This window comes from Acidimicrobiia bacterium (assembly GCA_041393965.1).
In the GTDB taxonomy this organism is placed as follows: Bacteria; Actinomycetota; Acidimicrobiia; order Spongiisociales; family UBA5794; genus UBA5794.
Genome location: JAWKJB010000001.1, coordinates 854,577 through 902,509, shown reverse-complemented (window position 1 = coordinate 902,509; position 47,933 = coordinate 854,577). Strand labels below are relative to the sequence as shown.

At 64.5% G+C, this 47,933-nt stretch carries 49 protein-coding genes and 1 pseudogene (1 of these 50 only partly in view); 19 read left to right on the top strand and 31 right to left on the bottom strand.

Going from position 1 to position 47,933, the window contains the following annotated elements:
- The coding region (locus tag R2823_04755) for a hypothetical protein (protein ID MEZ5175498.1) at positions 1-538 on the bottom strand (538 nt) is incomplete at its 3' end.
- Positions 539-540: 2 nt separating this feature from the next.
- Here R2823_04755 and R2823_04750 point away from each other — a divergent pair.
- The 3 genes and pseudogenes from R2823_04750 (at position 541) to R2823_04740 (ending at position 2,813) form a co-directional block, all read left to right on the top strand.
- Complete coding sequence (locus R2823_04750; protein MEZ5175497.1) at positions 541-807, top strand: hypothetical protein; 267 nt, start codon at positions 541-543, stop codon at positions 805-807.
- A 94-nt stretch (positions 808-901) separates the two neighbouring features.
- Positions 902-2,203: pseudogene (locus R2823_04745) on the top strand (IS256 family transposase).
- 115 nt (positions 2,204-2,318) lie between these two features.
- Positions 2,319-2,813, top strand: coding sequence for a nucleotide-binding protein (locus R2823_04740; protein MEZ5175496.1), 495 nt, complete (start codon positions 2,319-2,321; stop codon positions 2,811-2,813).
- Positions 2,814-3,098: 285 nt separating this feature from the next.
- Here the strand turns inward: R2823_04740 and R2823_04735 are convergent, their stop codons facing one another.
- Genes R2823_04735 through R2823_04725 form a run of 3 tightly spaced genes read right to left on the bottom strand, consistent with a single transcriptional unit; the run spans position 3,099 to position 5,287 of the window.
- Positions 3,099-4,094: a hypothetical protein gene (locus tag R2823_04735; protein MEZ5175495.1), complete on the bottom strand. Its 996-nt coding sequence runs from the start codon at positions 4,092-4,094 to the stop codon at positions 3,099-3,101.
- On the bottom strand, positions 4,091-4,675 hold the full coding sequence (locus tag R2823_04730; protein ID MEZ5175494.1) for an RNA polymerase sigma factor: 585 nt from the start codon (positions 4,673-4,675) through the stop codon (positions 4,091-4,093). The genes R2823_04735 and R2823_04730 overlap by 4 nt, the downstream gene beginning before the upstream one ends.
- 45 nt (positions 4,676-4,720) lie before the next feature.
- Complete coding sequence (locus tag R2823_04725; protein MEZ5175493.1) at positions 4,721-5,287, bottom strand: hypothetical protein; 567 nt, start codon at positions 5,285-5,287, stop codon at positions 4,721-4,723.
- 543 nt (positions 5,288-5,830) lie between these two features.
- On the opposite strand from R2823_04725, the gene R2823_04720 reads away from it, so the two are divergent.
- The 4 genes from R2823_04720 (at position 5,831) to R2823_04705 (ending at position 10,039) form a co-directional block, all read left to right on the top strand.
- Positions 5,831-6,187: a hypothetical protein gene (locus R2823_04720; protein MEZ5175492.1), complete on the top strand. Its 357-nt coding sequence runs from the start codon at positions 5,831-5,833 to the stop codon at positions 6,185-6,187.
- A gap of 98 nt (positions 6,188-6,285) precedes the next feature.
- Complete coding sequence (locus R2823_04715) at positions 6,286-7,107, top strand: hypothetical protein (protein ID MEZ5175491.1); 822 nt, start codon at positions 6,286-6,288, stop codon at positions 7,105-7,107.
- Positions 7,108-7,145: 38 nt separating this feature from the next.
- On the top strand, positions 7,146-7,802 hold the full coding sequence (locus tag R2823_04710; GenBank protein ID MEZ5175490.1) for an ABC transporter ATP-binding protein: 657 nt from the start codon (positions 7,146-7,148) through the stop codon (positions 7,800-7,802).
- Positions 7,802-10,039, top strand: coding sequence for an FtsX-like permease family protein (locus R2823_04705; GenBank protein ID MEZ5175489.1), 2,238 nt, complete (start codon positions 7,802-7,804; stop codon positions 10,037-10,039). Before R2823_04710 ends, R2823_04705 begins: the two co-directional genes overlap by 1 nt.
- A 372-nt stretch (positions 10,040-10,411) precedes the next feature.
- Here R2823_04705 and R2823_04700 read toward each other — a convergent pair whose 3' ends face one another.
- Genes R2823_04700 through R2823_04680 form a run of 5 tightly spaced genes read right to left on the bottom strand, consistent with a single transcriptional unit; the run spans position 10,412 to position 13,980 of the window.
- Complete coding sequence (locus R2823_04700; protein MEZ5175488.1) at positions 10,412-11,407, bottom strand: queuosine salvage family protein; 996 nt, start codon at positions 11,405-11,407, stop codon at positions 10,412-10,414.
- Positions 11,404-12,327, bottom strand: a complete 924-nt coding sequence (rbsK, locus tag R2823_04695) for a ribokinase (protein MEZ5175487.1) — start codon at positions 12,325-12,327, stop codon at positions 11,404-11,406. Before rbsK ends, R2823_04700 begins: the two co-directional genes overlap by 4 nt.
- 42 nt (positions 12,328-12,369) lie before the next feature.
- Positions 12,370-12,993 (bottom strand): hypothetical protein, encoded by a 624-nt coding sequence (locus tag R2823_04690; GenBank protein MEZ5175486.1) that lies wholly within the window; start codon positions 12,991-12,993, stop codon positions 12,370-12,372.
- 55 nt (positions 12,994-13,048) lie between these two features.
- Positions 13,049-13,261 (bottom strand): hypothetical protein, encoded by a 213-nt coding sequence (locus R2823_04685; protein MEZ5175485.1) that lies wholly within the window; start codon positions 13,259-13,261, stop codon positions 13,049-13,051.
- Between the two features lie 56 nt (positions 13,262-13,317).
- Positions 13,318-13,980 (bottom strand): metal-dependent transcriptional regulator, encoded by a 663-nt coding sequence (locus R2823_04680; GenBank protein MEZ5175484.1) that lies wholly within the window; start codon positions 13,978-13,980, stop codon positions 13,318-13,320.
- Between the two features lie 60 nt (positions 13,981-14,040).
- Between R2823_04680 and R2823_04675 the strand changes: the two genes are divergently transcribed.
- Entirely contained in the window at positions 14,041-14,490 is a 450-nt protein-coding gene (locus tag R2823_04675; GenBank protein MEZ5175483.1) for a lipocalin-like domain-containing protein, read from the top strand.
- On the top strand, positions 14,487-15,992 hold the full coding sequence (locus R2823_04670; protein MEZ5175482.1) for an aldehyde dehydrogenase: 1,506 nt from the start codon (positions 14,487-14,489) through the stop codon (positions 15,990-15,992). Before R2823_04675 ends, R2823_04670 begins: the two co-directional genes overlap by 4 nt.
- Before the next feature lie 214 nt (positions 15,993-16,206).
- Here R2823_04670 and R2823_04665 read toward each other — a convergent pair whose 3' ends face one another.
- From R2823_04665 to R2823_04650, 4 genes are all read right to left on the bottom strand, one after another.
- Entirely contained in the window at positions 16,207-17,004 is a 798-nt protein-coding gene (locus R2823_04665; protein ID MEZ5175481.1) for a hypothetical protein, read from the bottom strand.
- Positions 17,005-17,019: 15 nt separating this feature from the next.
- Entirely contained in the window at positions 17,020-17,592 is a 573-nt protein-coding gene (locus R2823_04660) for a hypothetical protein (GenBank protein ID MEZ5175480.1), read from the bottom strand.
- Between the two features lies 1 nt (position 17,593).
- Positions 17,594-17,974 carry a PadR family transcriptional regulator gene (locus R2823_04655; protein MEZ5175479.1) on the bottom strand — a complete coding sequence of 127 codons (381 nt, stop codon included), beginning with the start codon at positions 17,972-17,974 and terminating at the stop codon, positions 17,594-17,596.
- Between the two features lie 105 nt (positions 17,975-18,079).
- Positions 18,080-18,565, bottom strand: coding sequence for a flavin reductase family protein (locus R2823_04650; GenBank protein ID MEZ5175478.1), 486 nt, complete (start codon positions 18,563-18,565; stop codon positions 18,080-18,082).
- A gap of 82 nt (positions 18,566-18,647) precedes the next feature.
- Between R2823_04650 and R2823_04645 the strand changes: the two genes are divergently transcribed.
- Complete coding sequence (locus R2823_04645; protein ID MEZ5175477.1) at positions 18,648-19,562, top strand: hydroxymethylglutaryl-CoA lyase; 915 nt, start codon at positions 18,648-18,650, stop codon at positions 19,560-19,562.
- Positions 19,559-19,855 (top strand): Dabb family protein, encoded by a 297-nt coding sequence (locus R2823_04640; protein MEZ5175476.1) that lies wholly within the window; start codon positions 19,559-19,561, stop codon positions 19,853-19,855. Before R2823_04645 ends, R2823_04640 begins: the two co-directional genes overlap by 4 nt.
- Here R2823_04640 and R2823_04635 read toward each other — a convergent pair.
- From R2823_04635 to R2823_04615, 5 genes are all read right to left on the bottom strand, one after another.
- Positions 19,829-20,647 (bottom strand): hypothetical protein, encoded by an 819-nt coding sequence (locus R2823_04635; GenBank protein MEZ5175475.1) that lies wholly within the window; start codon positions 20,645-20,647, stop codon positions 19,829-19,831. The two genes, R2823_04640 and R2823_04635, sit on opposite strands and share 27 nt — an antisense overlap.
- A gap of 20 nt (positions 20,648-20,667) precedes the next feature.
- Positions 20,668-22,038 (bottom strand): di-heme oxidoredictase family protein, encoded by a 1,371-nt coding sequence (locus R2823_04630; protein ID MEZ5175474.1) that lies wholly within the window; start codon positions 22,036-22,038, stop codon positions 20,668-20,670.
- An 83-nt stretch (positions 22,039-22,121) separates the two neighbouring features.
- A complete protein-coding gene (locus R2823_04625) occupies positions 22,122-22,646 on the bottom strand; it encodes a hypothetical protein (GenBank protein ID MEZ5175473.1) in 525 nt (174 codons plus the stop codon).
- Between the two features lie 101 nt (positions 22,647-22,747).
- Positions 22,748-24,133: a HAMP domain-containing sensor histidine kinase gene (locus R2823_04620; GenBank protein MEZ5175472.1), complete on the bottom strand. Its 1,386-nt coding sequence runs from the start codon at positions 24,131-24,133 to the stop codon at positions 22,748-22,750.
- Complete coding sequence (locus R2823_04615; protein ID MEZ5175471.1) at positions 24,130-24,819, bottom strand: response regulator transcription factor; 690 nt, start codon at positions 24,817-24,819, stop codon at positions 24,130-24,132. The genes R2823_04620 and R2823_04615 overlap by 4 nt, the downstream gene beginning before the upstream one ends.
- Positions 24,820-24,938: 119 nt before the next feature.
- Here R2823_04615 and R2823_04610 point away from each other — a divergent pair, with 119 nt between their 5' ends.
- Together R2823_04610 and R2823_04605 are read left to right on the top strand one after the other, a co-directional pair.
- Complete coding sequence (locus R2823_04610) at positions 24,939-25,820, top strand: SDR family oxidoreductase (GenBank protein ID MEZ5175470.1); 882 nt, start codon at positions 24,939-24,941, stop codon at positions 25,818-25,820.
- Positions 25,817-26,968 carry a YbhN family protein gene (locus R2823_04605; protein ID MEZ5175469.1) on the top strand — a complete coding sequence of 384 codons (1,152 nt, stop codon included), beginning with the start codon at positions 25,817-25,819 and terminating at the stop codon, positions 26,966-26,968. Before R2823_04610 ends, R2823_04605 begins: the two co-directional genes overlap by 4 nt.
- A gap of 21 nt (positions 26,969-26,989) precedes the next feature.
- Here the strand turns inward: R2823_04605 and R2823_04600 are convergent, their stop codons facing one another.
- The 3 genes from R2823_04600 to R2823_04590 all read right to left on the bottom strand — a co-directional run bounded on the left by R2823_04600 (position 26,990) and on the right by R2823_04590 (position 29,949).
- Positions 26,990-28,378 (bottom strand): NAD(P)/FAD-dependent oxidoreductase, encoded by a 1,389-nt coding sequence (locus R2823_04600; protein ID MEZ5175468.1) that lies wholly within the window; start codon positions 28,376-28,378, stop codon positions 26,990-26,992.
- 130 nt (positions 28,379-28,508) lie between these two features.
- On the bottom strand, positions 28,509-29,027 hold the full coding sequence (locus R2823_04595) for a YIP1 family protein (GenBank protein MEZ5175467.1): 519 nt from the start codon (positions 29,025-29,027) through the stop codon (positions 28,509-28,511).
- A 64-nt stretch (positions 29,028-29,091) separates the two neighbouring features.
- Entirely contained in the window at positions 29,092-29,949 is an 858-nt protein-coding gene (locus R2823_04590; protein ID MEZ5175466.1) for a haloalkane dehalogenase, read from the bottom strand.
- Between the two features lie 76 nt (positions 29,950-30,025).
- Here R2823_04590 and R2823_04585 point away from each other — a divergent pair, with 76 nt between their 5' ends.
- Entirely contained in the window at positions 30,026-30,751 is a 726-nt protein-coding gene (locus R2823_04585; protein ID MEZ5175465.1) for a 2-phosphosulfolactate phosphatase, read from the top strand.
- A 69-nt stretch (positions 30,752-30,820) separates the two neighbouring features.
- A complete protein-coding gene (locus tag R2823_04580; protein ID MEZ5175464.1) occupies positions 30,821-30,988 on the top strand; it encodes a hypothetical protein in 168 nt (55 codons plus the stop codon).
- A 6-nt stretch (positions 30,989-30,994) separates the two neighbouring features.
- On the opposite strand, the gene R2823_04575 is transcribed toward R2823_04580, so the two are convergent.
- The 8 genes from R2823_04575 to R2823_04540 all read right to left on the bottom strand — a co-directional run bounded on the left by R2823_04575 (position 30,995) and on the right by R2823_04540 (position 40,665).
- A complete protein-coding gene (locus R2823_04575) occupies positions 30,995-31,492 on the bottom strand; it encodes a DoxX family protein (GenBank protein ID MEZ5175463.1) in 498 nt (165 codons plus the stop codon).
- Positions 31,493-31,615: 123 nt separating this feature from the next.
- Positions 31,616-32,185, bottom strand: coding sequence for a TetR/AcrR family transcriptional regulator (locus R2823_04570; GenBank protein ID MEZ5175462.1), 570 nt, complete (start codon positions 32,183-32,185; stop codon positions 31,616-31,618).
- Complete coding sequence (locus R2823_04565) at positions 32,182-33,258, bottom strand: FAD-binding oxidoreductase (GenBank protein ID MEZ5175461.1); 1,077 nt, start codon at positions 33,256-33,258, stop codon at positions 32,182-32,184. Before R2823_04565 ends, R2823_04570 begins: the two co-directional genes overlap by 4 nt.
- On the bottom strand, positions 33,258-33,767 hold the full coding sequence (paaD, locus tag R2823_04560; protein MEZ5175460.1) for a 1,2-phenylacetyl-CoA epoxidase subunit PaaD: 510 nt from the start codon (positions 33,765-33,767) through the stop codon (positions 33,258-33,260). The genes R2823_04565 and paaD overlap by 1 nt, the downstream gene beginning before the upstream one ends.
- Positions 33,731-34,495 carry a 1,2-phenylacetyl-CoA epoxidase subunit PaaC gene (gene paaC, locus R2823_04555; GenBank protein MEZ5175459.1) on the bottom strand — a complete coding sequence of 255 codons (765 nt, stop codon included), beginning with the start codon at positions 34,493-34,495 and terminating at the stop codon, positions 33,731-33,733. Before paaC ends, paaD begins: the two co-directional genes overlap by 37 nt.
- A complete protein-coding gene (paaB, locus tag R2823_04550; GenBank protein ID MEZ5175458.1) occupies positions 34,492-34,833 on the bottom strand; it encodes a 1,2-phenylacetyl-CoA epoxidase subunit PaaB in 342 nt (113 codons plus the stop codon). The genes paaC and paaB overlap by 4 nt, the downstream gene beginning before the upstream one ends.
- A 10-nt stretch (positions 34,834-34,843) precedes the next feature.
- Complete coding sequence (gene paaA, locus R2823_04545; GenBank protein ID MEZ5175457.1) at positions 34,844-35,785, bottom strand: 1,2-phenylacetyl-CoA epoxidase subunit PaaA; 942 nt, start codon at positions 35,783-35,785, stop codon at positions 34,844-34,846.
- An 86-nt stretch (positions 35,786-35,871) separates the two neighbouring features.
- On the bottom strand, positions 35,872-40,665 hold the full coding sequence (locus R2823_04540; GenBank protein ID MEZ5175456.1) for an NAD-glutamate dehydrogenase: 4,794 nt from the start codon (positions 40,663-40,665) through the stop codon (positions 35,872-35,874).
- Positions 40,666-40,771: 106 nt separating this feature from the next.
- Here R2823_04540 and R2823_04535 point away from each other — a divergent pair, with 106 nt between their 5' ends.
- The 3 genes from R2823_04535 to R2823_04525 all read left to right on the top strand — a co-directional run bounded on the left by R2823_04535 (position 40,772) and on the right by R2823_04525 (position 43,889).
- Positions 40,772-41,551 (top strand): Bax inhibitor-1/YccA family protein, encoded by a 780-nt coding sequence (locus R2823_04535; protein MEZ5175455.1) that lies wholly within the window; start codon positions 40,772-40,774, stop codon positions 41,549-41,551.
- Between the two features lie 9 nt (positions 41,552-41,560).
- A complete protein-coding gene (locus tag R2823_04530; GenBank protein MEZ5175454.1) occupies positions 41,561-42,559 on the top strand; it encodes an alpha/beta hydrolase in 999 nt (332 codons plus the stop codon).
- Positions 42,560-42,659: 100 nt separating this feature from the next.
- Positions 42,660-43,889 carry an AI-2E family transporter gene (locus R2823_04525; GenBank protein MEZ5175453.1) on the top strand — a complete coding sequence of 410 codons (1,230 nt, stop codon included), beginning with the start codon at positions 42,660-42,662 and terminating at the stop codon, positions 43,887-43,889.
- 46 nt (positions 43,890-43,935) lie between these two features.
- Here R2823_04525 and R2823_04520 read toward each other — a convergent pair whose 3' ends face one another.
- Positions 43,936-45,987, bottom strand: coding sequence for an ATP-dependent helicase (locus tag R2823_04520; GenBank protein ID MEZ5175452.1), 2,052 nt, complete (start codon positions 45,985-45,987; stop codon positions 43,936-43,938).
- Positions 45,988-46,228: 241 nt separating this feature from the next.
- On the opposite strand from R2823_04520, the gene R2823_04515 reads away from it, so the two are divergent.
- A complete protein-coding gene (locus tag R2823_04515) occupies positions 46,229-47,476 on the top strand; it encodes an MFS transporter (GenBank protein MEZ5175451.1) in 1,248 nt (415 codons plus the stop codon).
- 73 nt (positions 47,477-47,549) lie between these two features.
- On the opposite strand, the gene R2823_04510 is transcribed toward R2823_04515, so the two are convergent.
- On the bottom strand, positions 47,550-47,933 hold the final stretch of the coding sequence (locus R2823_04510; protein MEZ5175450.1) for a 2-oxoacid:acceptor oxidoreductase family protein. 4,296 nt of this gene lie beyond the right edge of the window; the window shows 384 of its 4,680 coding nt (coding positions 4,297-4,680); its start codon lies beyond the right edge, outside the window — the gene reads right to left on this strand; it ends in the stop codon at positions 47,550-47,552.

Here is a 47,933-nt window from a genome sequence, read left to right as displayed (position 1 = left end):
GGGCAAGATCCGTGATTAGCTCCGCAACCTTCGATTTCGTCCGCTTCGGCCAGCGGTGAGAACGTGCCAACAGACGACTGCCAAGGATGTCGACCCAGCCTGTGAGTCGCTCGCGTTCACCCTCGTAGCCCTCATCGTGACCGTAGTCGCATATCTCGGAGTACCGTCGGAAGACGAAGGCGAAGATGTCCGCCGCTTGTACAAGTCCTACATGGTGTGAACGCGCGTAGAACGCTGTATCTGTGATCTGGTCCAGCGCCATCTGGTTCTTGCCGCGACCGTAGTAGTCGTCCGACCACCCCGGAGGATCAAACAGCAGCTCCGCGAGCGCATCGCCCTTGACCTTGTGCTCGTCGAAGACGAGGAAGGTCGCTCCCTTGTTCTTGCTTATCTGTTGATGGGCCTTCTGCGCTTGGAGCGCGATGTGAACGGCACCACTCATCCAGATGTCGAGCCCAGTGAGATCACGGAGGCCCGACTCGTCGAAACGACTCGTATCAAGCGCCGCCAGAGCCAGCGTGTGCTTTCGATCGGACACCCATGACACAGTCGAGCGATCGCGGCGTGCCGCGCTTCGCCGTCAACGCCGTTCCATCGACCATTGCCGTAGTAGACGCTCGAGCCCTTCAACTCGGCGATTGCCTTGCTTGGGAGCTCCGCGAGATCCCGAAACAGTTCCTCGAACTCAAGCCGGGTGCGATGAACCCTGGCGACGTCGGCAATCACGCCAACGAACACAACGAGCGGACTCGCGCCATCGGTGCCGGTCTCATCGAGGTAGCAGAGCTTCATCGGGAGTCATCGTAGGGTCGCATGTGCTACGGCAGGCTGATGCGCCGAAGTGGGCACGACCGTATGCGTCCCGTGGAGTGGTGGAAATTGGGGGTGGGTCCTTCGATGGATGGGGCCACCGTGTGATTCTCAGCGAGTCCAACCACGAGCTCGTAGAGGAGACCACACGATGGCCCATCATGATGATGCATCAATCTACGCCGATCTGTTGGCACGTCTTGGCGATGACGGCACGAAGGAGTTGTTCCGCCGCTTGTTGGAGCAGGCACTTCAGGATCTGATCGACGCCGAGTTGACCGCCCAGATCGGCGCATCACATCACGAACGATCTGACACCCGGTCGAACTATCGCAACGGTGGCCGCGGCCGGCTGTTGTCGACACCAGCGGGTGATGTCGAACTCAGGATCCCCAAGGTGCGGGTGGGGTCGTTCTTCCCGTCGCTGCTCGAACCGCGCCGCCGGGTTGACAAGGCGCTGTGGGCGGTGATCATGACCGCCTACATCACCGGCACCTCCACGAGGAAGGTCGATGATCTGGTCAAAGCGTTGGGTTGCGACACCGGGGTGTCGAAGTCGACGGTGAGCCGGATCTGTGCCGAGATCGACGAACAGGTCGAAGTGTTCCGTACCCGCCGGCTCGATCACCTCGGGTTTCCGTATGTGTTTGTTGACGCCACCTATGTCAAAGCCCGCGTCGACCACCACATCGTCTCTCGAGCGGTGGTCGTCGCCACCGGGGTGGCAGCTGACGGCAACCGGGAAGTGCTTGGTCTCGACGTCGGCGACTCCGAAGACGAGGTGTTCTGGACCCAGTTCCTCCGTTCGTTGAAAGACCGCGGCCTGGGCGGCGTGAAGTTGGTGATCTCTGACGCTCACGCTGGTCTCAAGCTCGCCATCAGCCGGGTGTTCCAAGGCGCGGCGTAGCAACGCTGCAAGGTGCATCTGATGCGAAACCTGTTGGCGGCCGTCCCCAAGAGCCACAAGGAGATGATCGCTGCCACAGTCCGCACCATCTTCGCCCAGCCCGATCCCGAATCGACCCGCCAGCAGCTGCGGCAGGTGGTCGGAATGCTCGAGATACGGTATCCCCAAGCCGCCCAACTCCTCGATGACGCCGAAGCCGACCTCTGCGCCTACGCCCAGTTCCCCCGGGCCCACTGGCGCAAGATCGCTTCCACCAACCCCCTCGAACGGGTCCACAAAGAGATCAAGCGGCGTTCCAACGTCGTGGGGATCTTCCCCGACGACGCCTCCGTGATCCGTCTCGTCGGTGCCGTGCTGGCCGAGACCCACGACGACTGGCAAACCACCGACCGTCGCTACCTCTCCGAAGGATCAATGCGCCTCATCGACCAGCCACAACCCAAGGAGGTGACCACCCCCCAAACACCCGAACTCCCCGCCGCCTAACCTGGCGAGGAGCCGCTGAGAGTCACCTCACATTTCCACCACTCGGCGGGACGCTGCCGCACGACCGCGGTACTCCTAGGATCGAACACATGTTTGGGCTATCCTGCAGCGCGCCATGGTCGAAGTCGCTGATACAACGGTATTCGTGGTCCACGGTCGAAACAGGACTGCTCGTGATGGGATGTTCGAGTTCCTGCGCTCGCTTGGTCTTCGACCTCTCGAATGGAGTCAGGCGTTACAACTGACGGGTACGGGATCCCCGTACATCGGCGAGGTGTTGGACCATGCCTTCTCGGCAGCGCAGGCGGTCGTGGTCCTCATGACTCCGGATGAGATCGCATACCTGCAACTCGACTACGCATCGAACCGCGACGACCCAGAACACGCTCCATCAGCTCAGGCACGGCCCAACGTACTCTTCGAAGCCGGCATGGCGTTCACAAGAACGGTGCTCGACGTCTACGGACACCTCTACGAGGGCGTCGACGAGGCCGCGATGGAGGGTCTCGATCGCCTCCGATCGGAAGCTCAGACGGACGCAGAACGGACGCTGGACGGCTCAAACGTGATGTCTATGCACACCGAGCCCAGGGATCGTCAATCTGTCTGATGCTCATCGATCCGACGTCGCCTCTCAATTGGCCTCTGACGAGGATCCGTGCAGGATCCTGAATGAGAATGGGGACGGGCACTTTCCACCGAAGCCATTGCTAGCCGCCAACAACTCGAACCCAAAGGTCCGCTTGCCACTCGATTAGACGAGCTTCACTCTTCGCATCTGGCGCCGATATCAGCGGGCCTCTGAATGCGGACAAAACGGGCTCCATGCCCACCGAAACCGCACCAAAAGGAGGTCTGACGAGGACTGGTGCAGGATGCTGAGCGTACGCCGTTGTCAGGGGCCGTTGAGTTCAGTGACGAGCCTTGGAGGTTCGTAGGTGGTTTCGGCGGTGATGGTGCCTGGGGGTATCCCGAGGCCAGTGTCGCCGTTGATGAGGGTGAGGGACTCGAGGAGTAGCTGCCCTGTGCCGTTGATGGTGATAGTGATGGTTGTCGGTTGAGGTCGATCGTATGTGGTGGTGAAGGTGCCGCCACCGTCCGGGCGGCGATCAACGAGGGTGAGGTCGAGATCGGCGATGACGCGCAGCGCAGCGGCTCGGAGCGGTGGCGGAGCGTCGGGCAAGCGGATCAGTGCCAGGGCTAGGTCGAGGATCTCCACGGATTCAGGACGGTCATATCCGGGTGGCAGTGATTGACGAAGGACGTCTTCGAGTTCGTCGGGGGTGGTGGGCCAGGTGCGTTCGTCGAGGATGGATGTGACGCCGTCGTAAGTCTCCGTGCTGACTACACCTACCTCGTCGATGAGGTCGAGACCGGCCGTGTAGTAGTCAGCTTCGTCGTCAGTCGTGAAAAAGAGCGGTGTGCCGGTTGCTGTGCGGAGCTGGACCGTGTCATCGGCGCCGGTCCAGGTCTCCCGGGTTTGGGGGAGAAGATACGCAAGCGGCCGCTCTCGCCCTTGTGGGAAAGTGTCGGGCGGAAACTCGCCGAGGACAACAGTGTCCGAACGTGTATAGGCGTATTCTTGGTCGGGGATTGTGGAGGGCTCGACCAGCTCGGCGGCAGCCGCGATTTCGCCGAGTGTGGCCTCAGCTGCTGTCGGGCGTGCGATCTGTACGGCAACCACAACGAAGGCGAGAGCAGCGATGACAGCCGAGGCGATCGTAACTGGGATCGGCCGGAACAGGCGAGCTTTCAGCCGTGGCCGACGCTGGAGCTCTTCGGTTCGGATTGCCTCGGATAGGGCGCGCCACGTCACCTGGCGGTCGGCCTCGGTCGGTTGAGGGTCCCCGGCCAGCTGTCGCACCACCTGGTCAAGCTGTTCGTCATTCATAATTGTGTGCCGCTATCTCGCGAAGTTCTTTGTTCGAGGTCCGGAATCAGTTCTCGGATGATGCGTCGGGCTCGGGCCATGCGTGAGCGGACGGTTCCGATCGGGATGCCGAGCGCGTCGGCGGTCTCTTGATAGGTGAGGCTCTCGACTCCATAAAGCAGAAACACGTTCCGGTCGCCGGTGCGCAAAGATCCGAGAGCACGGTTCAGCTCACCGCTGACTGCGGCGGCGGTGAGCTGGTCGTCGGCCTTCTGGTAGGGATCGTCGGGCTGGGGTTCGAGCCTCCCGGCAACTAGATAGATGCGTTGCTGGCGCCGGGACCGACGGAGGTCATCTCCGACAACGTTTGTTGCGATGCCATACAGCCAGGGCTGACACGAGCCACGGGACGTGTCGTATCGGCGCCGAAGCTTGAAGGCGCGGAGGAATACCTCAGAGGTGAGGTCCGCGGCCCGGTCGGCGCCTACCCGGCGGGCAATGTAGCGGAAGATCCTATCGTGGTGGCGCTGAAAAATGACCGAGAACGCCTCGGGTTCCTCGAGCGATCTGGCGATGACCTCAGCATCAGTAGCGGAATCCACATGCTGACGGTAGCTGTGCCTGGTGCGCAGCCGAGCTGTGATTGATCAGCTTGCGTGGTAGGACACCGACTCGGTCCGGTTGTTGAGGGAACCGAGATTGTCGGTGGTGCCGGCACCGTAGGTGTCTTGATACGAGCCACCCTTATTTGCGTAGTCGTAGTGGCGGAGACGACCACAGCCGTTGTGCGACGACGAGATGCGGTTGCGCCACGTGGTCCCGGTGTTCCAATAGCCGCCACTGCACGATGATCCGGCAATACTGATCGAGCTGCCGGATCCGTTGTAGCCGTCGTAGTGCGTGCCCAGCGTGAATGATGAGAGTGCCTCGGCAATGCCTTCGTCTTGGAACAGAATGGCTCCCGCCGCGCCGGCGGGTATGCGCACTACGCCATCGCTGGCATCGGAGACGGCCTCGGAGAACGTCTTGTAACAGCGGGCCTCGCTGAGGATGAGTTCGCCGTCGGGTTCTTCTCCGATCACATCGACGACGCAGTGTGTCTCGGTCGAATCCGGGGAAGCTTCGGCACTTGCTGAAGCGAGCCCGGACTCGACAATGAGAGCCAGCGCGACCGCTGCGGTGGCAGCAAGGGCGAGGGTGCGGGACGTAGACATGTCTCCTCCATCGGTGTTTGCTCTACCACCTCTGCTTTGTCCGTGACGATGATCCGGTTCTCGAAGGACTTCCTGAGTGTCGCCAGATGTCCGAGGTTTAGGCGTGCAGACTCGCCCTTTTTGATCCCGCGTCGAGAACCATTGCGACGACTCAGGCGAAGAACAGGCAGGGGGGCTGGCTTCGCCACTCGACCGAGTTCCGCGCCAGGCGTGGGGTGGGAGGTCGGCGACGGTCTCCTCCATCGGTGGCTGGCCGCCTCCCACCCCTCCTCCACAGTCGCTAGGCGTGCGATTCGCTCTCTGCTCTCCGGTGTACACCGGCCGCACGAGGAACGAACACCCTCCCGGTCAGACAGCGAGAGCGTCGCCACGACGATCAAGAACCGAGTGGCTGACGTGAACAAAGAACAGGATATGAACCGCTCGATCCCGAGCAGAGGAACCTCCGCAAGCAACTAGGAAGGGGAATGCACAGGGACGTCGCACCGGATCGGTCGCTACACAATTGGTCGGGATGAGCTTGCGTCAACGAAAGGAGAACCCATGTTGCGTCGAATTGTCGTCGTCCTAGCACTAACGGCTGTCGCGTCGTTCGGATTGGCTGCAGCCGCGAGCGCCCATGGAACCTGCAACGATACCAACGACCGCTTCTGCGCCTTCGACGGGTACTGGTACACGACAGAGCTGACGAACTTCGTGCCGGCAGCGGGCGGCGGCCCTTACTCGGTAACCGACAACAAGACGTCGTCGGTCGCCAACCACCACCCATCGCGAGCGGTGTGCGGTGTCGAGGCCGAAGGATGGCCCGATCGTACAGTCCTGCACGTCGGGGCGACCCAGCACATTTCGCAGCTCGGGTCTGGCTCAAACAACCAGATCGACCACTTCTATACGTGCTGAACTGTCGCTTGCCAGGCGGATGGTGGCTGCGCTTTGTGGCCTCCGCCGCCTGCTTGTTGACGTTGGCTGGATGCGCTGTCGCCGCTGGTGCGCCAACCGTGACGGACGAAGACCTCGACGTACTCCGACGACGGCCTCGTGAGCTCGCAGTCTTCATGCTCGAGGCCACCGTTGCGTGTCTGGAGCAAAGGGGACTCGACCCTTCGATTTACGTTGCCTTTCAGGCGAAGGCCGACATGGACCAAGAAGCTGGCTTCTATTTGGACGAACTTGTCTACTACTCGGGTCTTCTGCCGCCCTTGACACCGGAGGCCGCGGCCATCAGCGGCTATCGGACGGTCGTGCGACCCTACCCACCGGAGGGCAGCAGGACTCCGGAGTTGCCAGCGCAGTACTTCGATGCCCTCGTCGACGACGACTCGCCAATGGTGCAACTCGAGGTGCCCGGCTTTGGGATCATCGGCGCACCGTCCGGTGGCTGTGTTGCCAGTTCTGCGGAACAGGCTTTCGGTTCGGTCGCCGATTGGCTACTTGCCGATCAGTTTGTTGTCTCCGGCATCCGCCAGTTCGCAGCAGAAGCGCTGGAGACCGCTGAGGTGCGGACCGTAGCGGAGGCCTATGCGACGTGTATGCGCGACTCGGGATACGAAGTCGCGAACCCCGCACAAGCTGCACAGATCGCACGGGACAGATGGATCCAGCCCGGAACTGAAGCGGAGTCGCCCGGTCCAGACGAGATCGAGATGGCAGAGGCGGATGCGAAGTGCCAGGCTACTCATCCGGTCCTAGTCGTCGCCGAGGAGATGACTATCGACTTGGCGTCTGAGTGGGTTGCCGACAACCCTGAGGCCGTGACCGCCGCAGCGGCGGCGCAGCGGCGGGCTCTCGATCTCGTCGCAGCCACGGATCCGACGGACTAGTGGCTACCCCCACCACAGATCGGGCTCGGCTGGGGCCGGTGTTGCGCGCGGTGGGGCTGACAGTTAGTTACGGCACCACACGAGCCGTCGACAGTGTCGACGTCAGCATCGGCTCTGGTGAGATCGTTGCGGTCATGGGCCGCAGTGGCTCAGGGAAGTCGACATTGCTCCACACTCTCGCCGGGATACGTCGCCCCGATGCAGGACAAGTGTGGTACCGGGACCAGCGGGTCGACACGATGGCCGATCGGGGACGGACGACATTGCGACGCACTGAGTTCGGATTTGTCTTCCAGCACGGTCAACTCATCCCCGAGCTCACGGCCATGGAGAACGTCGCCCTACCGCTTCTTCTGAATCGCTCGACACGGCGCGCAGCCTATGCAACCGCGGCCGCGTGGATTGATCGTCTGGGGATCGCGGAACAAGCACACTCCCTCCCGGCGCAACTGTCAGGTGGAGAGACCCAGCGTGTCGCCATAGCGCGGGCCATGACTATTGAACCTGCGGTCGTGTTCGCCGACGAGCCGACTGGGTCGCTTGACTCGCTGAACGCCGCCCTGGTTATGTCCGAACTCGCTTCACTCGCCGCTGAGAACGGCACGGCCGTCCTTGTCGTCACACACGACGCACCGACCGCTGCGGTAGCGGGGCGATGCATAAGCCTTAGCGACGGACGGGTGATCGAGCAGTGATGACCCCCGTCGCCGTTCGGCTTTCGATTGGCCGCATCAGACGGTCGGCGGCCCTCACACTGTTCACAAGCATCGCCATCGCCGTGGCGACAATCACCCTTCTGATAGTGGCCTCGGCTGAGAACGCCGTGGCTGCTCGTGGTGTCCGGCAAGCCCAGCGACACGTCCCATCCGTGCAGGAACCAGGCACTGGCCTCGGGACGTTGGTTGCGTTCACCGAGACACAGCTCGGCGGCCGTCGTCTCACCGTTGTCGAACTCGCCGGGAGCGAACCAGGGGCAGCGGCTCCCGTCGGCATCGACACCGTGCCACTCGCCGGGACAGTCGTGGTTTCGCCTGCTCTCGCTGACGCTATCAGGACTTCACCCGACTTTGGTGTCGCCCTCGGCGAGATCACCGAGGGTCATATCGCCCGGGCCGGGCTCGTCGAACCCGATGAGCTGGTCGCGTACCGAAGCTGGGAACCACAAGACCTGGCCCGGATCGCTTCGGTGATCAAGGTGGACCACTTCCCGCTCACCGCCGACGCTGACGCGTGGTGGCAGTCGAAAGTTGCCGTACGACTCGGAATGCTGCTGCTCGCCGCCGGTCTCGTCGTCCCCGCCTTGCTGTTAGTTGGAGTGCTGGCAAGGCTCTCATTGAGCCAACGCAGGAGACTCGTAGCCGGACTCAGGCTGGTGGGCGCTACCGAGACGCAGACCGCGATCGTTGTGGCCCTTGAGGCCGGACTCGCCGGGTTGGTCGGTGCTTCCACCGGCCTACTGGCGTTCTTTGCGATTCGCCCGGCCTTAGCCCAGATCCCCATAGGCGGAGCAGCGTGGTTCCCGAGTGACATCACGCCGCCCGTCTGGGCCGTAGCCGGTGTCATCGTGGCGGTGCCCGTCCTGGCAGCCGCATCGGCATTGGTTGCGGCTCGGCAGGCCATCCTGAGTCCTCTGCCCGTATTCTCGAGGGCCGCGGCTTCACGCATGAGCCCAAGAGCAGCGCTAGCAGTCATCGGAGCGTCGACGGCCTGTCTCGCCATCGCAATGCTCGGCGAACCAGGATCGCCGATCTTCTTGGCCGCGGCGTTCATCGGCGTTGCCGCCACGATGGCCAGCCTGCCCATGATTGGGCCGACTGTGCTCGCTGCGATGAGCAGGGTCGTGGCACGCTCCACCGGGTCCCCGGCACTCCTGCTCGCTGCCAAGACAACCTCCTGGGACCCCAGCGCTTCCTTCCGGCCAAGTATCGGACTCATGGTCGCTGTCATGTTTGTGACAATGGTCAATGGATACGCAACCGGCAACATCGTCGAAGCCTCCCCAGATTGGCATGGCGGCAGCGCCGAGATCACCGTCGACATCGCAACAGGCGACCCGACGGCCGCTGCCGCGTTCCTACAGACCTTGACGGATCTCTCTCCGACCTCCGACGTCCTCCCTCTCCGCCAGGCAACTGACGACCGCACGGGCTTGTCCATCGCTGTCGTGGAATGCCAGAAGGTGAACCAACTGAGCATCGCGCACGCTCAGGACTGCTCGACAAACGAGGTCTTCCTAGCGCCAACAGCCCACGAGAACCAGATCACCGAGCTAGACGTCGCCGGCGTGCAACTCACCGTCACCCCCTCCACAACAGGGACGCTTCACGAGGAACCGGGAACCTGTTGCCTAGGCGCTGACGCCATCGTCTCACCCCGCGTTCTGCCCACTACTGTCGTCCAGGCTCTGCCTACGCGGCGAATACTTGTGGCGACCAGCGGTCACGAAGCCCGCGACGCTGTTCGGATCGCCGCGCTCCAGCATCTCCCCGGCGCACGGATCAGCACGCCAATCGACCTGACGACTGCGAGCAACCAGCCCGTCCGAGAGGCTAGACGCATCGTGAACGGGGCCGCCGCACTCGCCTTGGTTCTCGCTACGGCCAGCCTCTTGGCTGCAGTCGTTGGCAGGCATCTTGACCGCGCGCCCACCTACATGCGGCTGCGGGCGGCAGGGACAGCCGTTAGCACGATCGCAAAGGCTGTCTACATTGAAACATGCGTGTCCCTGCTGACTGCGGTAGCGCTCGGCAGCGCTGCCGGCCTGACCATCTCCAAGGCCCTCGTCACTGTGCTCGACGGGCGCTTCACACCCTCCGCAGGCGCACTGCTTCTGGTCCCAGCTAGCGCATGCGCTATCGCGGCGCTCGTCACGTCCGCGATGATGCTTCCCCTCGCTCGTGGCACCCGTCCGGATGGTCTCAGACCATTGTGACGCGAACTACTCAGGAGGCTCCGCTCACACGAGGACTATCGAAGCGGCATCCCGCTCTAGAAGGGGACACGGATGTCGGCCTCAACGCTATCGCATCAGATCGCTGCCTGTATCAGAAACGGTGGTTTTTGGTCCCAATCAGCTCCGATCGGAAGCTCAGACGGACACCAGACGGACAGTTGAGCCTTCCGACTTGGTGGAGCTTCGACCCTGATCGCCGGAAACCTTTGCCCCATAAGGGTTCCCGGTCGTGGGCGCTACTGGGATCGAACCAGTGACCTCTGCCGTGTGAAGGCAACGCAGACTTCTGGTGCGAGTCGATGGTTGGTCCTACACCAAGCGGCAAGGGCGAACACCTTGCTCGGTACATCCTCAGTACATCGTGGTCGGTGTGAGGTGGTGGGGGGCGAACGAGGCGTGGTACGCCTTCCAGAGGCGGTAGTCGATCTCGGGGATGACGAGCTGCATCGAGTCGGCGCGGTTGGCGTTGACCGCCTCGGTGAGATCGGCGGTCGCCCATAGGGTGGCGGCCCTGATCTCGATCTCGTGATGACTGTCGCGGGGGATGATGACCCGTGCGTCGATCGTCTCGGCAAGCTCCGGGGAGTATTCCAGGATCCCCATCACCCGCAAGGCGACCGGGACGATGTAGTCGGCGAACGCGGTCAGTGCGCCAATATCGTCGAGGACCGCAGCACCGGTCCGGTGCAGACTCCACAGGCCGAGCTGGGCGAGCTTGTGAAACGCCACGGCATGACCTCGGTAGTCGCTCACATCGTTGAATCGGGGGAACTCCACGACGAGCCGTTCGAGCAGTCCATCGCCGTCGGCGTACGCCGCCGGTGCGCACGACTGGACGAAGCGATGAAATGCTCCGCCGTATCGGCCCACGAGCGTTGCTCCGATCTCGTTGAGGATCACCACCCGTTCGTCGAGCATCGGGATCTCAATCGTGCCGTCGAGAATGCGGGCAAGTTCGGCTCGCCCGACCTGTGCCATCCATGCCCCGTCGAGGACATCGATTCCCTCATCCAACGCTCGGCTGAAGCCCGCATACATGGCTTCGGCATCGGCCCAGGCCTGTCCCCGATAGCGGCTGTCGAACCGCTCAGCGGTGGTGAAATCCGTGTAGGCGAAGTTCAGTGACGCGGTGAGCATGGTCCAGTCGACCAGCCGATCCCCCGCCAGCCCGACATCGAACTGGGGGCCGGACGGGGGAACCGAGAAGTCCTCATACGCAAGCCATTGCGCCACCGTGTCGATGGAGTCAAGATTGATCTCGACATGCTCCGCAGCCTCAACCACCGGGACCACGGACCGCAGGACCGGATGATCCCACGCAGGCAGCGTGTGAGGCCGATCCGTCACCACACCGGAACCGATACGCCGAGATCCGCGACCTCGGCGCGGTCCGGATACGACGATTGGGTGCCCTGCCGGGTCGTGGACAGGCTCCCGCATGCCCCACCGAGGGACACGCAACCACGGATCAACATGCCCGCCGCGAGCCCCGCAGCGAAACCGCCGACGAACGCGTCTCCGGCCCCCGTGGTGTCGACGACCCGGACCTGGCGGGCCGCTTCTCTCCACGGCGCGTTCGATCCGTCGGCGACTATCACACCGTCGGCGCCGAGGGTGACGACGAACCCACACCCCCACTCCTGCGCCCATCGCTCCACCGCGGCCTCCGTCGGTGCGTCACCGGTGAGGAGGGCGAACTCCGTCTCGTTCGGGATGAGCCAGTCGGTTGCCGCCAGCAGCCGATCATCGAGGTCGGCGGCAGGTGCCGGATTCAGCACCTTCGTCGCACCGTGTGACCGGGCCCACTCGAAGGCGGCCAGCGTCGCGTCCTGTGGCGTTTCGAGCTGGCCGACGACAACCGCGGCCCGATCGAGACCGGCGAGGTGGCTCGTCACATGGTCCGGTGTGAGGGCGTCGTTGGCGCCGGGGATGATGAGGATGCGGTTCGTGCCGTCACGGTTCACCCAGATCGGTGCCACACCCGTGCCATGGCCGGCAAGGACCCCGATGCCGGACACATCGATGCCGGATTCGTCGAGGTTGTCGATGGTCGCCCGCCCGAGGTCATCATCGCCGACGCACCCGACGAACCTTGTCGTCGCGCCAAGGCGCGCCGCCATCACCGCCTGATTCGCGCCCTTCCCCCCGAACCCCTGCGCGTAGGACGAGCCGACAAGCGTCTCACCGTCCTCAGGAAACCGGTCGCAGTACGCGACCATGTCGATGTTCATCGACCCGACAACGACGATGCTTCCTGCCCCATCCACGCCGCTGAGCGTAGCCGCCGCCAGCCTGCGGCAGGCAGCCCGTCACGGAGCCGAATCCGGCTCCACCGGTGCGGTCAGGACGAGCTCGATCATCTCGCCTGTCTCGCAATTGACCCGTCCGATGCCCCCAAGTGTCGCATCGTCCTCGTTGCGGACCTCCACACCGAAGTTGACGACTCGGTCGCCGGTGCCGCCGTGATAGTCCTGATCGACAAGCACGAGCCTCGCCCCTCTATCGAATCGGTCCGACAGGTACTCGAACAGGGTCGCCCTGTCACGGGCATCGTCATCCACCCGCAGCGGCGGCTCGATGAAGCGGATGAACCCTTCGACCGAAACGACCGCATCCGCAGCCTCAGCGTCGCCGCGGGCCGTCGCTGTGAAGAAGTCCGAGACCGCCGCCCTCGTGACCGTCTCGCAATACGGCACGACCGTCGTCACAGTCGTGGCGGGAGCGGTCGTTGCCGGTTCCGTCGTCGGCGGAGCCGTCGAAGTCGTCACCGACCGCGTCTCGACTAGCCCATCTTGGGGTGATTCCTGACCCGTAGTAAGCCAGAGGACCGCACCGCTGGCAACGATCACCGCGACGGCAACCGCGACCGACCAGCGTGGCAGGGACGGGGAGGCATCGTCGGGTTTCCGGCCGATCGTCTGCCGTTCGTGCATACCCGCGAGCATATCCGGCGAAGCCGATGGCACCACAGAGAGCCCGACGCCCAGACTATTGGCCGGTCACCAACGGTGCGAGGATCCGCTGCGCCTCGGCGAGGTCCTCACGGTTAACGGTGATACGCACCGAGCGGTCACCCAACATGCCCGGATCCGTGACCACCGTTGCGGGGATCTCCGCGTCGGCCAACAGCGCCCAACCCTCCTCGGCCCGCTCGACGGTGTCAAACACGGCCGCTGCGATCTCCGGACCGAGGATTCCCATCAGCAACCTCGCGCCACTGGGGAAGGCCCACGGTGCGACCCGGTCGGCGGGTACACCTACGGCGCCTTCTTCACACGGATCGACGCCGCCGCATCCGCCGCGAGGTGGATGCGCCCGCTCGTCGTCCCCAACACGATGCTGCCGTCGGGTGCCGCGGCAAGCACCGACACCACCGATCCCGGGTCCGCGCCATGGGACGACAGAAATGAGTCATACGGTGGCGCCGCGTCGAGGACCACCACCTCGGCTCCCGGCGGTGCGTGGGCGACCTGGATCCCGTCAGGGCTCGACGCCTTCCCCTTCCCAGGGATCGGCTTGCCGGTCGGGCCGAACCCCGGATTCCCGAGAAACGACGCAAGCTGATCCGCGACATCGTCTGGGGTCACATGTTCCATCTCGCAAGCAACGGTGTCTGCCCGCTCGGGGGTGAGGCCGAGATGCTCGGCGAGGAACAGCCCCCACAGGCGACGATTCCGCAACACACCACTCGCAAGCACCGAACCCTCCGCGGTGAGCGTCACCCCCTTGTACGGGGTGTACTCGACAAGGCCGAGCCCCTGGAGCTTCTTGATCATCTGGTTTGCCGACACCGACGACACCGTCAACACCCTCGCGATGTCCGACACGGCGATCGGGGGCGTCGACCCGTCCTCGACCGCGCGGGCGATCGTGATGAGGTACATCTCTTCGGCTTCGGTGGTCACATGGGTGTCGGGCATCACGGAACCAAGCGTACCGGCGCCGATCCGGATGCTCACCGACACTGATACCGTGGCACGATGGACAACACGCTTGTCGGGACATGGCGTCTCATTTCGTGGACGGTCACCATCGGGAACCGAACGGTTCGCCCCTTCGGCGGTGCCGCCGTCGGCCTGCTCACCTACACCGGCGACGGGCGCATGAATGCCTCGCTGATGCGCGAAGACCGCGACCTCCTCGACACGCACTCGTTCGCCCAAGCGCACGCCCTCGACCGGGCCGCGGCAGCCGTCGGATACATCGCCTACGCAGGGACCTATGTCGTCGATGGCGACCAGGTGCACCACGATGTGGAGCTGAGCCTGTTCCCTGACTGGGTCGGCACCACCCAGTCCCGACAGATCACCTGGGTCGACGATGCCGAGCACGGCACCGTGCTGGAGCTGTCATACATCCAGCCGGGGAACGGAAGAGAAGCCGCCAATACACTTCGGTGGCACCGAATCACCACGGAGGACACGACATGACGACCCTCGCCGAATGGACAGAAGCCGCCGCCTCGGTGGAACCCCGAAACCGGCTCCTGATCGACGGCGAATGGGTCGACTCGGTGTCAGGTGCGACCTTCGACACGATCAACCCCGCGACCGGCACCGCGATCACCGCCGTCGCAGAAGGCGACGAAGCCGACATCGACGCCGCGGTGCGGGCCGCGAGAGCGGCGTTCGATGACGGAAGGTGGGCGAACCTGTCCCCTCGTGACCGCGGCCAAGCCCTCATCCGGCTCGCAGAACTCATCGATACCAAGGGTGAGGAACTCCAGCTGCTCGAAACCCTCGATGTCGGCAAACCGATCCGCTACTCGCGTCGGGTCGATGTCGCCCAGGCCGTCCACACCTACGCCTGGTACGGGGAAGCCGTCGACAAGCTCTACGACGACATCGCACCGACGGGTCCCGACGCGCTCGGGCTCATCACCCGCGAACCGATCGGTGTCGTCGGAGCGGTCACACCGTGGAACTTCCCGATGATGATCAGCGCGTGGAAGCTCGCCCCAGCACTCGTCACCGGCAACTCCGTTGTGCTCAAACCGGCCGAACAGTCACCCCTCACGGCGCTGCGGATCGCAGAGCTCGCACTCGAGGCAGGGATCCCGCCGGGGGTCCTCAATGTGGTTCCCGGCTACGGCGAGACCGCAGGGCGCGCACTCGGCATGCATCCCGATGTGGACGGTGTCGCCTTCACCGGCTCGACCGAGGTCGGGAAGCTGTTCCTCAAATACGCCGGCGAGTCGAACATGAAGCGCGTATCGGCCGAAACCGGCGGCAAGACGCCGAACATCATCTTTGCGGACGCACCCGACCTCGACTTCGCGATCGGTGCCGTCGGATTCTCCATCTTCTGGAACACGGGCGAGATGTGCATCGCGGGGTCGAGGCTCCTCGCCCAGCGCGAGGTCTATGACCAGGTGGTCGAGTCCGTCGGGGAACTGTCGGCGGGCTGGATGCCGGGAGACCCGCTCGATCCGGCGACGAAGGCGGGACCGATCGTCGACGAGGCCCAGCTCGACCGTGTCTGCAGCTACATCGACCGGGGCGTCGAACAAGGGGCACGCCTCGTCGCAGGCGGGCACCGAACCCTCGACGAGACCGGGGGCTACTTCGTCGAACCGACGGTGTTCGCCGATGTGCGCAACGATATGGACATCGCACGCGACGAGATCTTCGGCCCGGTGCTCGGCATCATCCCGTTCGATACCGAGGACGAAGCTCTCGCCATCGCGAACGAGACCCGGTTCGGATTGTCAGCCGCCGTGTGGACCTCGAACCTCGGGAGGGCCCACCGGCTGTCGGCAGCGCTGCGAGCGGGGACCGTCTGGGTGAACAACTTCGACACCTCAGACATCACCGCCCCCTTCGGTGGCTACAAGGAGTCGGGCTTCGGCGGCAAGGACAAGTCGCTCCTCGCCCTCGACAAGTACACGAATGTCAAGACCACCTGGATCAACCTCGGCCGCGGCGGCAGATAACCCTCCTGCTTGGTGTTCAGCCTCGCTGGCTCGGCGGTGCAGACGAGACGCCCTGACGCCCGTCGATGTGTCAGCCGCCCAGCGTCTCGAGGATGTCCTTCATCAGCAGGGCCAGGTGCAGCCCATCGGTCGGCGAGTTCTTGGTTCGCTTCCTACTGAGTCGGGAGTGGGTGCATTCGCCGACGCCTGTCCAGGGCGGAACCAGCAGGTGGGTTTACAGGATGAGGGCGATCTGTTCCCAGGTGCGCCACAGGCCGGTGGCCGTCAGCAGACCGAGACAGGCGTAGCCCGTCGGACGGAAAAACCGCACGATCCAAGCGGGCATGCGATCGGTCGCAGGCGCGATGAATGCAACAACAGTTGCGGCCCACAAGACGATGAACAAGGCAGCGATGCCCCGTTGGGGTTCGCAACCACAGAAGCTCTCGAGCGAGAAGAAGGCGAGCGTGGCGAGCGCGCCGAGCGTCAGCGGCGTGAGCGCGACCATGTAGAAGATCATCACTCGTTCCCCCTCGACCGGCAGTCGTGCGTCGAGGACCGCAGCGATCGCAACGACTCCGATGGCAAACAGCACATGGAGGGCCACGAACATCGCCACATTGAGTGCCCTCGGTTCGAGGATCAAGAAGTCGATCGACTCGAACCCGCCAGCGGCGCCGCCTGCTGCGAGCACAACCAGCGCGAGTCCAACGACACGGAACCGCCCCATCCACGCCAGCCACGGGTCGGACCCCACGACGATACCGGTGCCGACGAGCGCCATCAGTCCGCCGACGAAGATCATGATGGCGATCGTGCCCTCCAGCGTGAACTCGCCGATCCGATTGCCGTTCTCGGTGAGCCGCCTGAGCATGTGATCCGGAGCGGCAAGGGCCGAGATCCGCATCACGATGCGACCGCCGACACCGCCGACAACCACGCCAGACACGAGCGAGGCCATGACCAGGATCCCGATGCGACGAATCGTCGCGTCTGCGACAGCCCAGTCGGCTACCTGGGCGTCCGTGGTCATGGTCGCTCCTTGGTTCTAGGTCGCTGGCTGTGGCTCGCTTGCGATTCGCCGGTAGTTGCTTGCATCGATGAACGCCGCCACCGATGCCGCGAGCAAGACAAGCGCCAACAAGATAAACGGCGGGAACCACCAGAACGCCAGAAGGGAAAGCCCCCCAGGGATCAGGCCGATGCCGATGAGGCGGCTTCCGAGCACGCGCCGTTTCGGCCGGATCACCAGCCCAGCGAGGATGGCCAGCGACGCTGCGAATTCGATCGATACAAAGACCAGTGTCAAGACATCGAAGGGCTGATCCCCTTCGAAACCCATTCCGAATCCGAATCCGCCAAGCATGACGAGGCTGATCACAGCTACGGCCAACCACCAATTCTTCTTGAAACTATCCACGGCTATCTCCGTTCGTTCCGAGAGCGCCGATGTGATCGTGTCACCAACAACTTCAAACCAGACCTTGACGGATCCAATCCCGCCACCTTCGTGTGCAAGCCGATCACGCAGGAGCTGTACCATGGGTTCGCCATATTCAGCGCGGTGATCCGACGGAAACACAAGCAAGAGCGACCGATACACCCGTTCGTGCATGGTCATGTCATGTTCCTTCCAACCCGGGCTTGAGCTGACGCTTGGTCTGCTTCGCCTGGGCGGTACGAACGAGCCGCTCCAGCCGTTCCGTTTCCGCAGCCAGCACGAGTACTCCAGCACCAGTGGCGCGGTAGTACCGGCGGCGTTCGTCGTCCATCTCGGGGTCTGGTCGTTCATCGGTCTCTTCGACAAGACCGGCGCTCAACATTCGTTTGATCGCTCCGTAGAGCGTTCCGGGACCCATCGTCACCTCACCATCGGTGATCTGCTCGACTTCGCGCATCACGGCATAGCCGTGCTTCTCCCCGTCGGCGAGCGCCAACAGGATGTGAAGCTGCGATGCGGGAAGCGGCAGGAATCCCTGTGGATCGATGGTTCCTTCGCTCACGATGCGATCTCCTTGTACGCGACTGCCGTGGCCACGGTGTGTCGTGCATAGATATATCGTATGTCGATATATCTGTCAAGGGGTCAGATCATCAGATGTGCTCGGCTACCGGACCTTGGCAAAGCCTCGGTTCACATACACCAAAGGCAGCGCGTCCCCGACCGTGCCGCGGCGGACAAGGCCGTAGAGCACCCAGTGGTCACCCATCTCGGTGCGCTCGATCGTCTCGCACTCGAAGACCTGAAAGGCGTCTGCAAGCACGGGGCCCGCATGTGGGGTCTCGGGCTCGGACCATTCCACCGAACCGAACTTGTCGACGCCCGGAGTTGCGAAAACCATCGCGATGTCGTCGGTGCCCTCTGGCATGAAGTTCACGGTGTAGCCGTCCGCTGCGATCATCGCGTCGAGTGAGCCTGCAACCTTGTCGATGCACACCAACACGATCGGCGGATCGACGGACACGGACACGAACGCCGACACGGTGATCCCGACAGGGCCATCCGGTGTCGTGACCGTCACGATCTCAACCGAACCCGCATAGTGCGCCATGGCGTCCTTGAAAGCCTTGCCGTCCATCACCGTGTCTTGCATCGATCCTCCAGCACGCGAGAACGCGAGCCTACCGGTATCACCGGGAACCCCGGAGGTCGTCACCGGTCCATAGACTGCGACCATGGTCAGCCAACCGACCCCGTCCTTCATCGACATTGTCGAGGTCGGTCCGCGCGACGGCCTCCAGAACGAAGCGGTCATTCTCACCACCGACCAGAAGGTCAGCCTCATCGAGCACCTCGTCGACGCAGGCCTTCGCCGCATCGAAGCCGTCTCCTTCGCCCACCCCGACGCCGTTCCGCAGATGGCCGACGCCGAAGCGGTCATGGCAAGGGTGCCGACCGTCGACAATGTCTCGTACATCGGCCTCGTCATGAACGAACGGGGCTGGCAGCGTGCCGCGTTGACCCCCGTCGACGAGATCAACCTGCCGGTCTTCGCCACCGACACCTTCAACCGCAAGAACCAGGGTGTGCCAACCGACGAATCGATCGAAGCGGTGTCGCACATCGCTGCTGAGGCGTCCGCTGCGGGTCTCGGCGTGACTGCGACGATTTCCGCGGCCTGGGGTTGTCCCTTCGAGGGCGAAGTCGACATCGACCGCCTCGTCGACATCGCAGGCAGGCTCGCCACGGCCGACATCCACGAGCTTGCGCTCGGGGACACGATCGGTGTGGCCGACCCGTGGGCCGTCACCGAGCGCATCACCGCCGTGCGCGCCGCCACAGGGAACCTGCCCATCCGCGTCCACTTCCACGACACCCGCAACACCGGCATGGCGAATGTCCATGCAGCGATCGGGGCCGGGGTCACGATCATCGACGCATCGGTCGGCGGGATCGGAGGCTGCCCGTTTGCGCCAGCAGCCACCGGCAATATCCCGACCGACGACCTCGTGTACATGCTCGATCGCGCCGGGTTCAGCCACGGCGTCTCCCTCGAGGCTCTCATCGGGATCTCGCACGAACTCGAGGACGCACTCGGCAAGCAGGTGCCTGCCATGCTCCCGCGAGCCGGAGGGTTCCCTCCCACATGATCCGACACATCGCCATGTTCACCTTCAACGACGGCGTGGCACCCGACGCCATCGACGCCATCGACTCACGACTCGCCGAGCTGCCCGGACTCATCGACGAGATCGTCGAATATTGCTTCGGGCGCGATCTGCGCCTCACCGACACGACAGCCGACTACGCCGTCGTTGCGGACTTCGCAACGGAAGCCGACTACGCCACCTACTCGGCGCATCCCGCCCATGTCGCAGTCGTCCGGGAAGTCATCGCACCCGTTGTCGCCGCGATCTCACGAGTCCAGTTCGAGATCGACTGATCCAACGAACAGCGCCACGACCGAGCCGACCGCAACCGCAGCGACTGCACCACCAACCGGCGCGATCGCCCAGAAGGCGTCGACACCCCCCACGAGCGCCGCAACACCCACAAGCGACGCTGCCGAGAGCCGCGACAACCGCACCCGTCGAACCTCGATGCTGCCACCGGCGCGGTCGGTCGGCGACACCGCCACCACACGAATCATCGACAACGCAGCCGCCACCAAGCACCCGGCAGCAATCAGTGCCGTCTCGCCGGTGATCGTGACCGGAGCGAGATCCGCGCGGTACCAACCGGTGACGAACGACACCGTCAACACGCCGACCGCCCACCAGCGCAGCGGACCGAACTCGGGCGCCGACCTCAACGCGGCGAACGCCACGATCCCGATCGGCCACGCCCACAACGCACCACCGGAACCGAAACCGACCAGCGCAACGAGGAGAAGATCGGTCGGCCCGAGAAAGCGCCCGACACTCCCGGTCACCATCCGCAAAGTCAGCAGCGCAGCAGCACACACAAGAACATCGGGCCGAGCGACGATGGCACCGGTCGCCGCGGCGAGCATCGCGAGCGACGCGACATGGGCACGGTCCGGGTCGAGTTCGCGCCCGATCGCCCAGCCGATCCCGACGGCGAAGGCCGACCCGACCGCCTCGAGGTACGACAGGCGGCCGCCGATGGCCGCGGCGGTGACGAACCCGCCGAGCGCGACGAGGAAGCCACCGGCGACGATCCGGTTCGATACAAACCGCATGTCCATGCCGCGCCCGAGACCACGAAACATCATCCACCTACCTCGAGGTGACGCTACAGCGACTTGAGGAAGTGAAGCAGGACTCGCCGGTCGTCGGCGTCGAGCGCAACGAAACGGTCCCGGGACGCAGCACCCTCGCCACCGTGCCACAGCACGGCTTCTTCGATCGATCGAGCCCTCCCATCGTGCAGGAAACCCGCCTCCGGATTGACCGCCCGCACCATCCCCAGACCCCACAGCGGCGCGGTCCGCCACTCCGTCGGGCCGGCCACACCATCGGTTCTGCCGTCACCGAGCTCGGGGCCCATGTCGTGGAGCAGGAGATCGGTGAACGGGTAGATCGTCTGGTTCGCAAGTGCCTCGACTTCGTGACTCGCGGTGACCCAACGCTCGATGTGGCATGCGTCGCATCCGATGGTGTTGAACAGGTCCCGACCTTCGACAACCGACTCGTCGTCGGTCCCGGTTCGTGCAGGGACCGCGAGCGTCTGGCCATAGAAGACGACGGCGGCGAGGCGCTCCGCTGAGATCTCGGGGCTCCCACCGGTGGCAGCCCGGACGCACGCAACCTGTGGATCGGGGCAGTTCTCTTCCGGGTAGCGGGGCGATGTGATCCCGAGGTCGAGGAGGTACGCGAGCGCCGTCTGGTCGGCAATCGTGGCGATATTCGCCTTGAGCCCGAAACGGCCGAGCATCTCGACCCCCGACAGCGAGGCCACGACCGAGGCCCTTCCCGAAATCCCGTCACCGTCGGCGTCGTCGGGATCGGTGTTTGCCCTGATGTCGGCAGGGTCGATGGCTTCGAGGAGACCGAGCCCGATCAGCCCGGGACCTGTCCGGAAACCCGACGCGTGACGGCCAGCAAGCGACCCGAATGCCTCGTCGGTGACGCGCACCTCGGGCGTGCGGAGCGTGTACGGCGTCCCGTCGGGATAGGCCTGTTGCGTCTCGTTCCATGTGACCTCGATGGTTCCCTCTGCTTCCACGCCGTCGACCGACGCGGTCTGGAGCTGGACGCCGTAGTCATCGAGCGCGACACCGGCACCGTCGGCGTCGACGAACCGCAGGATCGGAGCAGCGTCACCGGCACCGGGGGGTGCCGACCGCCCGTCGGCGGGATGGCACGACGCACACGACGAGGCGAGGAAGGTTGGTCCGAGGCCGTCCTGTGCGGATCGGCCCTCCCCAGGAACCGACCATGGCTCGGTGAAGAACCGGTCCCCGATGCGGAACCGGGCGACCTCGGCTTGCGTGAGGTTCGCCGCCGGTTGGCTGAACGCCCCCGCTCCCGTGATGCGAACGGTGCCATCCCCCCCGGGGGCCGACGGCCCGCTACCGCCCCACGGGGCCGACAACCCTTGTGAACAGCCCGACACGGCTGTCACGAGGGCGACCGCTGCGACGAGATGCGAGGCCCGGTGCATCCCGACAGCGTACGGGATTCAGGGGGCACGACCCATGGTCGGGTCGTGCCCCTTTCCCTTGCGATCTGCTCAGCGGCCACCGATCAGGCGGACAAGACCGACTGTTCGGCTGACGCTTTTCGATCCTCGTGCTCGGCTTTCCTCTGTGCGATGAACGCATCCCATTCCGCCTGGGTGATCTGACCGTCCTCGAGGAGTTCAGCGAACGGGCCGTCCTCGTTCCTGAACGGGTGCCGCTCGGGCAGGTCAGCGATCTCATCGGCGGAGATCACGCCATCTTCGAGCAGGTCCGCAATCTGTCTGTGGAGGTGCCTGCGCATGTGACGGCGTCGGTGGTCGACCCAACCGGGCCGTTTCTCGCGCAGCTCCTCGCGCTTGGCCTTGACGGTCTCGAGGATCGTGTCGGCCTGGGCTTGGGTGATCGTCCCGTCATCGACGAGGTCGCTCAGGGCTTGCTCGAGTGGCGGCACGAAGTCGGGACGGTCAGCCTGTTCGGTCGTTGTGCCGTCGTCCTGCGCAGACGCAGGGGAACTGATGACGGAAGCGGCAACGACGGCTCCCGTGACGAGAACGCCAGCCGCAACGACGCTTGCGATGATCCGTTTCATGGTCTCTCCTTTCGATCGACGCCCCCACAGTCTCCCGAGCCGGCCTCAGGGGGTTGTGTGGGGAGGCTGAGAACCGGGTGAGAAGCGTCGGTCCGACACCGTCACCGATCAACGACCGGGACGGTGAACCCGACTTCGGCGCCTTGCCCGTCGGACCGGTTCCGTGCAAAGACCGTGCCGCCGTGGTCGGTGACGATCTGTTCAACGATCGACAGTCCGAGACCCGATCCGTGGGTTGCCCGCGCAGCCGTCGAGCGGTAGAACCGTTCGAAGACATGGTCGAGGTCCTCGGCGTTGAATCCCTGCCCTTCGTCACGCACCGTCACCGTTCCGGCCGCGACATCGATGGTGATGGTCCCGTCGGGAGGCGACCACTTGTCCGCGTTTGCGACGATGTTGCCAACGGCACGCTCGAGTGCAGCCCGACGACCGCGCACCGCGGAGTCGTCGGTGTCGACGACGATCCGTCGCCCGCTCCGGCGCACGAAGCGCCCGGTCACCTCATCGACGACATCGGCGATCGCGACGACCGACAGCGGCTCGGTCTGGTAGCGGTCCGTTGCGAGGTCGACGATCTCCGTGACGAGCGCTGACAGTTCCTCTACTTCTGCGTGCGCGGCGTCGAGCATTCGCTCCCGGTCGGCCTCTCCGACCCGGTGGCGTTGCAACACCTCCAGATTGGTCCGCAGTGCCGTGAGCGGCGTCCGCAGCTCGTGACCCGCGTCGCGTACGAGACGCGCCTGCTGGTGCCGTGCCGTTTCGAGCTCGTCGAGGAGGTCGTTGAATGCCTGCGCGAGGTGGGCAACCTCGTCGGACCCCTTCACCTCCAACCGTGTCCCGAGGGTTCGGTCGCCTGCGACCCCTGCGATGGAGGCCTCGAGATCGGTCAACGGTCTCACAGCCGTGCGGGCAACCACGAGGCCGAGGCCCGCTGCGAGGACGACACCAAAAGCTCCGGTGAGCACCAGCATGAAGGCGAATCGTTCGAGGGTCTCGTCGGCTTCCGTGAGGGGCCGACCGACCTGGATGATCGTGTTGGTGGCGTCGCTGTGCACGGCCGCGATGCGCAGGTGGACACCGTCGACCCACACCGACCGGAAGGTGACCTCGCCGGACCCGACCGCCGCCGCTTGCGGATGCGGCAAAACGAGGTCACCCTCGCCGACATTCACCACACCGGTTCGGCCGATGAGCTGCACATATGCGTCGTCGAACTCGGCCGACGAGCGCGGTCGGAACAGCTCGAGCCAGGTTCGCGGAATCGCCGTATCGATTCGTCGCAGCGTGCCGTCGGGGTTCAGCCTCACGACGCCTTGGGTCGGCAAGGAGGGTGCCTGATCGTATCGCTCGACCCGCACGGCAAGGCTGTCATCGATCGGTCCAAGCACCCTTGAGCGGGCGCCGAGGTACACGACGACCGAGATGATGACGACGGTGACCGCAACGGCCGACGCCGACACGAGCGCGATCCGGCGGGTGATGCTCATGGGTCGGCGCGCAGCACATACCCGACGCCCCGCACCGTGTGGATCAGGCGGGACCGACCGCCTTGTTCGGTCTTGCGGCGGAGATACCCGATGTACACATCGAGGGAGTTCGACGAGGTGATGAAGTCGATACCCCAGATCTCTTCGTAGATCGTGTCGCGGTCGAGGACGATGCCCGGTGACCTCGCGAGCAGCTCAAGAAGGTCGAATTCCGTCTTGGTGAGCCTCACGGCATCCCCCGACCGACTGACCGAACGAGCACCGACATCGATGACGAGATCATCGAATCGGAGGACCTTCGAGACATCACCGGCCGACCGACGCAGCAAGGCGCGGATCCGTGCGAGGAGCTCGTCGAGCGAGAACGGTTTCGTCACATAGTCGTCCGCACCGGCATCCAACCCGTCGACGCGGTCGCCGACCGCGGTGCGAGCGGTCAACATCAGGATCGGGACATCGTCGCCGCTGGCACGGATCCTGCGGCAGGTCTCGATCCCGTCCACATGGGGCATCATGACATCGAGAACGACAAGGTCGTGACCGCCGTTGCGGACCATCGAAAGGGCGACACCGCCGTCGGGAGCGGTGTGCACCGTATATCCCTCGAAGCCGAGGGCACGCTCAAGGGCGTCCCTGACCGACGGGTCGTCCTCAACGACGAGGATCGATGCTTCCTTGGAATCCATTGGCAACAGACTACGGCGGCACGATGAGAGTGCCGTGAACAACACATGAGACGCCTCTGAGAGGAAGCCCACCACAACGGCTCCGATTCCGGCGCGGCCGGTCGGTACCATCGCAGACCATGACATGGGACATCCGCGACCGCACGGTGCTGGTGACGGGCGGCAACAGCGGATTGGGGAAGGCAACCGCCGAGGCCCTCGCCCGCCACGGTTCCCGTGTGGTGATCACGGCACGAGACGAAGCGAAGGGCGCCGATGCCGCTGCCGAGATCGGCCACTCGACCGGATCGGGCGTGTCGGTCATGCGGCTCGACCTCGCCGACCTGGCGTCCGTGAAGGCTTTCTCCGACGAGTTCACCACCAACCACGGCGACCTCGCGGTCCTGGTCAACAATGCCGGAGGGGTCTTCGGATCCCGATCCGAGACCGTCGACGGCTTCGAGACGACCTTCGGCACCAACCACCTCGGGCCGTTCCTGTTGACCTCCCTCCTGACCGACCTGCTGGTCGCGTCGGCCCCCGCACGGGTGATCAATGTCGCCTCCATCGCCCACACCAACGCAACCGACGGCATCCGCTTCGACGACCTGATGTTCGAAGAGGGTCGCTACCGGCAGATGAAGGCGTACGGCCACTCCAAACTCGCCAACATCCTCCACGCAAAGGAGCTGAACCGACGCCTCTCAGGGCGAGGGGTGACGGCGTACTCCGTGCACCCCGGACTGGTGCAGACCGACCTCGGCCGTGGGGAGAGCCTGCTCATCACGATGGCGATCATGTTCGGCCGGAGACGGCTCGTGTCACCGGAACAGGGCGCCTCGACCGCGGTGTGGCTTGCAACGGATCCGAAGGTGACCGACAACGCAGGCGGCTACTTCGCCGATAGGGCGCCCTCGAGGTCGACCCGCCACGCCACCGACCCTGACCAGGCTCGCTGGCTGTGGGAGGTCTCCGAGTCGCTCGTCGAGCGCGACCCGCCTGGGCAGGACTGCCGCCGATGACCGATCAACACCTCCTCACGGGCGGAGACGACGCCGCAGAGTATGGCCAATCGGTGCCCGTGCGTGCCCACCAACCCTTGTGGCGAAGAGTCCTTTCGGTCGCGATCACGGTGGCAGTCCTCGTCGTTGTCTTCGGTTTCGTGCTCCCGAAACTCGCCGACTATGACGCCGTTGTCGGCTACCTGTCGGATGTCTCAGGGATCGAATGGGTTGTGCTCGGTGCCCTTGCGTTGGCCTTCCTCGCCGCGTACCCCGTCGTCCTGATGCAGACGATGCGCTCCCTTCGGTTCCCCGAGGCCTTGGTCAACCACCTCACCGGGACCGCAGTCACGAACGCTGTCCCGTCGGGAGGTGCCATCGCGCTTCCGCTCAACTACGCCATGTACATGTCGTGGGGATTCACGCCTGGCATCATCTCGGCGGGCATGCTCGGAGCCGGGGTGTGGGATTGGCTGGCGCGGATCGCGCTCCCGGTCATCGCGGTATTCGTCGTTGCGCTTACCGGCAACGCGGTTCCGTGGATGTGGGCGGTATCGATCGCGGGGGCAGTCGTCGTCGCTGCCATGGTCTTCGGTGTTGCACGACTGCTCGCGTCGGACCGCGCGGCTGAAGGCATGGCCGGTTTCACCGATCGAGTTGGTGGCTGGGTTTTCGGCGTCGTTCGCCGTGACAATCCGGGGATTCACGACATGGTGATGCGTTTCCGCACCGATCTCAAGCGCATCGTCGATCACCGGATCCTGCGCCTGTCCGCAGCAACCGTCGCGAACCACGCCGCGATGGCGGCGCTGTTCACTGCCTCCATCTACGCCGTCGGCGTGTCAACCGATGACATCACCGTGGCGTGGGTCGTTCTCGCATTCACGCTCGGCCGCTTCCTGGTCATGATCCCCGTCAGTCCCGGTGGTCTCGGCCTTGTCGATCTCGGATGGATCGGCATCCTCACTCTCGGGTGGCAGGCCACCACCGGTGTTCCCGTCGACGCCGACCGCCTCGCTGCCGGAGTGCTGCTGTTCCGTGCGCTCAGCTTCCTCCCACCCATTCCCATCGGGATGGGCACATGGCTGTTCTGGCGATCAAACCGGAGCTGGCGCCAGCCATGGCAGGTCGTCCGCCGGGGCACAAGCCAGGATCAGCCTCCCGGCTGATCGGTATGCTCGGCGGCACATTCACCCCAGAGCGGCGCGGGCGGCGTGGTAGCCACACATGCCGTGGACACCAGCTCCCGGCGGCGTGGCAGACGAGCAGAGAAAGATGCCACCACCGAGATCGTACGGACCGGTTCTCCCGATCTGGAGCACCTTCCGCAACCCGTACGCACCACCTCCGATGTCGCCACCGACGAGGTTCGGGTTGTACGCCTGATACTCCGTCGTGGTGCGAGTCGCTCGGGCCAATACGAGGTCTCGAAAGCCGGGAGCAAACCGTTCGACCTGTTGCTCGATGGCCCCGGTCATGTCAGCTCCGGAACCGTTCGGCACATGGCAGTATGCCCAGGCGGTATGTTTGCCTGCGGGGGCCCGACGGTCGTCGAACAGCGACGGTTGCGCAAGCAGCACGAAAGGTCGATCGGGGTGCCTGCCTTGCGCCACGGTGTGCTCTGCCAGCCGTACCTCGTCGTAGCTCCCACCAAGGTGCACCGTCCCCGCACCGCCACTGATCGGATCCGACCAGGGTATTGGGCCATCGAGGGCCCAATCGACCTTGAATACACCCGGTCCTGGCCGCCAACGAGCCAGATGTCGGATCACCGACGGCGACAGACGATGCCGCGCCATCGCGAGTGCCGCAGGGGGCATCACATCGAGCAACACCAGGTCGGCTGACAGCTCATCCACATCGGTGACCCTTCGCCCGAGCTCGATTGCCCCGCCAAGAGCGACGAACCGCTCCGAGAGCGCCCGCGCAATTGCCCTGGATCCTCCCCTCGCGAGCGGCCAACCGTGCGTGTGCCCGATCGCCGCCAGCATCAGTGCAACCGCAGATGTTGCTGTGACATGGAAATCAGCGATGGCATGCGCGGCCACTCCGGCCAGCAGCGCCCTCCCACTGTCGGTACGGAATCTCCTTGAGAGAACCGACACCGGAAGGCCGCCGATCAACCCGAGCCGGGTAAAGGTACGCAGGTGTGGCGGTGGGATCGTCACCGGCCCAAAGGCCACGCTCACCGACTCATCGATGCGCTCGACGAATGGGGTCATGAGCCTGCGGTACGGTTTCCCGTCGGTACCGAGTCCAGCTGCGGTCTCGGCGACGGAACGACGGAGGCCTGCGGCTCTGCCTCCGTCGAGTGGGTGGGCAAACGGGATCGGGGGCTGGATCCAGTCCACATCGAGGTCGATCTCGTCGAAGTAGGGGGAAGCCACGGCCGCGGGATGAATTGCCGAACAAACATCGTGATGGAACCCCGGCAAAGTGATTTCGGCCGTTCTGGTTCCGCCGCCAACTTCGTCTGCCGCTTCGACGAGCAACACCGAGCGGCCCGAACGCGCAAGTTCGATCGCCGCGGCGAGCCCATTGGGACCCGACCCCACGACGGCTGCGTCATACTCGCTCATGACCGGGAGGTGGGAGTTGCTATCGCCGACAAGCTGGCGCTTGATCCCGCGCGGACGGATGTGCCGATGCCGGGTTGCGACGGCATCGAGGCACCGCGGCGTCTCTTCCTGACCCAATACACGCTATCTGCTAGCTCGGAAAGGGCCATGATGGATCCAGGTTGAAGTCGAGCACGATGTTGAGCAGAACCGTCGTCCCGAGCCACAGGCCCCACCCGATCGCCATCGTGGCGATGGCTTTCGCAGTCGAGATGTCGAGACCCTCCCGGAAGGCGACGACCGCGGCGACGAGCATCCACGCAGCTCCCGGGAACCCGAGCCAAGGAACGATGCCGATCGCAAGCGGGGTGAAGGCGAACCCGATGACGCGCAGCATCGCACCAAAGGTTGCCTCGCCTCCGAAGACTCGCGTCCCGATCAGCCACGATGCGAGGCTCCACAGAATCCAACCAGTGATCCCGGTGAGAACCCCCCCAGCAACGGTCGCAACGACACTGGCATCGTCGAGGGCAACGGCCGACCCGACCGCGGCGAAGCCCGAGGCGACGATGACGATGAGACCGGCCTGCCAGGTGACGCGGGTGTCGATCTCGGCGCGGTTGTAGAAGTCGACATCCAACAGGACGGCCCGAAGGGCGTTGCGTAGCACGATGCGAGGATAGGAAACAACACCTCCGCTCTTGGAACCACAACCCACCAGCGGGGTGAGTCGGTTACAGGTCGTCCCGCCATCGGCGGATCGCCGCCGCGATCTCGACCGGTGAGTCCTCTTGGATGAAGTGGAGCCCCCGCACGGTGACCTCGGATTGGTTCGGCCAGGTCCGGCAGAACTCCCGCGGTCGCCCTGTGAGGATCATCCCCGGATCGGCGTTGATGAACAGCTTCGGGAGGTCGCTCGCAGCGAGCCATGCACCGTACTCCTCGACGATGTCGACGACATCGGCAGGTTCGCCATCGATCGGAATCTCGCGGGGCCATGTCAGGGTTGGCCTTCGTGTCTCTCCCCCGTCGACATACGGTGCGCGGTACACCGCAAGGTCGGTCTCCGCGATCGGGTCGAGCACGGAGGCGGGGAGGATCCGTTCGACGAAGATGTTCTTGTCGATCACGATGGACTCACCTGCGTCGGATCGCATCGCCTGGAAGATCGAAGTCGCAGCATCCGGCCAGTCGTCCCACGACACCGGCATCACGAGAGCCTCCATGTAGGCGATACCGACAACTCGGTCCCGGTGGCGGTTGGCCCAGTCGAATCCGAGTGCGGACCCCCAATCATGGACCACAAGGGTCACCCGATCCCCGAGATCGAGGGCCTCGAGAAGGCCATCGAGGTACTCGCGGTGCTCAACCAAGCGATACGACCCCGGCCCCGCGTCGTCGAGCTTGTCGGAGTCCCCCATCCCGATCAGGTCAGGGGCAATGCACCGGTAGCCGTCGGACAGGTGTGGGATGATGTTGCGCCACAGATGCGACGATGTCGGGTTGCCGTGGAGGAACACGATCGGTTCCCCATGTCCGGCCTCGACATAGGCCATCGCCTTCCCGTTGACGGTCGCCCGCTGCTTGTCCATGGCTCTCCCTTCCGCCCGGTGCACCCTACCCCGTCGGCGGGGGCCCGTCGGACGGTGAGTGTGCGACACTCCCGGCATGATGATCCACCACCTCGCAGGAATCGAAGGTGCCTCGGCCGCAACGGGCACCGCGGTCGTCGTCGACACCTTCCGGGCTTTTGCGACCGCTGCGTTCATCCAGGCATCCGGGGTCGAACGCCACTACCTCACCGACACGCTCGACCGTGCGAGGAACCTCGCCGGGGGCATCCCGGGGGCGGTGTTGTGTGGGGAGGAACGGGGCCGGCGTCCCGACGACTTCGACCTCGGCAACTCACCTGCGGAGGTGCTCGAGGCCGACCTTGCGGACCGCGTCGTGATCCAACGCACAAGTGCCGGCACCCGCTGCGTCCTCGCCGCCATCGGGGCAACTCCCGAGCCGGTGTTCGCTGCAAGCCTTGTCGTTGCGACAGCCACCGCGAAGGCGGTCCATGCGGCGCCGGAGATCTCGATTGTGGCGAGTGGTCGCAACGGGACGACGCCGACCGACGACGACGACCTGACCGCCGCTTTGCTCGCGGACCTGTTGGGCGGCACCGGCGACCCCGCCGCCGTGGCTCAAGCCGTCAAAGCGGGCGCCTCGGCAGCCCGCCTCCGGGATGCTGCGTGGTCCCATGCCGACGATGTGGAGCTGTGCACCCAGGTCGATCGCTTCGCCTTCGCAATGCGCGCCACACCGTGGGCGGAAGGTGTTGCCCGGCTGCGCCGCGTCGACCCGTCCACATCAGACCCAGAAAGGCATGCGTCGCAAGCAAGCACATGAGTCCCAGGAAAGAATTCGCGCCCTTCCGGGACCGCTCAAGGTGAGCCCGATCTCCTCCGATAGAACCCTATGAGGCTGTTCAAACGCGATTCCGAGGACAGGAAAGCCGATCGCGCCTACGACGACAATGTCAACGGCCGCATGAAGTCGCTGCTGTCCAAGGACACCAAGTACGAGGATCCCGACACCGTCGAGGCCCGTCTGCGGAACATGAACTACGGCACCTCTCGCAAGTAGGGGTCGTCATCGCTCGCCAGGTCGATAGAACACCGCGAGCTGCGCAAGCGCCACGGTGACACCGACCGCTGCGGCGCCAAGCCCATACCAACCGTCCAACAACACATCCACACCCCACGCGTGGTCGAGCGATACCTCCCCCGGACCGATCATCGCCAAGGCCGCGGCCACCACCGCCAGCGTCAGCACATACTCGTAGCCCTCGTCGGGGCGTGCCGTGATCCAGAAGCCCGCTGCGCGGTGCACCGCGACAAACGCCACGGTCATGATGCCGATCAGGCCCGCAACCGCCAACGATGTGCCAAAACCGACGATCAGCATCACACCGACACCGATCTCGGTGACCGTCGACGCCAACCACTGCATCTGTGGTGACCTGAATCCGATGGATCCGAACCAGCGGCTGGTCTTGACCCGACCCCGCGCATGTTTCACCCCGTGGGCCAGCATGACCACACCGAGTACCGACCGCAGCATCAGCGCGGCAATGTCGAACGGCTCCATCACGCGACCTCCGATTGCAGCAACCGACGGCTCGACCGGTGCATTCCGGAGGCATTCCGGGCGGGTTTCATTCGCGGCGTGCATTCCACGCGGCTCCGGTGGCCACGGTCGACACGGAAGAGGCTACCTGAGCCCTTTCAGCACGAACCGGTACATGTCCGCGGCGAGGTCTGCTCTGCCGAGCCTTCCGTTGTCACGGAACCACCGCTGGACCGCATTGAGCAACGACAGCACATAGATCCCCGAAAGCGTCGGATCCGCATCGGCGCGGAATACCCCCGATTCGACCCCGGCGGCGATCGTGTCCCTGAACACCGCCTCGTAGGTATCTCGTACCCTCGTGATCCGTCGCCGCGCGGGTTGTTCGAGGAAGTCGGCCTCGCTGAGAAAGGTTGCCGCTTCGTCGGCGTGGTCCACGAGCACATCGATGTGGCCCGAGATGAGCAGTTGCAGCGTCTCGGCAGGACCGCCACCGGCCTCGACAGCGACCGCCGCAGAGGTGCGGAACAGCTCCGACGCGCGCTCGACCACGGCAACCAACAGCTCCTGCTTTCCCCCAACATGGGCATAGATCGACGAGCCGAGGATGCCGAGATCGTTGCCGAGGTCGCGCATCGAGGTTCCGTGGTATCCGTGGGTGGCGAAACGCCTGCCTGACGCCACCACGATGTCGTCGCGGGTGAGCCTGCTCACAGGTCGTAGGTCAGCTCGACGACATCGGTGACGGGATGTGCCTGGCAGGTCAGAATGTGTCCCGCTTCGACCTCGGTTCCTGAGAGGCTCCAGTTGCGGTCCATGCGCACCTCCCCGCGTATGACCTTCGCACGGCACGACGCACACGCGCCCGATCGGCACGAGTACGGACCGTCCGGCCTGATCGCAAGCACATGGTCGAGGATCGGGGCGCCGTCGGTTGCAACGATCGCCGTCGAGGTACGCCCACGGAGGGTGAACCTCACCGACGACCCCTCTGCGTCATCGTCGGCGACAGTCGATTCGGTGACCTCCCCCGCATAGAACAGCTCGTCGTGGATCAGGTTCCCTGCAACGCCATGGTGGCCGAGAACCCCCGCTACGGTGTCGATCATGCCGCGGGGGCCACACAGGTACCAGCCGGCAACGGCAGGTGCATCGATGATCGTCGCGAGAAGTCGCTCAAACTTCGCACCGTCGATGCGGCCCTCGAACAGCTCGACTTCGTGGCTTTCGCGGCTCAGGACATGCACGAGCGCGAAACGATCAGGATGCCTGCCTTTGAGCGCATCGAGCTCATCGAGGAACATCACCGAACCGCCGTCGCGGTTCCCGTACACGAGCGTGAACATCGACATGGGCTCCTGCGCGAGCACGGAGCGAATCATCGACAGGACCGGTGTGATGCCGCTCCCGGCAGCGATCGCGACATAGTGGTTGCGGTTCGCAGGGTTCGGGACGAGCACGAAGTCGCCCGTGGGCGGCGTCACCTCGACCGTGTCCCCCACCTTGAGGCGCTCGTGCACATAGGTCGAAAAGACGCCCCCTTGGAGGCGCTTGACACCGATGCTTGGCGTTGCCGCACCCGGCGTCGAACAGATCGAGTAGCTCCTGCGAACATCCTCACCGTCGATCACCGCTCGAAGAATGAGGTGCTGGCCCGGCACATGGTCGAATCGGGTCCTCAGATCGTCAGGGATGGCCAACGACACGGTCACCGCGTCGCTGGTCAGCGGCTCGATGGCTGCCACCACAGCGGGATGGAATTCAGCGCCGACCGCGGTGACCGTCATCAGATCGCCTTGAAGTAGTCGAAGGGCTCCCCACACGAGGTGCAGACCCACAACGACTTGCAGGCCGTGGAACCGAACTCGGAAACCTTCGTGGTCCCCCCCGACGAGCACTGTGGGCAGAGCACCTCGGGCACCACGGCGAGGACCGAGTCGGGTGGGGCGATCCCGAATCCCGCGAGTTTGCGTTTGGCATCGTCCGTGAGCCATTCGGTGGTCCACGCCGGGAAGTGGCGGACCTCGACCCGCACATCGTCGATCCCAGACCGGTGGAGTGCCCCAACGATGTCCTCCTCGATGACCGCCAGTGCAGGACATCCCGAATAGGTGGGTGTGATCCCCACGACAACGGCACCGTCGTCGCCGACCGAAACCTCCCTGAGAATGCCGATGTCGGCAATCGTGAGGACTGGAATGTCGGGATCGACGACCTCGTCGAGGATGCGCGCGACCTCTGAAACGGTGGGAACCACCGTCACCACGACGCCCCCGGATGCGACCGGTGAAGCCACTGCATCTCGGTCAGGAGGTGACCGAGATGCTCCGTGTGCCTTCCGTGCCGCCCTCCGGACACCTGATAGGGGTCGGTCGGGATGTCGAGGGTTCCCTCCACCAACGCATCTTCGACCGCAGCGTCGAAACGCCCTCGTTGTGCGCTGATGTCCCCGATCATTCCGGCATCGACAAGGGCGGCGTCACTGTCGACCGGTTCGAACATCTCGGCGGTGAACCGCCACATCTCGTCGATGCCGGCCTGCATCCGGTCGTGGCTGGTCGCCGTCCCGTCCCCGAGGCGCACCACCCAGCTCCGCGCGTGCGTGACATGGTAGGTCGCCTCCTTCAGCGCCCGCGCCGCAATCCCTGCGAGTCGGTTGTCGGATGATCCCCCCAGTTGCTCCCACAGGAGCTTCTGGTAGACGCCGAAGAGAAAGCTCCTCGCGACGATGTGCGCAAAGTCGGTGTTCGGCTGTTCGACGATGAGCAGGTTCGTGTAGTCACGCTCGTCGCGCAGCATCGCGAATCCGTCGACCGACGCGTCCCCACCTTCGAGGTCCGCTGCATACTCGTAGAGGTGCATCGCGACGCCGATGTGGTCAAGGGCGCTGTTGGCAACGGCGAGATCCTCCTCGAGCTCCGGGGCGGACGAGACATACTCGGCGAGGCGTTGCCCGATGACGGTGTTGTCGTCAGCGTGCCTCACGAGGAACCCGACGAGGGCCGTGTCGGTCGCCACGGTCACAGCTGCCCGACCTCGTCCGGGATCTCGTAGAAGGTCGGATGTCGGTAGGGCTTGTCGTCGGCAGGATCAAACATCGACGACGGGTCATCGGATGCGTGGATGGCGCTCGACGGCACCACCCACAGGCTCGCCGTCCCGCCGAGGCGCGTGTAGGCATCGCGGGCATTGAGAATCGCCGATTCGGCATCGGCGGCGTGGACGGACCCGCAGTGGGTGTACGCGAGGCCGCGCTTGGGGCGCATGAACACCTCCCACAGCTGCCATCCGGTCACCTGGTGTTCGCCGGTCGAGATGTCCTCGATCGTTTCGCCTTCGGCGAGCGGTACCTCGTAGCTCATTGCGGTCCTCTCACGCGACCCTCGTCGAAGCGGCGGCACGCTTGTCGGCGTAGGCGCTCGCAGCTTCGCGCACCCACGCACCGTCTTCCCATGCCTTGTTCTTGTGGGCGATCCGTTCACGGTTCATCGGGCCGTCACCGGTGACGACAGCCCAGAACTCGTCCCAGTCGATCTCGCCGAAACGCCAATGTCCCGATTCCTCGTCGAACCGCAGTTCCGGATCAGGAAAGGTCACCCCGAGGTAGTCGCCTTGCGGAACCGTTTGATCCACATAGATCTGGCGAAGATCGTCGTTGGAGATCCGCTTGATCTTCCATTCCATCGATTGCTCCGTGTGGGTCGACTCCGAGTCGTGAGGGCCGAACATCATGAGCGACGGCCACCACCACCGGTTGACGGCGTCCTGGAGCATGGCACGCTGGGAGTCGGTGCCTTTGGCGAGGGCCATGAGGATCGAATAGCCCTGCCGGGCGTGGAAGCTCTCTTCCTTGCAGATGCGCACCATGGCTCTCGCGTAGGGACCATACGATGTGCCTTGGAGCATGATCTGGTTCACGATCGCCGCCCCATCGACGAGCCAACCGATTGCGCCGATGTCGGCCCACGACAGGGTCGGGTAGTTGAAGATCGACGAGTACTTGTGGCGGCCCGAATGGAGCTTTTCCTGAAGCTCGTCGCGGGACACGCCGAGGGTCTCGGCGGCCGAGTAGAGATAGAGGCCGTGGCCGGCTTCGTCCTGGACCTTCGCGATGAGGATGGCCTTGCGCAGCAGCGTCGGGGCCCTCGTGATCCAGTTGCCCTCCGGTTGCATCCCGATCACCTCCGAATGCGCATGCTGTGCGATTTGGCGCACGAGCATCGATCGGTAGGCGTCTGGCATCCAATCGCGTGGTTCGATCTTGTCGTCGGCAGCGATCGTGCTGTCGAACGCTTCTCGCTGGTCGGATCCCATGTGGTGACCTCCTCGACGCCTAGCCTAACAAACGGTCGTTGGTCAGCCGGCGCTGGGTCGTCATCGGTGTGAGAAGGCTCCGCCGATCAGCGCCCCATGGCGATCTGGGTCAGGCGGCGAATCGCGATCAGGCCCGCCGAGACATCGTTGATGCCGTCGCGCTCAAGCCAGGAGAAGAGGCGGTCCCGCCGCGGAATCATCTGCGGGAACCGCTCGAAGTGAGCTTCGAGCGAACCGCCGGATTCGTCGAGGATGAAGGCGACAACCGATCGACGCATGTGCTGGAGATCGTCTAGCAGCGATTCGGCTGCGAGACGCTCGAAGGTCGTCGAACCGGGAAGGTCACGGATCTTGCGCTCGATCCAGTCCACGCGGAATTCGTGGCTGACCTGGGTGTAGATGCCCGCGATCTCCATAGCATCACGGCCGTGGCGTAGGGCGAGGTCGATGATGTCAGGGGCTCGACGCAGGGCTCGCTGGAAACCGTGGGCGAGCGCAATCGGTTCCGGAACGCCGCGGGCGATCATCTCGCTTGCCATCGCCTCGTATGGCTCGCGCCACTCGGGAGGGTCGAGGGTCGGCATTCCCTTCGCGAGCGCGGCGAACTGGTCCTTCGACAGCGCGATCTCATCATCGATCGAAGTCGGGCTCACCGGCTGGTTGAGATACCACCGGGTGATGATCGACACGAGACGATCGACATCCTGGAGGAGTTCCCGGTACACATCCGGATCGACCTTGCCGGCGAGACCCTCGATGGCGAGCCAGCGTTCCGACGCGCCGGTGATGGCCCTCGCAGCTCGGAACGCCCGCACGATCCGTGCGGCAGGGTCGCCGGTGAGGGTGCGCATCCGAGAGTAGAAGGTCGAGCCGAGCGCGTTGAGCACCTGATTGGCAACGATGGTCGATATCAGTTCACGACGAAGCGGATGCACCTTGATCTGGTCCGCAAAACGCTCCGAGACCGTTGGCGGGAAGTACGCCATCAGGTCGGCCTCGAAGTGCGGATCGTCCGGGAGATCCGAGTCGACGAGCAAGGCGGTGAGGTGCCGTTTGGCGTAGGCAAGGAGCACGGCGAGCTCGGGGCGTGCCATGCCCGCACCGTCCCTTCCCCGCTGGGCCATCTCGTCGGTGGTCGGCAAGAACTCGATGTCCCGGTCGAGGATGCCTTCACGCTCGAGGCGATCCATGAGGTCGCCGTACTGCTCGATGGTGCGGGTCGACACGGCGGATTCCTGGGAGAGGATCTGGGCCTGGAGGAAGTTGTCGTACAGGATCGCGGCAACGACATCGCCCGAGACGCTCTCGATGATGTCGTCGCGCTCGGCGCGGTCGATCAGCCCCCCTTCCTCTGCGATGCGAAGCAGAATCTTGAGGTTCACTTCGCGGTCGGACGCGTGGACACCTCCGGAGTTGTCGATGAAGTCGGCAAACACCTGTCCCCCGTTGCGGTCATATTCGACACGGCCGAGCTGGGTGACCCCAAGGTTGCCCCCCTCACCGATCACCCGGGCCCTGACATCACGGCCGTTGATGCGGACCGCATCGTTCGACCGGTCCTGGACCTGTTCGGATGACTCCGATCGGGCCTTGATGTAGGTGCCGATCCCGCCGTTCCACAACAAATCGACCGGTGCCTTGAGAACGGCGCGGATGAGGTCGTTCGGGCTCACCGACTCGGCCGTCGTGTCGAGGGCTGCTCGCATCTCTGGCGTCAGCTCGATGCTCTTGTCGGTGCGTTCGAACACGCCTCCCCCGGTCGAGATCAGGTCCGGGTTGTAGTCCGCCCATGACGAACGGGGGATCTGCGAGATCCGCTTGCGCTCGTCCCAGGCCACGGCTGGGTCCGGTTCGGGGTCGAGGAAGATGTGCCGATGGTCGAAAGCAGCGACCAGCTTGAGGTGCTTCGACAGCAGCATCCCGTTGCCGAAGACATCCCCAGACATGTCACCGATGCCCACTACCGTGATCTCGTCTGTGGCAATGTCGACGCCGAGGTCGTAGAAGTGCCGTCGGACCGATTCCCATGCCCCGCGAGCGGTGATCCCGAGCGCCTTGTGGTCGTATCCGGCCGACCCACCGGATGCGAAGGCGTCGTCGAGCCAGAATCCGTAATCAGCGGCGAGCTCGTTCGCCATGTCCGAGAAGGTCGCCGTTCCCTTGTCGGCGGCGACGACGAGATACGGGTCGTCGCCGTCGTGGCGGACCACATCAGGGGGTGGAACGATGGCGCTCCCGACCCGGTTGTCGGTGAGATCGAGCAAGCCCCGGATGAAGATGCGATATCCCTCCTTGACCTCGTCGAAGCTCGGTCGGGCGCCCGTGGAGCGGCGAATCACGAACCCTCCCTTGGCGCCGGTCGGGACGATGACAACATTCTTCGTGTTCTGGGCCTTCATGAGGCCCAGCACCTCGGTTCGGTAGTCCTCCCGCCGGTCAGACCACCGGATACCGCCGCGAGCAACGGCGCCACCCCGCAGGTGGACGGCCTCAACCTCCGGCGCCGACACATAGATCTCATACAGCGGTTTCGGGCTCGGCATCTCGGGAACCTGCTCGGAGCTGAACTTGAGCGCAAGCGATTGCCGATCCTTCACATGCATGTTGGTGCGCTGCGTCGCGAGGACCAGACCGAGGAAGCCGCGCAGGATGCGGTCCTCGTCGAGTGACGCCACACCGTCGAGTCCCTTGCGGATCCCTTTGGTGATCTCGCGTTCGGCATCGGCGTCCGGTGACTTGCCGAATCTGGCATCGAAGAGCTCGATGAGGGCCTCAGCAATGTCGGGATGGGCGGCGAAGGCGTCATCCATGTAGCCGACCGAGAATGCCGGTGTCACGAGACGCCAGTAGTTGCGGTAGGCGCGGATGATCGAGAGCTGGGCATGGTCGAGCCCACTTGTCACAAGGAGGCGATGCAGCGAATCAGATTCGGCAGTTCCGGAAAGCACCGCTTCGATCGCGGCGGACACACGATCACGGATCGCGTCAACATCGAGTTGGGCACCGCCGGGTGCAACGACGCCGAAGTCGTGGATGAAGGTGTCGTCCTCCCCCTTGAGCCTTGTGGGAACCTCCTCGACGACCACCACACCGAGGTGTTCGAGCAGCGGCATCATCGCGGACAGGTGGAGATTCCCCGTCGAGCGATAGACCGTGATCCTTGTCAGCGGCTCCGATTCGGACGGCCCCTTGCCTCCCATTGCCTCGTTCTGGAGCCCGACGACGAGGTCGGCACCGGATTGCTCAAGCCGGTCGAGACACACGATGTCGCCCACCGACAGGTCGAGCGCGGTCGATGTCTTGTAGTAGTCGGGGAACGATGATGTCCATCGGGTCGCGAGACGATTGGCTTCGGACTCGCCGACGACCGCGGCGAGCGCATCGACAATCCGGTCCTCCCAGTTCCGGGCGAGCGCGATGACCTGCGCTTCGAGGCTCGCGAGATCGACATCGATCGGCGCTCCGCCTTCGGTCCACACCGAGAAATGGATTCGCGCATCACCCGACTCGCCGAGCGAGAGGCGATAGTCGATCGTCTTGCCGTGAAAGGCCGCTTTGAACAGCTGCTGGAGTTGCTGGCGCAACGCGGCGTTGAAGCGGTCCCTCGGGACGGTGACGAGGACACTCACCGAGCGCTTCAGCGCGTCCCTTCGAACGAACATCCGGACATGCTCGGACTCCTCGGCATCGACGAGGTGGCTGAGGGTGTCGTTGAGGTCCTCCACCGACATCGCAAAGAGGTCGTCCTTGGGGAAGCTCTCGAAGAGCTGGACGAGCACCTTGTAATCGTGGCTCCCCTCGATCATGTCTTGCTCGTCGAGGATGCGAGCAAGCTTCCTTCGAAGCACGGGGATGTCGCTCGGCGTCGCCATGTAGGCCTTCGATGTGAACAGGCCGATCAGGCGGTATTCGGTCGTCGTGCGCCCCTCATCGTTCGTCTCGCGTATCCCGATGTAGTCCATCCGCGCGTCGCGGTGCACGGTCGAATGGCGATTGGTCTTGGTGATGACGACGAGATTGCCCCCGAAGTAGCGGTCGGTGACATAGTTCGGAAGGTCCGACAAGGCGATCGGTGTCACAGCCCGTCCCGGTTTCGACAGCACGCCAAGGCCGCTGCCGGCCCGTGATTGGATGCGGAGATCGCCGTTCTCGCTGATGTCGTACACCTTGTATCCGAGGAACACGAAGTTGTCGTCGAGCAGCCATTCGAGGAACTCAACCGTCTCGTCGATCTCCTCGTAGCCGTACCTGGAGATGCCCTTCTTTGCAATTGCCATCATCTCGCCGACCGCGTCGCGCATTGCACCGAAGTCCCGCACGGCAAGGGCCACATCGCCGAGAACCTCGTCGATGGCCGCGGCAAGGACTTCGCGCTGGTCGTCGTCAAGGGCCTGATCCAGTTCGAAGTACTGGACGCTCTCGGTTCGGTCGGCAGTCCGTGCCGGGGCGATGTCCACGAGCGAACCGTCCTCGTCCCGGATCGTGCCGATAAGCGGGTGCAGATGTCGCTCGATGCCAGCACCTTTCACCGCCACCACATTGGCCACCGAATCGACGAGGAACGGCATGTCGTCGACAACCACTTCGATGACGGTCCCGACCGTTTCGTACCCCGAAGTGTCGACCGTCGGGTTGAACACGCGCACTGCGTGGGGCCTCGATCCCCTGCTGTCAACGAACCTGAGCAGGTCCGCGATCTCGGCATACAGCTGGTCAGGGGGAAGGTCCGGAAGGTCGGCTTCGGGGATTCGCCGCACATACGCAGCTGCGAAAGCCGAGAACATCTTCGCCCATTCGGGGGATTCGTCAGAAGGGATCGCTGCGATCAGAAGGTCGAGCATTGGCGACCCTGCGTCCTCCGTTGCACCGTTGTGAGGCATATGCGCGAAGGCTAGACCGATCTGCCCCACCAAGGCACCGTTTCTTCGGGTGCCCCAACGGTATCCTCCGGTGTTGTCAGCTCACACTCCTACCGCTCGGAGGACCATGGCGAACCCCACACTCCAGAAGCAGTTCGGTGCCCTCCCGGCCGCGAACGCTGCCGCGGATCAGACCCTCTCGACGGCCACGACACCGGTCACCATGGGTGCCGAGGTCCCCATGACCCTCGCCGGGACTGCCATCAAGACGGCCTTCCTGCTCGCGCTCGTCCTCGGCGCCGGGGCGTGGGGTTGGACCCTCGTCGACCCTGACGCCGCGACGATCGCCATCCCCGGCTGGTGGTGGCTGGTCCTGATCGGAGCGGTGATCCTCGCCATCGTGACCTCGTTCCGACCGCAGCTCGCCATCGTCACCGGTCCTCTGTACGCCGTAGCGCAAGGTGTCGTCGTCGGCGCCATCAGCCATATCTACGAAGCCGAGTTCGAGGGCATCATCATCCAGGCGCTTCTCGCAGCGGCGAGCGTGTTCATGGTGATGCTGGTGCTGTTCGTGACCCGCACGATCCGCGTCACCAGCCGCATGCGTGGCGTGATCATCGGCGCCACGGCAGGTATCGCGCTCTTCTACCTTGTGAGCATCGTGCTTGCGCTGTTCGGCGTCACGATGCCGTTCGTGTGGGACAGCGGCCCGTTCGGGATCCTGTTCAGCATCCTCGTGGTCGGCATCGCGGCCTTCAACCTGATGCTGGACTTCGACCTGATCGAGCGAGCCGTCACCGCTCGGGCGCCGCGGGTCATGGAATGGTTCGGCGCGTTCGCCTTGATGGTGACGATCGTGTGGCTCTACATCGAGATCCTTCGACTCATCGCGAAGGTACGGGACTAGTCGTCGGCCGTGAGGTCGCTCCTCCGTGTCATCCACCTGTGGTTCCGAGTCAGTGTCGCGGTCGTGCGGCGGGTCATCCGGCGTCTGCTGCTGGGTCCGACGCTGCCGTCGTGGATGTGGCGAACCGACATCGTGGCTGCCGTTGCGCGTGCAGCGATCGACTACGCCGCGACCGTTCCCGATGATCGCCTGATCAACCAGTTCGGCCTCCGTGTCCGCGCCCCTGTCCCGTGGGCACTCCGCAACAAGGTTCGCGTCAGGCGACGAACCCTCGCAGGGCGTGATGTCGATCGATATGTCCGGGTCGACACGACACCGGACGCGGCGACGATCCTGTACTTCCACGGTGGCGGGTATGTCTTCGGGAACCCCGGCACCCATCGACAGCACCTCGCCCGCCTCGTGCACGCGACCCGCACCACGGCGTACGCCCCGCGATACCGACTCGCTCCAAGGCATCCGTTCCCCGCAGCGCTCGACGACGCCCGTGATGAGTATCGAGCGCTGCTTGAGGCGGGAACGGACCCCGCCGATGTCATCGTGGCAGGCGACTCGGCCGGTGGAGGGCTCGCCGTTGCACTGCTCATGTCCCTCCGAGACGGTGGCGAGCCGCTTCCGTGCGGTTCGATCCTCTTCTCGCCGTACACCGACCTTGAGCACCGCGGCCACACGATTGTCACCAATGCCGACACCGACTACCTCCCGATCGACGAGCTCAGCGGTCCCAACCGCTACTACGCGTCCGCGGAGCAGCTTCGCGACCCGCTTGTTTCACCGATCCACGCCGACCTGCACTCGCTCCCACGCATGCTGATCTTCGCCGGAGGTGCAGAGATGCTCCTCGAGGACTCGGTGCAGCTCCATGCACACGCCCAGCGCGACGGCGTTGACTCGACGCTGGTCATCGAGCCGGAGATGATCCATGTCTGGCCGGCTCTTGCACCGTGGGAGCCCGCCTCGCGTCGTGCCCTCGAGGCCGCGGCAGGCTGGCTGGCAGCAGGCGGCTGAGGGGTGATCGTCACCAGCATCTGATGGGCATTGGTGGGTCCGGACCGCCAATCCGGCCATCTCGGTGGCATAATGCCTCGGATCGTCGAGGGAACCGTTCGTGACCACCAAGCAATCACCGGCAGAGATCGCCCAGATGCAGCGGTCCTGGTACCGGATCTGGATCCCTCGCCTCATCATCAGCACCCTCGTCGTGATGGCCGTCGCCTTCGGGGCCCACTGGATGTTCACGAGCATCACCGACTTCGTGATGACGATGATCGTGTCGTTCTTCGTCGCGTTCGCCATGCTTCCCGCGGTCGATCGTCTCTCGGGCCGGGGATGGAAGCGGGGTGTCGCGACGGGCGTCGTCATGGTCGTGGGGGCCCTGATGGCCGGCGTCTTCGCCTTGGCCATCGCGCAGCTCGTCGTCGACCAGATCCTCGAGTTGATCGACTCCCTGCCCGGCTATGTGCAACAGACGATCGACTGGGTCAACGCGAGCTTCGATACCACCTGGTCCGTCGATACCCTCATCGAGGAACTGGGTGGCTACCAGACCGTTGCGAAGGAAGCGGCCGAGACCCTGTTGTCCGGGGTGCTCGGCTTCACCTCGTCGGTCCTCGGGATGGTCTTCAGGGCGTTGACGATTGCCCTGTTCGTGTTCTACATCCTCGCCGACTTCCCACGCCTCAGGAAGGCGCTCCTGCACAACCTGCGACCGAGCGTCCAGCTCCATGTCGACACCTTCTTGTCTATCACGGTTCAGAAGGTCGGTGGCTACATCTACAGCCGGCTCCTGCTCGCAGCCGCATCCGCCGCATTCCACTATGTGGTCTTCCTGATACTCGGTCTCCCCTACGCCCTTGCATTGGCGCTCTGGGTCGGTCTGGTCAGCCAGTTCGTGCCGAGCGTCGGGACCTACCTCGCTGGAGTCGTCCCTTTCCTCATCGCACTGCTCGAGGATCCGGCTGCCGCCATCTGGGTCCTCGTGGCCGTTACCGTGTACCAGCAGATCGAGAACTACCTGCTGTCGCCCAAGATCACCGCCAACACGATGGATCTGCACCCCGCGGTTGCGTTCGGATCGGCAATCGTTGGGGCGTCGCTCCTCGGCGCCACCGGGGCCCTCCTCGCGCTCCCCGTGGCTGCAACGATTACTGCCCTCGTCCAGACCTATGCCGACGACTACGAACTCGTCGAGAACGAGATGATCGAATCGCCGGACGAATACGAGGCGCGAATGAGAGCCATCCGGGAGGCAAAGGACCGCAAGAAGGCCGAACGGAAGGCCAAGCTCCATCTTCCGATCGGACGGTCCGAAACACCCGACGACGATTCGGACGCCTGAAGAAGATGCGATCCCCCGGGCTGGTTTGGTCCGTCGACGCGAAGCGTCAGCCCCAGAGGCGGTCGAGTACCTCACCAACCCGATCCGCTCCGCCGACGAGACCCGGAGCCGTGTCGTCATCGCAAGGTGTCCCGTGCGCGGACGCCACGAATGTGTCGACTGCGGGGTCGAGGAAACGGCTCGGCAGAGCATACGAGTGTGCAGCGTTGGATCCGTGTCGATTGTGGTAGAACCGTTGGGGCACGGTGACGGCGAGATGGTCCTTTGCACGCGTGAGCGCCACATAGAGGAGCCGGCGTTCCTCTTCGAGGCCGCCAGGCTCAGACAGCGCCATGTCCGAAGGGATGTTCCCGTCCGCAGCATGAATCACGGTCACCGAGCGCCACTCGCCGCCTTTCGCCGAGTGGATGGTCGACAAGATGAGGTAGTCGTCGTCGAGGTGTGGCGCGTCCGCGAGGTCGGTCGTGCTGTTCGGCGGGTCGAGTGCGATCTCGGTGAGGAACCGGCTTCGTGACGGATAGTCGGCTGCGAGCGACGCAAGGTGCTCGATGTCGCCGAGCCGTGCGGCAGCGTCGTCGTAGCAGCGATCGAAGACCGCTTCACAGAAGTCCCTGAGTCGGTCGATCTGGACCGACGGCGGCGGTTCGCCGCCTCCGGTCCCCATTGCATCGGACAGCACATCCCGGAGCAGCCCAAGCACCTCTCGCGTCTCGTTTCCGACCGGAAGGTCGTAGCGAAGGAAGGCCTCGAGGGCATCGAGATCGCCAGCGGCACCGACCTCGACGAGATGGTCCATGATCTTGGCTGCGGTCGCTGGCCCGACGCCCGGCAGCATCAGAAGGACACGATTCCACGCGAGTGCGTCCTTCGGGTTGTCGAGAATCCGCAACAGGGACAGCAGGTCCTTGACATGGGACGCTTCCAGGAACTTGAGCCCCCCGAACTTGACGAAAGGGATGTTCCGGCGCGAGAGCTCGATCTCGAGACCGCTGCTGTGGTGACCGGTGCGGAACAACACCGCTTGATCGCGCAGGTCGATTCCCTGTTCGCGCATGGACAGGACACGGTCACAAACCCAGTCGGCCTGCGCTGGCTCATCGAAGCAGGTCACGAGCTCTGGCATGGGACCATCGCTGCGTTGCGTCCACAGCACCTTGTCGAACGCCACGGGAGACGCGGCGATCACCGCGTTGGAGGATGCAAGGATCTGGGGAGTCGACCGGTAGTTGCGCTCAAGCGTGACCACGGTGCAACCTTCGTATTGGTCCGCGAACGACAGGATGTTGTCGACATCGGCTGCACGAAACGAGTAGATCGACTGGGCGTCGTCGCCAACGACCGTGAGGTTCCCACCGGGACCGCACAGGCTCATCAGCAGATCTGCTTGGGCCCGGTTCGTGTCCTGGTACTCGTCGACAAGCACATGGTCGAAGAGCGCGCGAACCGTGGCGCCCGCATCGGAATCCATAAGGGCCTGCCAGTAGAGCAGGAGATCGTCATAGTCGAGGGTGTTGTGTTCCCGCTTGCGCACCGTGTAGTCCTTGAACAAGGTGGCGATGTCGTCCACATGCTCGCGGCACCACGGGAACCGTTCCTCGACCGTGTCGGCGAGAGGGATCCGGGAACTCACCACGCGTGCGTAGATCGATGCGATCGTCTCCTTGCGCGGGAAGCGCGTCTTGGTGGTTCCGAAACCGTGCTCACTGCGTACGATGCCGAACAGGGACTCCGTGTCGGCTCGGTCGAGCACCGTGAAACCGTCCGAGAGCCCGCACGCGTTCGGGTACCGACGCAAGAGGCGGTTGGCGACCGAATGGAAGGTCCCTCCCCATACCTTGCCTGCGGACCGGCCTTCGATGAGCGATCCGGCGCGTCGGAGCATCTCGGACGCGGCCCGTCGGGTGAAGGTCAGCAGCAGGATCCGCTCGGGGCTGACGCCGTCGTCGATGAGCCGGGCAACACGCGCTGCCAATGTCCGGGTCTTGCCGGTGCCCGCACCGGCAACGATGAGCAGCGGACCGCCTCCATGGGCAACCGCCCGACGCTGGTCGGGATTCAGGTCCTCAAGGTACTTGGCAACGGTCTCAGTATCGAACATGTGTTCGACCCTAGCATATCGATTACATCACGGTCGACCACCCGGCGGCGGCGGTGCGCGAGTGCAATGGGGCGGGGCGCAAACGGGGCCTCTGGCTCGCCGCGGCGGCAGTATCGTAGGCCGCGGTGTCGAGTGTCCTCCCTGAGCCGGGCCAGATCCGTGCCGTCGTGCCCCGAAACGGCGCCGGCCACGCCGCGACGCCGCAACGGTGCCCCGGTTGCGTTCGATGTGGTGCAGGGGCATGAGCGCGACCCGCGGCAGCTTCCACGCGCTCAAGGACCGCCGATTCGGGCCGTACCTCGCGGGCAACTTTGTCTCCAACACCGGCAACTGGTTCCAGAATGTCGCCGCGGGGATCGTTGTCTACGAGATCACCAACTCGAACACCCTTGTGGGGTTGGTGAGCGTTCTCCAATTCCTCGCGACACTCGTCCTGTCGCCATGGTCGGGGGCACTGTCGGACCGGTTCGACCGCCGGAAGCTGCTGATCATCGCCCAGGCGATCTCGGCGGCCGGCGCCGTCGGCCTTGCGATCTGGATCGGTCTCACCGGCATCGATGGACTGCCGGGGATCTGGCCGGTGATGGCCGCGAGCGGGATCATCGGACTTGGATACGCCGTCGGGACATCGGCGATGAATGCCCTCATTCCGGGCCTCGTCGAGCCCCCGGATCTCGAGGACGCTATCGCGCTCAACTCGGCGAGTTTCACCGTTGCGCGGGCCGTCGGGCCGGCTCTTGCCGGTCTCATCGTGGCAGGACTTGGTGCCGCTTGGGCATTCGGCATCAATGTCCTCACCTTCGTCCCCCTCATCGTCATCCTCGCGCTGATCCGGCAGCGCCCCATGGAGCGGTTCAGCACCGATCGGTCGGTGCGGGCGGGGCTCACCTATGTCAAGCAGCGACCGGCGATGCTGTGGCTGGTCCTCACGACGCTGACCGTCGGATGGGCAGGCGACCCGGTCAACACGCTTGCGCCGGCGTACGCCGACATCTTCGAGCGGGGTGAGGGGTTCATCGGCCTCCAGGTGACCGCCTTCGGGACGGGATCGGCGATCGCCTCGTTCTTCGTCGGGCGTGTTCGCAACCGATTCGGCGCAGTGACCACGACCAAGATCGGAATCGCGCTCCTTGGCGGGGGCCTCGCTGGCTACGCAACCGCCCCGGTCGAGGCGATGGTGCTTGCGTCGCTGTTCGTCGCGGGGGTGGGGTTTCTTCTCGGTGTAACCACAACGAACGCCAACCTCCAGCGTCGCCTCGACGAACATATGAGGGGGAGGGTGATGGCTTTGTGGAGCATGGCCTTCCTCGGGTCGCGGCCCCTCGCCGCCATCGTCAGCGGTGGGGTCGGGGACCTCGTGTCACCGAGGATCGGAGTTCTCACGGCCACCGTCCCGCTGGTGGTGGGGTGGTGGGCGATGGGCCGGGTGCAGCCGCTCGACCGGGCAGGCACCCCCATCGGCATCGAACGCCCCGAGACTCTCCCCTGACCGTCAACGACGACCCCGAGTCGCCCGGTCTCGTCGGCGAGGCTTTCGCTGGCGCCAGGTGCGCCGATCGAACTCAGGTTCCGCTCGCCGTCGCTGCAAGTTCGCGGTCGAACCGAACCCTGATCTCGGTGAAGCGGTTCGCAAGCGGAACAGCGTCGTCGTCGAACGAAGCGAGGGCCCGCTTCTGCGCCTCGTAATCGGTGTTGGTGACGCCTGCCTTTGACTGGAGCATGCGCCACGCCCGACGCCGCTCGACGCAGAACAAGACGACTTGCCGCGACAGGGTCATCACACGAACCGACCCGTCGGCGTCTTCGGTTTCGATGTACACGCCGAAGTCCGGGACATACGACCGATGGGTCGGGTCGAACACCCGGCGTGCCACCACATCGCGTTGGTTCACGAGCAGCAGCATGTCGTCGAGGTGGATGAGGCCATCGGTGGTCGGGACCTCCCG

What these genes read in the sequence shown, in the direction of transcription:
- R2823_04750 (MEZ5175497.1), top strand. Translation starts at nt 541, where the DNA reads ATGACACAGTCGAGCGATCGCGGCGTGCCGCGCTTCGCCGTCAACGCC.
- R2823_04740 (MEZ5175496.1), top strand. Translation starts at nt 2,319, where the DNA reads ATGGTCGAAGTCGCTGATACAACGGTATTCGTGGTCCACGGTCGAAAC.
- R2823_04735 (MEZ5175495.1), bottom strand. Translation starts at nt 4,094, where the DNA reads ATGAATGACGAACAGCTTGACCAGGTGGTGCGACAGCTGGCCGGGGAC.
- R2823_04725 (MEZ5175493.1), bottom strand. Translation starts at nt 5,287, where the DNA reads ATGTCTACGTCCCGCACCCTCGCCCTTGCTGCCACCGCAGCGGTCGCG.
- R2823_04720 (MEZ5175492.1), top strand. Translation starts at nt 5,831, where the DNA reads ATGTTGCGTCGAATTGTCGTCGTCCTAGCACTAACGGCTGTCGCGTCG.
- R2823_04705 (MEZ5175489.1), top strand. Translation starts at nt 7,802, where the DNA reads ATGACCCCCGTCGCCGTTCGGCTTTCGATTGGCCGCATCAGACGGTCG.
- R2823_04690 (MEZ5175486.1), bottom strand. Translation starts at nt 12,993, where the DNA reads ATGCACGAACGGCAGACGATCGGCCGGAAACCCGACGATGCCTCCCCG.
- R2823_04685 (MEZ5175485.1), bottom strand. Translation starts at nt 13,261, where the DNA reads ATGGGAATCCTCGGTCCGGAGATCGCAGCGGCCGTGTTTGACACCGTC.
- R2823_04680 (MEZ5175484.1), bottom strand. Translation starts at nt 13,980, where the DNA reads ATGCCCGACACCCATGTGACCACCGAAGCCGAAGAGATGTACCTCATC.
- R2823_04675 (MEZ5175483.1), top strand. Translation starts at nt 14,041, where the DNA reads ATGGACAACACGCTTGTCGGGACATGGCGTCTCATTTCGTGGACGGTC.
- R2823_04670 (MEZ5175482.1), top strand. Translation starts at nt 14,487, where the DNA reads ATGACGACCCTCGCCGAATGGACAGAAGCCGCCGCCTCGGTGGAACCC.
- R2823_04665 (MEZ5175481.1), bottom strand. Translation starts at nt 17,004, where the DNA reads ATGACCACGGACGCCCAGGTAGCCGACTGGGCTGTCGCAGACGCGACG.
- R2823_04660 (MEZ5175480.1), bottom strand. Translation starts at nt 17,592, where the DNA reads ATGACCATGCACGAACGGGTGTATCGGTCGCTCTTGCTTGTGTTTCCG.
- R2823_04650 (MEZ5175478.1), bottom strand. Translation starts at nt 18,565, where the DNA reads ATGCAAGACACGGTGATGGACGGCAAGGCTTTCAAGGACGCCATGGCG.
- R2823_04645 (MEZ5175477.1), top strand. Translation starts at nt 18,648, where the DNA reads ATGGTCAGCCAACCGACCCCGTCCTTCATCGACATTGTCGAGGTCGGT.
- R2823_04640 (MEZ5175476.1), top strand. Translation starts at nt 19,559, where the DNA reads ATGATCCGACACATCGCCATGTTCACCTTCAACGACGGCGTGGCACCC.
- R2823_04635 (MEZ5175475.1), bottom strand. Translation starts at nt 20,647, where the DNA reads ATGATGTTTCGTGGTCTCGGGCGCGGCATGGACATGCGGTTTGTATCG.
- R2823_04630 (MEZ5175474.1), bottom strand. Translation starts at nt 22,038, where the DNA reads ATGCACCGGGCCTCGCATCTCGTCGCAGCGGTCGCCCTCGTGACAGCC.
- R2823_04625 (MEZ5175473.1), bottom strand. Translation starts at nt 22,646, where the DNA reads ATGAAACGGATCATCGCAAGCGTCGTTGCGGCTGGCGTTCTCGTCACG.
- R2823_04620 (MEZ5175472.1), bottom strand. Translation starts at nt 24,133, where the DNA reads ATGAGCATCACCCGCCGGATCGCGCTCGTGTCGGCGTCGGCCGTTGCG.
- R2823_04615 (MEZ5175471.1), bottom strand. Translation starts at nt 24,819, where the DNA reads ATGGATTCCAAGGAAGCATCGATCCTCGTCGTTGAGGACGACCCGTCG.
- R2823_04610 (MEZ5175470.1), top strand. Translation starts at nt 24,939, where the DNA reads ATGACATGGGACATCCGCGACCGCACGGTGCTGGTGACGGGCGGCAAC.
- R2823_04605 (MEZ5175469.1), top strand. Translation starts at nt 25,817, where the DNA reads ATGACCGATCAACACCTCCTCACGGGCGGAGACGACGCCGCAGAGTAT.
- R2823_04600 (MEZ5175468.1), bottom strand. Translation starts at nt 28,378, where the DNA reads ATGAGCGAGTATGACGCAGCCGTCGTGGGGTCGGGTCCCAATGGGCTC.
- R2823_04590 (MEZ5175466.1), bottom strand. Translation starts at nt 29,949, where the DNA reads ATGGACAAGCAGCGGGCGACCGTCAACGGGAAGGCGATGGCCTATGTC.
- R2823_04585 (MEZ5175465.1), top strand. Translation starts at nt 30,026, where the DNA reads ATGATGATCCACCACCTCGCAGGAATCGAAGGTGCCTCGGCCGCAACG.
- R2823_04580 (MEZ5175464.1), top strand. Translation starts at nt 30,821, where the DNA reads ATGAGGCTGTTCAAACGCGATTCCGAGGACAGGAAAGCCGATCGCGCC.
- R2823_04575 (MEZ5175463.1), bottom strand. Translation starts at nt 31,492, where the DNA reads ATGGAGCCGTTCGACATTGCCGCGCTGATGCTGCGGTCGGTACTCGGT.
- R2823_04565 (MEZ5175461.1), bottom strand. Translation starts at nt 33,258, where the DNA reads ATGACGGTCACCGCGGTCGGCGCTGAATTCCATCCCGCTGTGGTGGCA.
- paaB (MEZ5175458.1), bottom strand. Translation starts at nt 34,833, where the DNA reads ATGAGCTACGAGGTACCGCTCGCCGAAGGCGAAACGATCGAGGACATC.
- paaA (MEZ5175457.1), bottom strand. Translation starts at nt 35,785, where the DNA reads ATGGGATCCGACCAGCGAGAAGCGTTCGACAGCACGATCGCTGCCGAC.
- R2823_04540 (MEZ5175456.1), bottom strand. Translation starts at nt 40,665, where the DNA reads ATGCCTCACAACGGTGCAACGGAGGACGCAGGGTCGCCAATGCTCGAC.
- R2823_04535 (MEZ5175455.1), top strand. Translation starts at nt 40,772, where the DNA reads ATGGCGAACCCCACACTCCAGAAGCAGTTCGGTGCCCTCCCGGCCGCG.
- R2823_04520 (MEZ5175452.1), bottom strand. Translation starts at nt 45,987, where the DNA reads ATGTTCGATACTGAGACCGTTGCCAAGTACCTTGAGGACCTGAATCCC.
- R2823_04515 (MEZ5175451.1), top strand. Translation starts at nt 46,229, where the DNA reads ATGAGCGCGACCCGCGGCAGCTTCCACGCGCTCAAGGACCGCCGATTC.